Origin of the sequence: Candidatus Symbiopectobacterium sp. NZEC151, from assembly GCF_025962655.1 — a bacterium.
GTDB lineage: Bacteria > Pseudomonadota > Gammaproteobacteria > Enterobacterales > Enterobacteriaceae > Symbiopectobacterium.
The window spans coordinates 346,027-403,367 of record NZ_JAGFPE010000005.1 but is presented as its reverse complement, the minus strand read 5'-3'; the positions used below and the strand labels follow the sequence as shown (position 1 = coordinate 403,367).

The window sequence follows — 57,341 nt, the reverse complement described above, 5'->3', positions numbered from 1 at the left end:
TTTAAGCCCGTAGGCTTTACGATAAAGTCCTGTGAGTGCCCACACAGATTGTCTGATTAATTGTTAAAGAGCGTTGCGACGCGGCTTGCAGCCTGCTGTCGCGAGGTGGCGTATACTACGCTTTCCTCTTTCAGAGTCAACGATTATTTTCATTTGAAAGTGAATCGTTTTTCTCTTGCTAACCTCGACTTGAATCGCTTCGTGTCGTGTCAACGGAGGCGCATTATAGGGATCCCAGTAATTTACACAACCCCTTTTTTCATCTTTTTTTCTGTTTGTTCAAATTCCACTCACGAAGCCCGATTTTACTCACTTGCGCTGTTCTATAACGCGCGGCAAATCGGCCAGGCTATCAATCACAACATCAGCCAGCGCTTCGCCTTGCTCGGTGATCGGCTTGCCGCTGCGCACCAGTACTTTTGTTCCAACGCCCGCCGCAATGGCTGCCTGCATATCTTCTGTCTTATCGCCTACCATATAAGAAGCAGCCATATCGATATTAAGGAAACTCTGCGCTGAGAGAAACATGCCCGGCTTGGGTTTACGGCAGTCACACTCCTGGCGGTATTCCCCTTGCCCCTCTTCTGCGTGATGCGGACAGAAATAGATGCCGTCCAAATCGACTCCGCGATCGGCCAGCGACCAATCCATCCACTCGGTCAGGTGCATGAACTCATCTTCACTGAACATGCCGCGCGCAATACCGGATTGGTTAGTCACCAGCACCAGCGCAAATCCTTTCTTCTTTAGTTCACTCATCGCGTCGATAACGCCATCAATAAACTCAAACTGATCGATCTCATGAACGTAACCGTGATCGACATTAATCGTGCCGTCGCGATCGAGAAAAACGGCTGGAATGGGTTGTGCCACTGCTATGTGCTCCTGATGGCGTTATTTGCGCGCTAGTATCGCATGTTTTTGTCCTTTGCGAGAATGCGTCATAACGACAAAGTAAATTGACTTAGACGTCTAGACGCCCTAACATCCGTACAATATTCTGCATACAGCAGACGTTGATCTATCCCACGATAGGCACTTACGATAAATAAAGATGATTAAACTTTCTAACATTACAAAAATTTTCCAGCAGAAAGGCCGGACCATCACAGCACTGGACAATGTCAGTCTGTATGTCCCTGCAGGGCAAATCTATGGAGTTATCGGCGCATCCGGTGCCGGTAAAAGTACGCTGATCCGCTGCGTCAATCTGCTGGAGCGCCCGACCCACGGCGAGGTGTTGGTCGGTGACCAGGATTTGATGGCACTGTCCGAAGCGCAGTTGACCAAGGCACGCCGCCAGATTGGCATGATCTTCCAGCACTTTAATCTTTTGGCGTCACGTACCGTGTTTGGGAACGTAGCTCTGCCTCTTGAGCTGGACACCACGCCAAAAAACGAAATTACCCGCCGCGTCAATGAACTGCTCGAACTGGTGGGTTTATCGGATAAGCACGATGCTTACCCGGCAAATCTGTCCGGCGGGCAAAAGCAGCGCGTTGCGATTGCTCGCGCGTTGGCCAGCAATCCCAAGGTGCTACTGTGTGACGAGGCCACCAGCGCGCTCGATCCGGCCACTACGCGTTCCATTCTCGAATTGCTCAAAGACATTAATCGCCGTTTAGGGATAACCATCCTGTTGATCACCCATGAAATGGATGTGGTAAAACGCATCTGCGATCAGGTTGCTGTTATCAGCGGCGGTCAATTGATTGAGCAGGACACGGTCAGCGAAGTGTTCTCTCACCCTAAAACGCCTCTGGCACAAACCTTCATTCAGTCTACGTTGCATCTGGATATCCCCGAGGATTATCAGGCCCGGCTCATCGCCGCACCGCACAACGACCAGAACACCCCGCTGCTACGGCTGGAGTTTACCGGTCAATCCGTTGATGCGCCGTTACTTTCAACCATCGCGCGCCGCTTTAGCGTGAATAACAATATCATCAGTGCGCAGATGGATTACGCCGGTGGCGTTAAATTCGGCATCATGTTGGCCGAAATGCACGGCGAAGAGCAGGACACGGTGGCCGCCATCGCGTTTTTACAGGAACACCATGTGAAAGTTGAGGTGCTGGGCTATGTCTGAAGCAATGATGTGGTTGATGGCGAAAGGCGTTTGGGAAACCGTCGTGATGACATTTGTTTCCGGCTTCTTTGGCTTTGTGTTGGGATTGCCGGTTGGCGTGATGCTTTATATTACCCGTCCGGGTCAGATCGTTGCCAATCCGCCGCTGTATCGCACACTGTCCGCGTTGGTGAACATTTTCCGTTCTATTCCGTTCATTATTTTGCTGGTGTGGATGATTCCGTTCACACGCGCCATCGTCGGCACCTCCATCGGGCTGAAGGCGGCCATTGTGCCATTGACCGTAGGCGCAGCGCCGTTTATCGCGCGTATGGTTGAAAACGCCCTGCTGGAAATTTCCAGCGGATTGATCGAGGCGGCGCGCGCCATGGGCGCCACACCGTTACAGATCATTCGTAAGATTCTGCTGCCAGAAGCACTTCCCGGTCTTATCAATGCCGCCACCATCACACTTATCACCCTGGTAGGCTATTCTGCAATGGGGGGCGCAGTCGGTGCCGGTGGGTTAGGTCAAATTGGTTATCAGTATGGATACATTGGTTATAACGCGACAGTCATGAATACGGTATTAATATTACTGGTTGTTCTGGTCTACCTGATCCAATTCGTAGGCGATCGCACGGTACGGGCAGTGACTCATAAATAAGTTTTACTACACGTCGGACTATGCCGCAGATGGCAAGCCGCAAAACGTTAAATATGCAGAGGTTAAGGAAATGACAATCAAATTTAAAACCGTCGCCGCACTGGGTACGTTACTGGGTGCACTGGCGCTGGCAGGCTGCGGACAAGAGGAAAAAGACCCGAACCACATCAAAGTCGGTGTTATTGTGGGTGCTGAGCAGCAAGTTGCTGAAGTTGCGCAGAAAGTGGCTAAAGATAAATATGGCCTGACCGTGGAACTGGTGAGCTTCAACGATTATGTACTGCCGAACGAAGCGCTGAGCAAAGGGGATATTGACCTGAATGCCTTCCAGCACAAGCCTTATCTGGACCAACAGATCAAAGACCGTGGCTACAAACTGGTTGCTGTTGGCAATAGTTTTGTCTATCCGATCGCTGGCTATTCTAAAAAAATCAAATCATTAGACGAGCTGCAAAACGGGGCGCAAATCGCACTGCCTAACGATCCGACCAACCTGGGTCGTTCCCTGCTGCTGCTGCAAAAACAGGGTCTGATCAAACTGAAAGATAACGTTGGCCTGCTGCCGACCGTGCTGGACGTGGTTGAAAACCCGAAAAACCTGAAACTGGTCGAGTTGGAAGCACCGCAACTGCCGCGCTCTCTGGATGACGATCAAATCGCTCTGGCTATCATCAACACCACCTATGCCAGCCAGATTAATCTGACGCCGACCAAAGACGGTCTGTTCGTGGAAGAAAAAGACTCTCCGTACGTCAACCTGATTGTGTCGCGTGAAGACAACAAAGACGCGGCTAACGTGAAGAAATTCGTTCAGGCTTACCAGTCAGACGAAGTTTATGAAGCGGCCAACAAGATTTTCAACGGCGGCGCGGTGAAAGGCTGGTAATATCACCCGATACGCGAGTGACAATTTTTTCAAGACGGGCCTCGGTGCCCGTCTTGTTATTTGTGTCGTAGCTTGCTTCAATAAGCGCACATCAAAAGAAGAATAGTAGAGAGGAAATGCTATGCGTGCTATACCGCTCGTGTTTTTAGCGCTGTCATTAACAGGATGTTCCCTGCTGCAACCCAAAACGGCACCCGCACCGCAGCCGGTTGTCGAACCGGCTGTCGAAGCCCCGGCCAAAGCAAAACCGGTACAGCGCCCGGCGACCGCCGTGCTGTATAACAATGCGGAAGAGTTGGTGGGTAAACCGTTCCGCGATATGGGTGAAGTGTCCGGCTCCGTGTGCCAGGCCAGCGTGCAAGATACGCCAGCTACCGTCGCCAATGCCCGCCGCCGTATGCAAACGCGTGCAACAGCGATGCGCGCCAATGCGGTTCTGGTGCATAACTGTCAGGTTGTCAGCGGCGTTGCTGGCTGCTACCGGCAGGCCATTTGTGAAGGCACTGCACTGAAAATTTCTTCTCAATAAAGCCGGGCAATGACCACCTATCACTTCGATCAGATTGGCGTTATCCGTTCGCCTTATAAAGAAAAATTCGCCGTGCCGCGGCAACCCGGCCTGATTGAAGATGGCGACGGAGAACTGCATCTTCTGCCGCCCTACCACCAGCCAGAAGCGGTTCGTGGGCTGGAAGCGTTCAGCCATATCTGGGTATTGTTTGTCTTTCACCACACCATGGAACAAGGCTGGCGGCCTACAGTACGCCCTCCCCGCTTGGGCGGGAATGCGCGTATGGGGGTTTTCGCCACACGTTCCACGTTTCGCCCGAATCCCATCGGCATGTCGCTGGTCAAACTCAAAGGGATAAAGGCCACAGGCGACAGCGTGATCTTGCAATTAGGCAGTCTCGATCTGGTCGATGGCACGCCGGTGGTTGATATCAAACCCTATTTGCCCTTTGCCGAGAGCGTGCCTGATGCCATCGGCGGCTTTGCGCAACAGGCACCCGACACCGCGATGCCCGTGTATTTCTCACCGCTGGCAGAGCAACAGTTGGTGCAACATCAATCCACTTATCCGCACCTGCGCCGTTTTATTACTCAGGTACTGAATCAGGATCCACGCCCGGCGTATCGCAAGGGTGAAGCCTCGCGTGATTACGCCGCCCTGCTGCTGGAATTCAACGTGCGCTGGCGCGTAACGGCCATGCAGACCGAAGTGCTCAGCCTTGAGCCAGCGCCGCGCTAAGCGAACATTGAATCGTTATTCATGACCTGCGCGCCATAAAATTCACGCCGCACACTGTTGACGAAGGAAAGTCACTGTTACACTAAGCCACTTTACCGTGTTTAAGGGCCTACACGGCCCTTTGCATCTCGTTTTAGGGCACATCGGTGCCCATTACTTTGCGTTCTGACGGAACTAAAACACCATGCGTACTAGCCAATATCTGCTCTCCACCCTGAAGGAGACGCCTGCCGACGCGGAAGTCATCAGCCATCAGTTGATGCTGCGCGCTGGGATGATCCGCAAGCTGGCCTCCGGGTTATACACCTGGTTGCCGACCGGCTACCGGGTTCTGAAGAAAGTCGAAAACATCGTGCGTGAGGAGATGAACAACGCCGGTGCTATCGAGATCTCCATGCCCGTGGTACAACCCGCCGATCTGTGGCAGGAGAGCGGCCGCTGGGAACAGTATGGCCCGGAATTGCTGCGCTTTGTCGATCGCGGTGAACGCCCGTTTGTTCTCGGCCCGACGCATGAAGAAGTGATTACCGATCTGGTGCGCAACGAACTGAGCTCTTATAAGCAGTTGCCGCTGAATCTGTTCCAGATCCAGACCAAATTCCGCGATGAAGTACGCCCGCGTTTCGGTGTAATGCGTTCACGCGAATTCATCATGAAAGACGCCTACTCGTTCCACACGTCGCAGGAATCGTTGCAGGTCACCTATGACGCAATGTACGACGCCTACAGCCGTGCATTTAGCCGCATGGGATTGAACTTCCGCGCGGTTCAGGCGGACACCGGCTCCATCGGTGGCAGCGCATCACACGAATTCCAGGTGCTGGCACAGAGCGGCGAAGACGACATCGTTTTCTCTACCGATTCCGAGTACGCTGCCAATATCGAATTTGCCGAAGCCGTTGCGCCCACGCTGGGCCGTGCCGAAGCCAAAGAAGAGATGCGTTTGGTTGATACGCCTAACGCCAAAACCATCGCCGAGCTGGTTGAGCAGTTTAACCTGCCGATCGAAAAAACCGTCAAAACGCTGCTGGTAAAAGCGACGGAAGAGAGCGGTCACAAACTGATTGCCCTGCTGGTGCGCGGCGATCATGAGCTGAATGAAGTGAAAGCGGAGAAACTGGAGCAGGTTGCCAGCCCGCTGACCTTTGCAACCGAGGCAGAGATCCGCGACATCGTTAGCGCGGGCCCGGGCTCACTCGGTCCGGTCAATATGCCGATACCGGTGATTATCGATCGCACCGTCGCGGCAATGAGCGATTTCGGCGCTGGGGCAAACCAGGACGGCAAACACTTCTTTGGCATTAACTGGGAACGTGACGTTGCACTGCCGCAAGTGGCAGATATCCGTAACGTGGTCGAAGGCGATGCCAGCCCGGACGGGAAAGGCACCCTGTTAATCAAACGCGGCATTGAAGTGGGTCACATCTTCCAACTGGGCACCAAGTACTCTCAGGCGCTGCAAGCCAGTGTACAGGGTGAAGATGGCCGTAACCAGATCCTGACCATGGGCTGCTACGGTATCGGGGTGACGCGCGTGGTGGCTGCTGCCATCGAACAGAATCACGACGATCGCGGCATTATCTGGCATGACGCCATCGCGCCCTTCCAGGTGGCGATCCTGCCGATGAACATGCACAAATCGTTCCGCGTGAAAGAGCTGGCAGAAGACATTTATCAGCAGCTGCGCGCCAAAGGCATCGACGTTCTGCTCGACGATCGTAAAGAGCGCCCGGGTGTGATGTTTGCGGACATGGAATTGATCGGCGTGCCGCACACTATCGTCATTGGCGATCGCAATCTGGATAACGACGAGATCGAATATAAATATCGTCGCGACGGCGAGAAAAAGATGATCAAGGTTGGCGAGATCGTGGATTTTTTGTCGGCCAATACCGTTCGTTAATACGCAGAACTACAGCATAAAAAAGAGGTGGGGTTTTGCCCCACCTCTTTTATTTGACTGATTGTCGACTCAACGTGCAAATACGGCGATCGCAGCTTCGTTATTCACGGAACAGCTCTTCAATATCCAGCCCCTGTACTTGCAAAATTTCACGCAAACGACGCAGCCCTTCCACCTGGATTTGGCGCACGCGTTCACGGGTTAAGCCAATTTCACGACCAACATCTTCAAGCGTTGCCGCTTCATATCCCAGCAGCCCAAAACGACGAGCCAGCACTTCACGCTGTTTAGCGTTCAGTTCGAACAACCATTTAACGATATTTTGTTTCATATCGTTGTCTTGCGTGGTGTCTTCTGGTCCGTTGTTTTTTTCATCCGCCAGAATATCCAGCAGCGCTTTATCAGAGTCCCCGCCCAATGGCGTATCGACCGATGTAATACGCTCGTTCAAGCGCAACATACGATTGACGTCATCAACGGGTTTGTCGAGCTGCTCGGCAATCTCCTCCGCACTGGGCTCGTGATCCAGCTTATGCGAAAGCTCACGCGCGGTACGCAGATAAACGTTCAATTCTTTAACGATGTGGATAGGCAGACGAATGGTACGGGTTTGGTTCATGATAGCCCGTTCAATCGTTTGGCGAATCCACCATGTGGCATAGGTTGAAAAGCGGAAACCCCTTTCAGGATCGAACTTCTCAACCGCACGGATCAAACCAAGATTACCTTCTTCGATGAGATCCAACAGCGCCAAACCGCGATTGTTGTAGCGACGGGCGATTTTCACCACCAGACGCAGGTTACTTTCAATCATGCGGCGTCGCGATGAAACATCACCGCGCAGCGCTCTTCGGGCAAAAAATACTTCTTCTTCTGCGGTCAGAAGCGGAGAGTAACCGATCTCGCCCAAATAAAGTTGGGTGGCATCCAGCACACGCTGGGCTGCACTTTGGGATAACAACTCATCGTCAGATGCCTCATTATCCCCCGCCTCTTCCTCCGCTAGCGCCTTTTCGTCAAAAACATCAAGTCCATTTTCCTCGAACTCGGCATCATCATGTAACTCGTTAACTTTCAGCGTGCTTTGGCTCATAAGTGGCTCCTACCCGTGATCCCTTGGCAGAATACCGAAATACTCTGCCCGATTTATCGCTGCGGAAGGTAACGCAGCGGGTTTACGGATTTCCCCTTGTAACGAATTTCAAAATGCAAGCGTACTGAACTGGTTCCGGTGCTACCCATGGTAGCGATCTGTTGACCCGCCTTGACCTCTTGTTGTTCCCGGACCAGCATAGTGTCATTATGGGCATAGGCGCTCAGGTAATCATCGTCGTGTTTGATGATGATTAGATTACCGTACCCGCGTAAAGCGTTGCCCGCATAAACGACGCGCCCTGAAGCGGTCGCCATGATCGGTTGCCCACGAGTGCCAGCGATATCAATCCCTTTGTTTCCCCCCTCCGACGCGGAGAAACTATCTATGACTTTCCCCTCAGTGGGCCAACGCCAGCTGCCGACAGCAGGAGCACTGCTTTCAACAGCCGCGGGGGCAGTCACAGGAGCCGTCACGGCAGCTCCGGTGGAAGGCAACATCTTACCTACATTCTGTTTACCCGAATTTCCAGAATACGCATTAGTTGACTGAGAATCAACCTGCGTTGTTTGAATTTGCGTCATTGATGGCGGCTGAGGCACGCCACCACGCGTGGCATCGGAAGGTGTCAGCATACCACCACCGCTGCTGCTGGTACCGCCTGCCAACATGCGTCCGCCTCCGGTCGATCCGTTGCTCACGGGTGCGGAGGAACCGTCACTCACTTGCAGCACCTGCCCAACGTTCAGGCTATAAGGCTCAGCGACACTGTTGCGCTGGGCCAGCTCGCGATAATCACTGCCGGTTATCCAGGCGATGTAGAACAACGTATCACCGCGTTTTACCGTATAGGTGCTGCCGCCATAGCTGCCTTTAGGAATGGCGTTATAGCTACGGTTGTAGACCATACGCCCATCGCGCGTGGTGATCGGCGCATCGCCGGAAGATGATATGTTCGAAGGCGCAGTCGCAAGCATTCCACCGCGGCTGCTGCTGTTGCCCTGACCGCCTACGCTGCTGATTGGGGCGGGTTTGCTGTCGTTATTGGAACATCCCGCCAACCCCAGAATAATTGCCGTGCACGCCGCCATCTGACGCAGTGTTCTCGTTTGGCTTCCCATGCGCCTTGCTCCCCTATAACCGTAACACTCACTCAATACTTTAATCAGACCACTCGCGGCCTGCCCTGTCATCAACGCATTGGCATCCGCTCAATGCTAGCAATATCAACATGTTCTCACTATGACAGGGTTGTATTGAAATAAGTTCTATTGAAATAAATCGTAAATGACTGATACCCGTAAACATGCTTGCAAAGGTATCAGGCCAGTTCGCCTTTGACCAGTGGAACAAATTTGACCGTTTCAATGGTATTAACCACAAATTCTCCACCGCGGCGTTGTATGCGCTGCAACGTCTGCGACTGCTCTCCCACCGGGAGCACCATAATGCCCCCTTCATCCAATTGCGCTATCAGCGCATTCGGAATTTCAGGTGCCGCCGCCGTTACAATAATGGCATCAAACGGGCCGCGTGATGGCCAGCCTTGCCAGCCATCGCCGTGCCGGGTGGCGACATTGTGCAGATCCAACTGCTTTAGGCGCCGTTTAGCCTGCCATTGCAGCCCTTTGATACGCTCAACGGAAAAAACCTGCTTTACCAAATGCGCCAAAATTGCCGTTTGGTAACCGGAACCGGTGCCAATTTCGAGCACGCGGGAGGCGGGCGTCAATTGCAACAGGTCCGTCATACGAGCAACCATATAAGGCTGAGAGATGGTTTGACCGGAGCCTATTGGCAGCGCGGTATTTTCATAAGCCTTATGCTCAAAGGCTTCGTCGACAAAACGCTCACGCGGCACAGCCTCGATAGCCTTAAGCAATCGCTCGTCATGAATGCCTTGCTGACGCAACAGTGTCAGCATCGTTTGCATGTGCTTGTTCACCCTATCCCGTCAGCCTCAGTCGTGATTAACGTCTTCATGCCTTTACTCTATAACGGCAATACCTTGCCGTGAGTTCGCATCCTTACTGCATCGGTGCTGCATCGCTACTACCTCAGACACGCATCAGACACAGCATCTCAATCAGCGATATCCATCTGCTCAAGCGGCGTGATGAGCTCACGCACTACGCTGGTGGCAAAACTGCCTGCCGGCAGCCAGAAATCCAGCGTAACCGAGCCATCATCCAGCCAGGACCAGCACATCTGCTGCGGATACAGCAGCGCGGCACGGCGCGCAACGTCCACGCGTTCACGACGCAGCAGTCCAAGCAGCGTCTCTTGCCCTGCCAGACAACCCTGTTCAAACGCCAACGCGGCACCCTGAGTACCAGGGTCACCGTCGCCGGGCAGCGGGGCCGTCACGCACAGCTCACGCTGATCAACGCGCGTTTGCAGTGCCGTCACTTCGTCTTCATTGGCGACAAACCAACTGCCGCGCCCGGCCAGTTGCAGCGCGTCGCCCGCCAAGACCTGCGTTGCCAAGCCCTGGCTCAACCGTTGGCTCACGATAAGATTGAACAGCGCGCTGCGACTGGCCGACAGATAGAAGCTGCGTTTGCTGCGCTCGCTGACGCGAATCTCGTCTCTGGCCCAACGTGCCGCCTGAATCAGATTGTTACCGCCGCGACCAAAGCGCTGGCTGCCAAAATAGTTCGGCACACCCTGTTCGGCGATCGCCGCTAGCCGCGCTTCGACGGCGGCGCGATCGCTGATATTACGCAGCGTCAGCGTAAACTGATTGCCGCGCAACGCACCAATACGCAGTTTGCGCCGATGGCGGGCACTGCTAAGAATTTCACACCCTTCAAGCATAAAGGCTGAAAAATCGGGCAGCGCTTTGCCCGGCAGATGCAGGCAAAACCACTGCTCGGTTACCGCATGCCGGTCTTTCAAGCCCGCATAACTCACGGCACGCGCGGGAATGCGGGCGAATTTCGCCAACGCCTCCGCCACAAACGCGGTGTTGCAGCCACGTTTACGTACCTGTACCAGCAGATGTTCACCATCGCCATCCGGTGCAAAACCCAGATCTTCCACCACGCGAAAATCATCGGCAGTTGCTTTGAGCGTCCCTGTCGCCTGCGGCTCACCATGCAGCCAGAACAGGCTTTCCATGTTGAGCGTAGCGGGTTCTTGCTGCATTACCATGCGACCACTTCACTCCGTTCATCTTTCACCAACAGCGCCACCGCCTCACAGGCGATCCCTTCTCCACGTCCGGTAAATCCGAGCTGTTCGGTGGTGGTAGCTTTTACGTTGACGTCATCCATATGGCAGTGAAGATCTTCTGCCAGATTCACCCGCATTTGCGGAATGTGCGGGGCCATTTTTGGCGCTTGTGCGATGATGGTGACATCCAGATTGCCCAGCCGATAGCCCTTTTCTTGTATCCGCTGCCACGCCTGACGCAACAGTTCGCGGCTATCCGCGCCTTTGTAGGCGGGATCGGTGTCGGGAAACAGTTTACCAATATCGCCCAACGCTGCGGCTCCCAGCAGTGCATCGGTTACCGCATGCAGCAACACATCCCCATCAGAATGCGCCAACAATCCCTGAGGGTAAGGAATACGAACCCCGCCGATCACCAATGGGCCTTCGCCGCCCAGTTTGTGGACATCAAAACCGTGACCAATACGCATGGGGTTATTCTCCTTAATTTCGAATGGTTGTGAAACGCTAGACTGGCGAAGGGCACATCACACGTTTGGCGGTGCCAATCGAGCCAGATAGAACTCGGCCAGCGCCAAATCCTCAGGACGCGTCACTTTAATATTATCAGCGCGCCCGGCAACAATCTGTGGATGATAGCCGCAATACTCCAGTGCCGATGCTTCATCGGTCACGACAGCGCCTTGTTGTAACGCGCGCTCCAGGCAATCTTGCAATAATAACCGTGGAAACAGTTGCGGCGTCAAGGCGTGCCATAAATCGCGGCGATCAACCGTGTGATCAATCGTCTCACCCCGGCTGCGCTTCATGGTATCCCGCACCGGTGCAGCAAGAATGCCGCCCACGTCGCAGTGCCGGATAAGCTGAAGCAGGCTGTCGAGATCCTGAAGATGCAAGCAGGGACGCGCGGCGTCATGCACCAGCACCCAGGGCGCCTCACTGACCGCACGCAAACCGGCCAGCACCGAATCAGCCCGCTGTTTGCCGCCGAAGACCACGCTGATGCGCGGGTCCTGTGCCAGCGGCAAGGCGGCAAAGCGCCAGTCGTCAGGGCTGATAACCACCACGGCACGCTGAATGTGCGGATGCTGAAACAGCGCAGCCAGCGTGTGTTCCAGCAGCGTTTTACCATGGAGGGTGAGATATTGTTTCGGGCAGTCGCACTCCATTCTGCTGCCGTTTCCGGCCGCGGGCAGAACGGCGACAACCTCAGGTAAGGAGACCAACGGTTCAGACATGGGTTAACGTGACGTCATAGGGTTAGAAGGCGACAGGGAGCTGGACGCGCCAGAATTCGCCGATGAAGACGCTGTTGCCGCACGGCGACCGGATTGATCCGGCACCAGACGATAGAAGTTCTCACCCGGCTTGATCATGCCCAGTTCATTGCGCGCGCGCTCTTCAATGGCTTCTTGTCCACCGTTGAGATCGTCGATTTCCGCAAACAGCTGTTCGTTTCGGGCTTTGAGCTTACCGTTGTTGCCCTGTTGGACAGCCACGTCGTCTTTAACCCGAACATAGTCATGAATGCCATTTTTGCCCAGCCACAGCGAATATTGCAGCCAACCGAGCAAAATCAATAATAACAGCGTTAGCTTTCCCATCCCGCCCCCTGAAAAACCGCCTAATCATCCCATAACTTTGCCTTCGACTCCATATTATCAGGGCGGATTAGCACACAGAGGCGCTTTCAACGCCACAAAGATCCCAATAATCAGGATAGCTATTCATTTGCATTTTACCGGCAATACGCGGTGATCAATCCATAATGGCAGAGAGCCAGCGGGATTTTTACCCGCGAATAAGTTGAACCTTTATGTCGACCTGTGTATTTTTATGAAAATAAAATGCATAAAACAGATGATTCATCTGCCACACTTTGATCCAGGAGATAACATGTTCAAACCCTTTTTGTTCGCTGGCACGCTGTTCGCGGCGGCGTTTTCCACTTCTATTGCTGCGGCAGAACAAACCTATGTGGTGGGTGCTGGCGGTACCTATCGTCCTTTTGAATTTGAAAACGCGCAGAAAGAGCTGGAAGGATTTGATATCGACATCATTAAAGCGATCGCCAACGCGGAAAATTTCTCCATCAAACTGGTCAATACGCCGTGGGAAGGGATCTTCGCTACGCTGAATTCTGGCGATCGCGATATCATTATTTCCGGGATCACCATTACCGACAAACGTAAACAAATGGTCGATTTCTCTTCTCCTTACTTCCCAGCGGAGCAGTCTATCGTGACGCCTAAAGACTCCAGCATTGGCGCAATTGCCGATTTGAAAGACCATAAGGTCGGTGTAGTGAACTCCAGCACCGGCGACGTGGTGGTTTCTGACGTACTGGGCAAGAACAACTCGGCGATCAAGCGTTTTGACAACACGCCGCTGATGTTGCAAGAGCTTTATGAAGACGGTATCGGTGCCGCCGTCGGTGATGTCGGTGTAATCAAGTTCTATATCAAAACCCACCCGGAGAAGCAGTTTAAACTGGTGTCCGATGCGAAATTTCAGCGTCAATACTTTGGCATCGCCGTTGCTAAAGGCAACGAGGCACTGTTGGGTAAGATCAACGCTGGCCTGAAAAAGATTGTTGCCAATGGCACCTATGCGCAGATCTATCAGAAATGGTTTGATAACGACGTTCCTGCCCTGCCTGCTCAGTAAACCGCGGTTTGCACGCTGACTCGGCGTGCCTTGCTTTCAAGGCCTCTGTCACGACGCGATTCGATCACGCGTAAGTGACAGAGGCGCTCTATCACCTCGCCTATGACACCAAAAAGGACCGCACGCGATGGGATTTCGTTGGGAAATCATTCAGGAATATGCCCCGCTGTTTATGGAAGGGGCCTGGATGACAATAAAATGTACGCTTATCTGCGTTATTTTGGGGACCTGCTGGGGACTGACGCTCGGGTTAGGCCGCCTGGCGCAAGCACCGCACGGCCCCTGGAAATGGATATTGCACTATGGCGTACAGTGGCCTGTGCGTATTTATGTCAGTGCGTTGCGCGGTACGCCGCTTTTCGTTCAGATTATGGTGGTGCATTTTGCACTGATCCCATTACTCATTAACCCGCGCGATGGTTTATTCGTCAGTGGCGGCCTGATGTCGTCGGATTTCGCACGCATGCTACGTGCCGACTACGGTGCTTTCCTATCGTGCATCGTGGCAATCACCCTGAATGCCGGTGCCTATGTGTCCGAAATTTTCCGTGCCGGCATCCAATCTATTGACCGTGGGCAGATGGAAGCGTCGCGTTCACTGGGCATGAGCTACGGCCGTACCATGCGCAAAGTCATTCTTCCTCAGGCATTTCGTCGTATGCTGCCGCCGCTCGGCAACAATGCGATTGCCATCGTCAAAGACTCATCACTCGCTTCTGCGATTGGACTGGCCGATCTGGCCTACGCGGCGCGTACGGTGTCGGGTGCCTATGCCACCTATTGGGAACCCTATTTGACCATTTCCCTGGTTTATTGGGTCATCACCTTCCTGCTCTCGGTTCTGGTGCGGCAGATGGAAATAAGGTTAAGCAAAAGTGATTCACGTTAATAATTTGCAAAAACATTTTGGTGATACGCAGGTACTGCGCGGTATCAGTTGCGCTATCGCACCGCAGGAAGTGATCTGCATGATAGGCCCCTCCGGTTCGGGAAAAAGCACGTTCCTGCGCTGTTTGAATGCGCTGGAAACGCCAACCGGTGGCGAAATCACCGTCAACGGATTTGCGTTGCATAACCCCAAGACCGATCTCAACCGGTTACGTGAAAGCGTTGGTATGGTATTTCAGCGTTTTAATCTGTTTCCGCACATGACGGTGCTGGAAAACATGATTATGGCCCCCATGGACGTGAAAAAGCTTTCACGCGCTCAGGCGGTTGAACGCGCCCACCGCTTGTTGGACAAAGTGGGTCTGCTGGATAAAGTGGATGCCTGGCCCAATAGCCTTTCTGGCGGGCAACAACAGCGAGTAGCCATTGCCCGCGCATTGGCGATGGAACCGGCCATTATGCTGTTTGATGAACCCACATCGGCGCTTGATCCAGAGCTGGTAGGCGAAGTGCTGTCAGTCATGAAAACGCTGGCAACGGAGGGAATGACCATGGTTATCGTGACTCACGAAATGGCATTTGCCCGTGAAGTCGCAGACCGAATCATCTTTATCGATCAGGGAATCATTCAAGAAGAGGGAGAGCCGGAAGCGCTGTTTACTGCACCGACCAATCCGCGAACCCAAGCATTTCTCAGTAAAGTGCTCTAACACCGCAGTGGCGTGCGCGATGCGCCCGCCGCTCCTCACCACCCGGTGATCAGTGAAAACACCAGCCAAAACAGACAGACAATCACTGCGCCGCTGGACAACACCATCAGCGTCATATTGCCTTTGAAAATCACACTGAAAAACACGCCGATTAGCACCGAGGCAGGCATCAGCGCCAGAAAGAATGGCCAGGTGTAGAGCATAAAAAACAGCGTGGTGTTCGAGCCATAGACCCAAATCGGCACCACAAACGCCAACCAGTAGAAAGAAAAACCGGCGATGGCGCCCATAAACGGGTAGGTGCGTTCGTCTTCACGCACCCGTAGCCGCTTACTTACCGATAACTGCGTTACATTCTGCATAGTCTACCCTGTAACACTCCGCCCCACCGCGAAAGGCGGTGACACCTGACAGAGCCAATCAGACTTTGATAATAGCTCGACTGTGCAGTAGATCTAATAACTGATCGGTCAAATTTGTTACCAATTGTTCGCCTTCCAAGCGCAGATCGGGCGCGTGTGGCGGCTCATACACGGCATCGATACCGGTAAAATTGGTCAGCGTGCCGGCACGTGCTTTCTTATACAATCCTTTAGGATCGCGCGCTTCACATACGGCCAACGGTGTATCGACAAACACTTCGATAAACTTTCCTTCCGGCAGCGATTCGCGCACCATCTGGCGTTCCGCACGGTGGGGCGAAATAAACGCCGTCAACACGACCAGCCCGGCATCCACCATCAGGCTGGCTACTTCGCCCACGCGGCGAATATTCTCACGCCGATCGGCATCGGAAAAGCCCAGATCGCGGCACAGCCCGTGGCGAACATTGTCGCCATCAAGCAGATAGGTGCTAACGCCGAGTTGGTGCAAGCGCTGTTCCAGTTGCCCGGCCAGAGTGGACTTTCCCGACCCTGACAGGCCGGTGAACCAGATAACGGCCCCTTGATGGCGGTGCAATCGCTCCCGATCGCGACGTGCCACCGGGTGATCGTGCCAGACAATGTTGTCATCACGACTGTTGTCATCACGAATATTGTCATCACGAATGTTATCGCCACGATTGCCATCAATAGCCTGATGCTTCTCTTGTGGGGGCAGCGTCATGCTACTTTCCTCCCAGCAGATCGCGTGCACCCCAATGCGGGAAGTGACGGCGCACCAGCGCATTCAACTCCAGCTCAAACGCACTGAAGGCAGACGGTTCCTGCGTCACCTGCACCATCGGCTCGCGTACCAGCCCGGCACCGACAGTCACGTTACTCAGCCGGTCGATAAAGATCATACCGCCCGTGGTGGCATTCTGCTGATAGGACTCGAGCAGCAGCGGTTCATCAAAGGTCAAATCCACCAGGCCGATGCCGTTTAACGGTAAATTTTCGCTGACGCGCTGCGTCAGCGAATTGATCTCGACCTGATACTGAATATTGTCTACCCGCGCACGGGTTTTCTTGCCCGCAATCTTGATGTCATAACTGTGCCCCGGCACCAACGGCTGCTCCGCCATCCACACCACATCGACCTGCGCATGCTGTACTGCGCGCAGTTCATCCGCCTCCGGCACCAACAGATCGCCACGGCTGATATCCACTTCATCGGCCAGCACCAGCGTGATGGCTTCTCCCGCGTGTGCCTGTTGCAAATCACCATCAAAGGTCACGATGCGGGCCACGGAGGAGGTCACACCGGACGGCAACACCCTCACGCGCTGTCCGACCTGCACCACGCCGGACGCCAGGGTTCCGGCATAACCGCGAAAATCCAGGTTGGGCCGGTTCACATACTGCACCGGAAAACGCATTGGCTGCGTATCGCTCTGGCGCGTAACGTCGACCGTTTCCAGCACGTCGAGCAGCGTCGGGCCGCTGTACCACGGCATGGTGGTGCTCGGCGTCGCCACGTTATCCCCATCCAGCGCGGAAATAGGCACGAAGGTTACCTGCAACGATGCCGGTAGCTGCTGAGCAAAATCGAGGTAATCCTGCTTGAACTGCTCAAATACCGATTGCTGATACTCCACCAGATCCATTTTATTCACCGCCACCACCAGATGGCGAATGCCGAGCAGCGTGGCAATAAAGCTATGGCGGCGGGTTTGATCCAGTACGCCTTTGCGCGCATCGATCAACAGGATCGCCAAATCGCAGGTCGAGGCGCCAGTCGCCATGTTACGGGTGTACTGCTCATGACCGGGGGTATCGGCAATAATAAATTTACGTCTTTCCGTGGAGAAATAGCGGTAGGCGACATCGATGGTAATGCCCTGCTCACGCTCGGCCTGCAAGCCATCCACCAGCAGCGCCAGATCCAGCTTCTCACCCTGCGTGCCTAGCCGTTTGCTGTCGTTATGTAACGTGGAAAGCTGGTCTTCATAAATCTGACGGGTGTCATGCAACAAACGGCCAATCAAGGTACTTTTGCCGTCATCCACGCTGCCGCAGGTCAGAAAGCGCAGTAAACTTTTGTGCTGCTGCGCGTGCAAATAGGCTTCTACTCCGCCCTGATCGGCAATCTGTTGTGCAATGCTTTGGTTCATTTGACGATTCCTTAAAAATACCCTTGACGCTTTTTCAGTTCCATCGAGCCGGCCTGATCCCGGTCAATGACGCGCCCTTGCCGTTCGCTGGTGGTCGAGATCAGCATCTCTTCAATGATTTCCGGCAGCGTCTGTGCGTGCGATTCCACCGCGCCGGTCAACGGCCAACAGCCGAGGGTACGGAAGCGCACCATACGCTGTTCGACAACCTCACCCGGTTGCAGATCGATACGATCATCATCCACCATCAGCAACATGCCATCACGCTCCAGCACCGGACGCGGGGCGGCCAGATAGAGCGGCACAATGTCGATATTTTCCAGGTAGATGTATTGCCAGATATCCAGTTCCGTCCAGTTGGAGAGCGGGAACACGCGAATGCTTTCCCCCTTGTTAATCTGGCCGTTGTAGTTATGCCACAGCTCTGGACGCTGGTTTTTCGGGTCCCAGCGGTGAAAACGATCGCGGAAGGAGTAAATACGCTCTTTGGCGCGAGATTTCTCTTCATCGCGCCGCGCGCCGCCAAACGCGGCATCAAAGCCGTATTTATCCAGCGCTTGCTTCAACCCTTCGGTTTTCATGATATCGGTATGCTTGGCGCTGCCGTGCACAAACGGGTTGATCCCCAACGCTTCGCCCTGGGGGTTACGGTGCACCAGCAGTTCGCAGCCATAGGCTTTGGCAGTGCGATCGCGGAAGGTGTACATCTCGCGAAACTTCCACCCGGTATCCACATGCAGCAGCGGAAACGGCAAGGTGCCCGGATAGAACGCCTTGCGCGCCAGATGCAGCATGACGGAAGAATCTTTGCCGATGGAGTACATCATCACCGGATTACTGAATTCTGCCGCCACTTCGCGAATAATATGTATGCTTTCCGCTTCAAGCTGTCGCAGGTGCGTCAGTCGTTTCTCGTCCATAACCCTTCCTCAAGCCAAATTCACGAGCGCAGAACGTCCGGTTTGCCCGGCCTCCTGCGTCTGTAGACCAAACCAGGCGAGCTGATGGTGCAGTGCAACCACCTCGCCAATCACCAATAGCGCTGGCGTCGGAGCTTGATGCGCCAAAGTCTCCAACTGCGCCAACGAGCCAATGTTCACGGACTGATCCGCTCGCGTGCCGCGGCTAATCACCGCCACCGGCGTATCCGGTGCACGCCCATGGGCGATCAGCTGCTGGCTGATTTCCGCCGCTTTCACCGTGCCCATATAGATGGCGAGCGTCTGACGCCCGCGCGCCAGCGTGGACCAATCGAGCGCTTCACCGTCCGGGCGACAGTGCCCGGTAATAAACAGCACGCTTTGTGCGTAATCACGGTGGGTCAGCGGGATACCGGCATAGGCGGTAACGCCCGCAGCCGCCGTGATCCCCGGTACGATTTGGAAAGGAATGCCCGCTTTTGCCAGGTATTGCACTTCCTCACCGCCGCGTCCAAAGATGAACGGATCGCCCCCTTTCAGGCGCACCACACGTTTACCGCTCGATGCCAGCGTAAACAGCAGGCGGTTAATCTCCCCCTGCGGCAATGAGTGCGCGGAGGCGCGCTTGCCGACGCAGATTTTCTCGGCATCGCGGCGCACCAGTTCCAGCACTTCCGGGCTCACCAGATGGTCATACAGCACCACGTCCGCCAGTTGAATCAGTTGTAAACCACGCAGGGTCAACAAACCGGCATCCCCCGGCCCGGCCCCCACCAGCGCCACATCCCCCTGCACCCGTTGCGGTTGATCCAACTGCTGGCGCAGGGTTTCTTCTGCCACCGTTTGTTGCCCGGCGGCAATCTGGTCGGCAAAAGGGCTATTAAACAACCGCTCCCAAAACTGACGACGCGCACGCATCGAATGAAACCGCTGTTTGACGCGATCGCGCCATTCTCCGGCCACCCGGGCCATATCGCCCAAACTGGCAGGCAGCAACGCCTCCAGCTTCTCGCGCAGTAAACGCGCCAAAACCGGCGCTTGTCCGCCAGACGAAATCGCCACCACTAACGGCGAGCGATCGACAATGGACGGGAAAATAAACGAGCATTTGGGCTGATCGTCCACCACGTTAACCAGGCGATAGCGCTGTTGCGCCGCTTCAGATACCGCTGCGTTCAACGCCACATCATCGGTGGCGGCGATCACCAGAAAAACTTTATCCACCTGCTCTGGGGAGAATTCCTGCGCCAGCCAGTGCAACTGACCGGCGTTATGTTTTGCCACTAGCGGCTCTGCCAGGGATTTGGCCACCACATGCACGTCGGCGCCCGCACGCAATAACAATTCAATCTTGCGCGTTGCTACCTCACCACCGCCGACCACCAACACTACACGCTGCTTCACGTCAGCGAACAAAGGGAGATAGTTCACAATCGCCTTAACAAAGTTAAAAATTTGATAAGTAGACTATACGGTGCTGTAGGAAGGGTTATGAAATGCCGAATTGGAATGATAAGTTCCGTAATGGAATAACAGCGGAGCAAGAATCGCAACGTAACGCTTATCGATTGATTTTACTGTAATTAACAAAATATCTTCAGGCTCACGGAACGTGAATATCACCGCTGTGAGAAAAAATTTCAGGTTGAGGGATTATGCGTTCACCCCAGTCAGGCCGGTCATCGCTGACCGGCCCGGGGGATTACTTATGCTTGTGCTGAAGCTTCCAAAACAACGTCGTTTTCAGCCTCATTGGGCACCGTTTCAACCACCTCCTCCTGCACCTCAACGTCTGGCATTTGTACCCGTACCGAGATAAAGGTGTCGTGCGGAATATCGATCGGATCGCCGTTGGCGTAGCCTTCAATTTCGTTGCGCGCAAAAGCAGGGGCGTCTGGGTGTGGCCGATGATAGGTGCGGATAACTATCGAGCCATCCGGGTTTATCTTCTCACTGCCCTCATCGCCGCCATAGTCCACCCACAGGCGCGGCAGCTTGTTGCGACACATCGGCACATCGATACCGCCGTCATCACCACCCCAGGCGCGATCGGCATTCAGGCCCAGACAGCCGGAAATGCGGTACACCCCTTCACTCAGGCGCTCGGTGGTGATGCCCTCGGCTTCGCTGGTGAGTTCGCTGGTGCCATCTGCAAACAGCTTCACAACCGGGCTTGCTGTTTTATAGAACCCGTTTGAATCAGCTACTGTGTTTAACCCGCTAGCCAGAATGGCGTAGTTGGTATTGCTTCTGCGGATATAAGCCAATCTTGCTGAGTTAACGGTTAATCGTGTACTCCCATCCTCAGCCAAAATAATATTGTTTTGAGCGGTTGAATACTGATTAGCTAAAACAACATCGAATGTTGTATCACCTTTTCCTACAAACCAATGATTTCCGTTATCATGGGTAAGACCACGAATATACCCCGGCTGCGATGCGGATGCGGGCTTTATGAATAATCCAGAACCGTTATATGAAAATGTCTTTTGCCCGGCTATTGTTTGCGAGGTGTTGGTGGTTACATGTGGAGCCCAATCGGTCCACGCGTTATTGGTTCGGTGCCTAGCCGCTAGCTCACCACCTGGCCCTACCTGTACCTGCATGAGTTGCCCGGATCCATCAGCACCACCAGCACGGAAAGCAACAACGGCAGGACTAAATTGATAATACCAATTTGTAGCGGAAGCTGGCTCAACAAACCCTGCCGTAACTGCGTTATTCCCGTCCAAGATAGTAGACATGGCAATACCGGCAGATTGCGATCTGCCTAACCCGTGTGCCCCGTTTAGCATTATGGAGCCGGGGGCTGTATCGTTAACCCCTGTTTGCTTTATGAGATTTTTGTCAGTCCAGAATACATGATTCGTATATCCGTTCGAATCACCAGCCTGTAGCCTGACCACGCTCGTTCCTGCAGTTGGGCCAACAGTAAATATGGAATAAGTCCCCTGTACCTTTGAGAACCAACCAGAACCAAATCTACTTGTTGCGGTTATTATTCCATCATTTCTTATTGTTCCAGAGCTGTTAGCTGAATTTTGCGCCCACGCATGTAACGCATCCTCTGATGTAATATTGATATATGTTGGCGCGTTCCTTGCTGGATTTAGATTCTGGTCTGTCCATAATTCATGAGTTGAATTTGTTGAACCGGAATTATTTCCAGAGGTAATTCTTATTCCTCCAGAAATACCAGATGGAGCATACCCTATAGAAATGGTAGCCCATGTGTCGCCGGACCTTAGCAACACACCAACGCCATATTGTTTTGTGTATTGCGGTACGGCAGATGAGTTTCTGAAAATTCTACTCCCGTTGCTTGATAATCTAGCCCAGGCCAAAAACGCCGCATCCGTGTTTAGGTCTACAATTTCACCAGAGCCACCCCAACCCCATGCACCGTTAAGCATTACCGAGCCAGCGGTTGCATCGAATTGCCCGGTCTGCTTAACAAGGCTCGCGCTGTTCCATACTTCAGACCACACTCCCCACGTCCCACCCGCGAGGAAATATCTGATATAAACCCGCGTGGTGTTGTAGGGGAAATACAGTTGATGCGCAGCCGTATTCCCGTTGGCCGTGTCCTGAACAACCAAAAGCGAGCCTGCTATGGGTGTGGGATAATTTTTGGCAAGAGTAGCGTTGGCGTTTGAGTTTTGAGTCCACACCCCATCTTGCTCGCCAGTGATAGTATTTAGGTCAACGGTACCCAGCCCACCACGCTTTCTAAAAGCCTGTGCTAAGTCAGCTTTCCCATCTAGCGCAGCATCCCAAGCCTGCTGCGAGCGAACGGTAACAGTCTGACCGTCTGGCGAAGTGAGCGTAACGTTTCCTGTTCCGGTTAATATCTGCTGCCAGCCAGATAACTGCTGCTGATAATAGGCAAGCGTTGAGGCAAATTCATGAGCAAACTGCTCGATGGAAACAGCCGGTGATGTGGGAATAGCATAAGCTTTACCCGTTCCCGTTGTACCAGTGAACACTGATGCCAGCGTTAATTGTGTATCGGATTGCACAGACTCAATTTCATAAATCTGAACAGTGCCAGCAGAGGGCAACAATAACACCAGCCCTACTGATACACCATTTAATGAATTAGTGAATTGAGTTTCTGTGCCGTAATGATTTTACTGCCGTTAGTGGCAGAAATAGTTTCAGCTTTGTACCAAGACATATATTATCCAATATATTTACACTGTTGTTAATAACGGTGGTGGTAGCACACTACCTTTATATGAAGTAATAACCGCCGGACTACATGACCAGAACTGACGATTTTGTGAATCTGATCCATTCCTTCCAGCCCAAACGCTTTCTAGATTTATTGGTTGAATAGATATGCTATTCACCCTTCCTTCTAATAAGATTTTTATTTTTTGTTTCAAGTTAGATGTATTTGCAGGTACAATTAACGTACTAAAAACACAAAACAATTGACTTCCACCTTCTCTATACTGATCCATAAATGTACGTTCACTCCCATCGGGGTTTACAAGATTTACGCGAACTCTTTTAGGGCCTTGAGACCATACTGATACTAAAGCTAGATTAGTAAATTTAAAAATACGATCATATGGCTTTGGCGATATTTCCAACCAAGTTTTCCATCCGTCATTTAAACCTATAACAAATGGTAAAGTTGGCGAATTATCAGGATTATCTACAGGGTTATACATCAATACTGATTGTTCTATTACATCACCTTCAATCTTATCAGCATAAACTGTCCCCTCAAATCGACCATCCTTTGCATAGACTGTCCCTCTGACGATAACATTATTGAATTCTGAACTCCCAGAAGCCCGACTAATCTTCCAACCTGATGAACCAGCAACATAATTATCAGATGATATGTTATCCGAGAATTTTGCCCCAGTAATTGCCGCATCTTTGATTTTAGCTGATGCAATTGTTGCATCCCCAATGACAACACTATTCAAAACGGCTTGCGTTCCCTGAGTCGTAAATACAGGAGTGGGTGTTCCTCCCGCATTGGTCATAATAGACGTTCTATCTGCCAACAGAATAATATTCGACTGCATCCCGGTAGTTGAATTTGAAACATCCAGACCAATACCAGCCAGATATTGTTTTCCGTTTGCATCAACCCCCACTTTAATGGTTCGAGAGGCTGACAATTTTCCGTCAATGCCATTAACCGCTTGGCTAATGTCACTGATCTTCGTTGTGGCACCGTTCACTGTCGCGGTTAGCTGGCTAATCTGCGTTCCCTGCGCCGTAATCGTGTTGCCTTGCTGCGTCACCGTTGCCGATACCGCATTGACACTCTGCACTGCGCCGTTAGCCGTAGACTGTGCCGCAGCCGCTGCACTGGCGGCGGATTTTGCTGCCGCAGCCGCGTCTGTGGCGGCCTTATCGGTAACGGCCTGCCATGCCGAGCCCGTCCATCGTTTTGGGGTATTGATGCTATTTGTCGTATCGATCCACACGTTTTGTGTCAGGCGATCCGCCACCGCAGGTTCTGCGGTGCCATAGATCACTTTACCTTTATTACCCGCCGCCGCAGCCGCATTCGTTGCCGCCTGTTGGGCGGCAGCAGCGGAAGATTTGGCGCTATCAGCCGCTGTCTGAGCCGTTCCAACCGAGGCAGTGATTTGCGTGATCGATTGCCCCTGCGACGTTAGCGTATTTCCCTGCTGCGTCACTGTAGTCTGTAAGCCACCAACAGCGGTAGAAAGCCCGTCGATTTCCCCTTCCGCTGCACGCATTTTGCTACTGAGGCTATCCACATTCTGCGCAGTGGTCTTTTCCAACGTGGTAACCGTCTGCTGCAATGAGTTCAGGTTACTTTGTGTTGAGCCAATCTGCGCTTGCATCTCCAATAACGCGATAGTACGCGCTTCAACTTCATTGGCGACCGCCGCGCGTGTATCGGCGATTTCTGCCACACGAGCACCATTTTCGCTACGCCATCTGCGAGACTCCTCGTCAATGGTCAAGCTATTACGCAAAATGGCTTTTGCCTGCTCAATACTGGAGAGCATGCCATCAGCGATCTGCTGGGTGTTTGTAGCAATATTGGTCACCAGAGACTGCCAGGCATCGGAGCCCTCAACCTCCTCCAAAATGGCATCCGCGATATCTCCGACGTCGGTACTCGATTCCCCAACAACCCACCCCGTCCACGGCCCCTGGTTACCCGACTTATCAACAATACGGGCGCGATAAAAGAACGCCTGACCGACGCTAAGCCCCATTTGCTGGTAGGCACGCGTGGGATACGCCACATCGGTCAGCAGCAACACATTCTGGCCGTCGCTGGTCAGGGAATACTGAATCTCAGTTTTTAAGGTATCGTCGGTGTCGGCGGGGAATTGCCAGTCGAGCTGGACGCCAAACACCAGCGCGGTGGTGGTAAAACTGGACAGTGCCGGCGGATTACCCGCTTTACCTGTTAGCATAGTTTCCTGCGCGTTGGCCCACAGACTGGAGATCTCCGTGGCATTGATGGCGCGCACGCGCGCTTGATAACGCCCGGCGTAAATGCCCGACACCTCAACGCCTTGTGCCGAGGTGCGTGCCGCGCTGATCCAGTTGCCGTTATCACGCCGCCATTGCACTTCGTAGGCAATGGCACTGTCCGCCTTGTCCCAGGTAATGCGCAAGGTGGTGACATTGATACCTTGCTCGATGCGGTTATCGCTACCGATCACCACGTTGTTCGGCGCAGGCTGTACCGATGGCGGAACCAGACTGATAGGACGAGATTCAATGCGTGCGCCGGTATCAATCTTGGCGAATTTATCCGCATCGAATTCGATGGCCGTAATATCAAAGGAAGCGCTATCCTCGCCTTCTTTCACACCAATGATGCGATACAGTTGCAGCGCCAGGTCGTTAGCATCGACCGCCCACACCGACTCTGGCACCGGCGTTTCGCTGTACGCCGTGGTGACGGTGACCACCATATCGTTCACCGCCTCAATGGTGCGCCCCTCTGCTTTACCACTCGGCAGGTTGAGAATCAGGCGTTCACCGATTGCCGCAGAAGAGACGCGGTCAAGCGTGATGTTACGTCCGTCAACCGCGCTGATGCGCCCGCCTAATGGACGCCCGGCCAGCAAGGCATCAGCGATACCGACAATGGCGCCGGGGACCGGAATATCCCCGTCCAGCCCCATGGTGTAAGAAACGGTGCGATCGGCATCGTTGGTGTGCAAAATCCATTTGCCGCGCCGGATAGCCTCGGTCTGGCGCGTACAGCCAATCGCGGTCACATCAGCTTGTTTAATGCCGTAGCGCCGCACCAGTTTGTTATCCGCCACAGCCTCCACCGCGTCCTGATAGGCGTTATCGGGATCGGACCACGCCACCATCGCCGTGCTGTAGTGCGTCTTGCTGCTGGCATTGCTGTAGGTAAAGCGCCCGTCGCGCACGTTGGCACGGGTGACCACGTAATCCATCTCGCGCGGCATATCGGACAGCACGTTCATCTGGTTGTTGGCCCAGAACGAGGAGCCACGAAAGATCGCCGCCAGATCGTTGAGCACCGTCCACGCCTCTTCTTGCGATTGGATGTACACATCGCACAAAAAACGGGGTTCCGTACCGCTGCCGCCATGACCATCCGGCACAAGCTGATCGCAGTACTGGGCAATCTGGTACAGCGCCCATTTTGACAGCACCAGGTTGGTCGCTTTGATGCGCTCGCCAAGGCCAAAACGTTCTGAAAGCTGGATGTCGTAATACACCCAGGCTGGGTTGTTGGAGAATGCCCACTTGAAGGTGCCATCCCAACTGCCCGTGTAGCGCCGCGTTTGTGCATCATAGTTGGTGGGCACACGGATAATACGCCCGTCCGGCTCGCAAGAAATGACCGGAATATTTTGAAACTGCTGCGCGTCGAACTGCATCAGCAGCAGCGCCGTTTCCGGGTAGCGCAGCTTGGCGTCGATCACTTCGGTGATGGCTTCGATCGCCATCTTATCGGCAATACGATTACTGGTGGAATTGGGCGTGATACGGCGCACGCGAATCTGCCAACCGATGGTTGCACTTGGCAAATCGATACGGTGGCTGCGTTCATAGGACGTGGTGGTTTTGCCATCAATCGCCGTTTTCAGCACTTCACGGTAGCTGCCGCCGTCCGTGGCGATATCAATGGCATATTCAATGCGGTAGCCGCCCACATCGCCATTATCATGCTGCTGTTGCAGCGCCGCCCAGGAGAAGCGTATGCGCACCGCTGAGAGGTTGATATTGGGCAACGAACGTATCCACGGCGTTTTACTGGTCAGTTCGGTGCTTACCGCGATCTCATTTTCAACGCCGGGAAAACCGGGAATATAGCTTTGGTCGGGCGTACCGGGACGAAACGCCCACGACACGCCGGAAAAATTGGCGTTGCCGTTGCTGTCGTTAAGCGGCGTACCGTCAAGAAAAATACGCGAGCCATCCAGATTCCCAGCAAATTCCCCTTCCCCCAGCGCCAGCAGTATTTTGGCGTAAGAGGTGGATTGAATGGAATCCGGCGACTCAACGGGAACGCGCGCGTTCGCGCTGCCGCCTTTGCTGCCTTTTATCGCTGTCATGGGTACTCCATTAAAAAGAAAACCCGCTCAAGGCGGGTTTATCGGCATCAGGATTTATGTCGTTTCTTCCAGGTATCTATCATCTCTTGCGTCACTTCATTCTTATAACAGATCGGCGAATAGCCCCCGGCCCGACTCCACGCGCTGCGTTTTCCACAGCTGCTGCCGTTACGCGCCGAATGGTAGGGGCACGGGCAATTGCCCGGATACGCAGAAATAGACTCATCGATGATGGCTTGTTTTATTTGATCGTTATTGACGGGCTGCGATTTGGCGATAGCACCTTCCGGCAATAACCCTACGGAGAAAAACAATACGTAGAAAAACAGAGTTGGCTGAAACCATAATTGCAGTGGCAATAATAAGAGTGCTTTCATTTTTTTACCTTGGCTGTGTGCAGATACTTGCTGTGTACAGATAACGGTAAATAAAGCACGACAGCCCTGGTAAAACGTTGATGAAGGCAATAATTATTGCTGGTCTTCGGCGTAAATTCCGGCAGAAATAATCGCGCCGCCAACGCGACGGCGACCATAAAGAATCGGCACCGGGTTACCCTGCGCAATGGAGTTAACCGGACCGCCAAACGCATAGGAGGGCTTATTATCGGGCGACTGGCGCATCGAAATACCGCCTTGAACGGGGGTGAGCATTTGCACCACGCCGCCTAGCATCAGTACGCCGCCCATTTTCATTAACGCGGAACCCCATGCCGCCCCTCCTAACGCTTGTCCCCAAGGGGTGAATGATCCAAACGCGCCAACAACAACCAAAACAGCCCCTAATATCGTTTGTAATATCCCTGCATTTTTACTTCCGATAATAATGGGAGCGATGCGAATCTCATGGCTAACGTTAAAATCTAGCTCATCTTTAGACAAATTATGCTGACCATCAAAAACCGCATAGGTCAGTCCGCGAGATTTACTCGTCAGCAAAAACTTTTCAAAACCGGGAATAATCACGCTTAACGCCTTTATGGCTTCCTGCCGGGTTTCCACCGCCAGGCGATGCACGCGGCCAAAGGTTGCGCCCAATACGCCGTAAAGCCGAATGGTTTTTAACGGCTGATACTCAATGGCTAGCGTCATGATTCCCTCCGGTATAACGCAGTCGGATAATGGTTCTGTCCAACCAGTAGCCGCCGTACAGCACTTTCTGGCTGAGCTGACCGTACATGTGGTGCAGCATTTCACCGTTGCCCACGTAGACGCCAGCATGATTCGGCTCGCTGGCACGCACTTGCATAATGATCACATCCCCCGGCGCAATATCATCGGTCACCGGCGTAAAGCCCGCGTCGCGGTAGTGCGTCATATACAGGTTTTCGCCACGGTTCCACCAGTCGTCCGTGCGTGCAAAATTCGGCAGTTGAATATTGCGCTCCAGTTGATACCAGTCGCGCACAATGGCGTAACAATCCCAAATGCCGTGCACAAAAGGACGCGCCAGCAGGGGCTTAATCCCCTGCTGCGGCATCAGGGTGCGAACATCGCCTTCGGGCCAACTGACGATCACCCAGGGCAGTTGCGATTGATCGCACTGGGCAAGATCGACGGCGCTGGGCGTGGTGGTGGCATCGGGATGGCTGTGCACGATCGCCACCAGCGTGCCGCTGTCTTCGGCCTGCGCATAGTCCTCGGGGCTCATGATAAAATGATCCTGTGGTGCCTGTGCCAGATTGCGGCAAGGCACGTAGCGTTGCCGCTGTTGATTGTGCACGACCACGCCGCACGCTTCGCGCGGATATTCTTGCTCAGCATGGGCGAGGATCGCGCTGACGATCAAATTTCCCAGTTTCACGTTATTACCTCTTAATCAGTGCCGACCCCGGAAAGCCGCCAAACGGCAATTCGGCCGCTTCACCAAAACGCGGTTTGCAGCCGGTGGAAAGCAGCCCGGAGCACTCATCCTTTGCCGGATCATCGACCGGATTGCCGTCAATGTCGAAATAACGCGATCCGGTGTAACACAGGATGCGCCGCGATACTGTCCGCGTGCGCACCAGGTACACAGGCTGTGAATCTGCCGGGTGGGGATCATGATCCCCTGCAAATCAGCCGGTGAGGAGAGATTGAACGTAACCGATTCGTTGTCCTCATTGGCTTTACTGTCGATGTACCAGACTTCCAGCCGCTCTTGCGTCGGGTCAGCGCTGTGGTTGCCATTAGGGAAATTGCGCGCATCCAGATAATGAGCAAAGGTGGTATGAATCCGCACGGTGGCCTGCGCCAGATTTTGATAGACCAGACACAACGCGGTGATGGTGCCGTCGATATTGCCGACCGCCAGCGTGGGCGTGGGAGCACTGCCATCGCTGGTCATTTCCAGCCCCTCAATATGCGTCGGCCACGCTTTGTACTCTTTTCCCTGCCACCAGAGGGATTTTGCCGGGAGTTTATTCTCATCCCCCGCCGCGGCGGCAAGCTCCTCGGCGCTGTGCGGGATAGGATGGTTGTGAAAATAGAGCTCCGGGCCATCGAATGCGGTGCAATCCACTTCAAACAAGCGCACGCGATCGCCCGGCGCCAACTGTTGGGCGTCGAGATTGATAGACATCGGTTCTCCAGAGACAAAAAAACCAGCGCGCAGGCTGGGGAAGGGTGATGAAAGCGGCGCTAATTACACGCCATACCACTGAACGAAGGTTGCCGTGATCACCCCCTGAACGTTACCGGCCGGAGCAAACTTTATCGAGTCTTCCACCACCCGATACAGCCCCGCTTTTTCATGCGGTGGGGTCCATTGGAATGATTTTTTGCGGTGACGCCGCAAGAAATCACGAATCTCGACAGCGGTGTCGAGCGTGCCACGAAACGCGTAGGAAAAAGTGATGGTTTCCCCGTTCAGCCCCGCGCCGGACAGTTGCGTGTAGCCATCGCCAAACTGCACTTTGCGTACCGTTTCGCTGTATTGCACCTCGGGCTGATTGCCGATTTGCAGCGGCCAGTGAAATGTTTCAATTGCCATTAGCTTCTCCGCCCTTTCATTGCCGTGCTTAACATGCGTCCCTGCCCCATTTCCCGGGTCAGCAGTGATTTAAAGCGTTGATCGACAAAGCTGCCGATCTCACTGCCAAACTGCGCCAGTCCGGCCGATGAGGTCTGGGAGATGCGGCCATCGCTGGCGATATTGATACTGACCTGCGGTGCCGTATTGCCACTCACGCCGCCCACCGCTCGTACGCCCAGTACACCGTTGGCGTTACGGGTCAGCGGCATAATCGCTTCCGGCCCGGCCTCGCCCATCAATCCTGCCCCTTTGGCGAAGGCAAACAGCGTGGGGCGATCGACCACCTGCCCGGAATAGGCCGACAGGCTGGATGAGGTATAAACGCCGCCTTTGGCATTAGCCGTTACACCAAAAGCCCCCATTAACGCATTCACCCCCTGCACCAGCGCCGACTTCACCGCGATTTCCGCCAGCATGCCCAACACCGATTCGGCGAAAGAGGAGAAATTGAGTTTTCCGGTACGCACAAAGTTCATCACGCTATTATCTAACTGTTGGAATGCCGCATCTCCCCCAGCCTGAATAATGGAATAGGAATCCAGCGCGCTCTCGGAATATTTCCCCCAGGACTCGCTCAGGCCGTCTACCCAGGTTTTGCCGATATGGTTATTCGACTCCCCGCCTTCCTGATTGTTATTGCTTTTCTGGGTATCGTTGCGCTGCGCCACCGTGGTTGCCGGATTTGAAGATGTGCTCTGCTTATTTTTACCCTGGTCTTTATCCTTATCTTTATCCTTGGTGGTTGTCGAAATATCGAAAAAACCCAGAATGGCGTTAACCCCTTCGACCATTGATGCCCTGAGCGCTACGTTCGCTAACATGCTCAGCATGGATTCGGCAAAATTCGAGAGATTCAGTTTGCCGGTTTTCACAAAACGCGTTAATCCCGCGTCCAGCGTTTTGAACACCGCTTCACCGCCGGTTTTCACCTGGGTGTAGGTATCCGAAGCGACTTTCGCGTATTCGCTCCATGACTCAATCAGGCCGTCCCGCCAGGTTTTCACCTCCGTTTTATCTTTCGATTGATCGGTGCCAATGCCATTGAGCCCTGCCAGCATATAACCGCTGGTATCGTTAAAATCAGCGTTCCCTTGCGCCATCACGCGCTGCGCCGACCAGTTGCCCGGCTGAGCTCGCACCTCACTCGCTTTCAACGCCGCACTCTGCTGGGCGACCAGTTGAGAAAAACTCTGCGTCGCCTGGGTAACGACACTTCCCAGCGACAGCAAATCCTGCTGCACGCGCAGCACGCTGCTGTTTAACAACACAGCGTTAACATTTAATACCTGTTCATTGGTTGTCTGGGCCATAACGAACCCCTCCAAATAATCCTTCGCCTATTGCCATCAGTTCATCATCGCTCATCGTTTCAGGCTCAACCGTTGGCTGTAACAAGCTGAGTTGCTGTAACGGGATGTCTTGATGGCCCGTCAACGCCAGCATCGTGGCACGCAGGGCGCAACACTCCGCATCCAGCAGCACGTCGGAAAAGTAGTGCTCCTGATAGAATGCAAACCATTCCGATAACTCACTGGAAGAGAGTTCAGACAGCATCGTGCGCCAGTCATGACGCCGGAACTCCCGAGCCAGACGCATCGCAAAACGCACCTGTGCGGCTAAGACTTTCCCGGCGTACTGGACGCACTCTCGCCAGCGGGTTCCTCACTGGCACTTTCAGGCGCGATGCCGCTGAGGTGCTGAACCAGCAGCGCGGCCTCATTGATCAAGCGCGGCGGCCAGTCGTTGAGCACCTGATTGAAGATGTCATCCAGGGTGCGCTCCCGATCCTGTTGCCACAGCGAACGGGATACCAGCCAGGCGTGCAGTTTGATGGTCAGGCTGCCAAAAATGGCCATTTTCTTGGCCTCCGGGATGGTGTCCGGAATGTTCTCCAATGCGCTCATGTGTTCCACGATGGCTTCGAGATACTCGATGCGCTGCAACCCTGACAGCTCAGACAGCACCACCTGATTGGGGCCAAAAGGCTCGGTTTTCAGGTACATGTGTTCTCCTTGATAGGATGTTTACCGAATAAGCCCCGCGTACGCGGGGCATAAAAAAAGCAGCGACGCGCGCTGCTTTAAGGCGTTACCGCCGCCGGCGCATCTTCCGCCAGCACCGGCTTGCCGGTATTGGTGACCTTCACGGTGCGGGTGATCACCTCCTTCACGGGAATCGATTTCCCTAACGCACTGACCCAGCCCTTAAACACATCAACCACGCCGTTGGCATACTTGATTTTGTAGCCGCGCACGGCGCCGGAGGTAAACCAATCAACCAGTTCCTGTTGCCCCAGATCGCCGGCTTTCCATGCCAGAGTGAAACTGGTGTCGCCCGCTGATTTGATGCCCTGCGCGGTATCGCTCCATCCGGCGTTTTCGCCGTCGAGATAGGTGTTATCGAAGGATTCCGCCGTCATCTCGCCCGGCGTCAGCTCCTTGACCTGCGCCAGACGGGTCCAACCGCTGTCGCCCGTTGGGTTGGCATAAGGGTCACCGGTGCCGGTAAAAACCCAAAGTGTGGTTCCTGCACCTTTAATCGCTTCTGTTGTAGACATAATGGCCTCACTGATAATACGTTATTGAAAATTCGAGGTCCGCAGACCTCCAAATACTCCCTTCTTCGTCGCGTCGATAGTCATACCGCTGCGTTGAGAAGGTTTGCGTACTCTCCTGTAGTGCTGACTCGGACATCAGCACCGGGGAAATTTTTTGCGCCATCTTTTCATCCAGCGTCGAATCCAGCCCCTCTGCCTTTTCGAAAAGCTCAACGTGCAGACTGGCTTGCCACAGCGCCTCATCCAGTGCGTTGTCCACCGGTTGTGCATCGCTGATGTACACCGCGATAGCGGGCAGGCTGTCTGACGTTAAGGCGACGGGGCGTCCGTCAAGAAAAGTGGTGTGTTCGGTGATGGCAGCGCGCAGCGCAGCCAAAATGGCAGCACGTAGCTGCATATGCTTCATCATGATTGGCATGTCATCCGTAGTTGATTGTCGGTAGGGTTAACGCGCTGACGGCTGGGGACAGCGGCTTACTTTCTGTCGGCCTGTGCAGTACGTATTGCATCAAGCTGGCTGTTGGCCTGCTCCAGCGCTGCCAGCAGTGGCTCAATCCAGTAAACGGCCTGGGCGTAAGTCAATCGGCAACCGGCGGTAACGGCACCATGACCGGCTGCGTCAGCGTCTGGGGCAACGCGGTGCACGACGCGGGCACGTAGACGGTGCGCGTCGTCGAGCAACCGCCCAGACACAGCATCAGGCACGCACTGACGCCCCACCGGATCGCGCTTGACTGCCGTGCGGTAGATAATCTGTTTTTCATCCGAGTCGGCCTTGATAGAGAGACTGTGCTGATAGGCATCGGCAGCTATCTGGTTCACGCGCTGAAAAGTAAACGCCTGCTGCGCGATAATCGATTGTTGCTGCGTCTGGCGCAGTTCGCTGGCTTGCTTGTCACGAACGGCAACATCAGCATCCCAGCGAATCCCTTGCAGAGACCAACCGGCACCGAAAGCAGCCGCGAGTGCACAGCCCGTCAGCAATAGGTGGATTTTCATCATTGGGCTATTTCTGCGCAGCCAGGCACAGCGCCTGCTCTTTGGCGCGGCGCGCCACCAGCCCCGGAAGCACCTCCTGCCCGGCATAGACCCAACGGCTAAGTTGATGACAGGCGGCAAGGTAAGATCCCGCTGTCAGGTAGCGGTACAGCGTGGACGTCAGGAAATTCGAGCAGCCGACGTTGAACACAAAGCTGCCGACACCGTCAAAAACGTTCTGCGGCAAGCGCACGCCCAATTTGCGTTCGACGTTCTGCTCAAGGCAGTTTTGTGCATCCAGTTGATCTTCCGCGAACCAGCGGGCAACCTGCTGGTCATCCGCCAGCGTGGCAGTTCCTGTAACACGCCGCGTATGACCAATGCCCTGAGTGCTGATACGGGCCGGGCACTGGTAAACATCGCGTCGACATCCCTCCGCATTCCCCATCACCTCCATCGCGGCCTGGCTGAAACGCAAGGCATTGCCCTGTTGGGAGCGATAGCTATCGCTATTACTCAGCACCATGGCAATAATCACGCTGACAGAGCACAACGCAGCAGTGGCAATCTTGCGTCTACTCATTATGCATTCCCTCTTCTCTGCGCCGGTCTTCCCTGATTTTGAAAAACACATTCACCAGAAAAGTCAGCAGGCCAAACAGCAAACTCCCCATCACGCCAATGGCTGTCCACTGGTTTGGAGAAACCGCATCCAGTAACTGAAGCATCCAGTAGCTGCCAGTAGCACCCGAAGCGCCATAGGAGATGCCCGTCGTCAATTTATACATACGCATAACCTCACCGCCGTCGTGCGGGGTGCCTACAGTGATAAGAACAAAAAGCGGAAAGTCGTTATTAATAACGTTCCGGCATCTCGATGCCGCGATGTCGAAGAACGCGAGAGGAATAATGTTTAAAAAAACGTGAATATGCCAAATCACTATTAATATTAATATTAATATTCTGAAAAAAAAAGCCTCGCATAAGCGAAGCCTTTTTTATGATTGCTGTAAATTAACGATTTTTAACAGACTACTTTGCCATTTGGAATTCCACAACATTTTTAATGTCTGTTTTAATCGGCAGATAGCTTTTTCTGACACCGAGCCAAATAAGCATTTTTTGTAGAATAAATACCTTTTTGGAATTCCACAACCGCTTTTCAGGATAATATGATAAAAAAACATCACCATTCTGTTTACACCCGGCAATGCTTTCACGCCAGGTGATTATTTCGCTGGCCCCGTATATTGCAGCGTAATGGGTGTTCTATCCCATTCCCAATTTGATTTGGTCTGTTGCTGCCAGCCATTATCCCACATGCAATCGTGGTAGGAACTGTTACGGCTACCGTTGTTAACGTCCGTGACATAGCTTTGTAATTCCTCAACCTCATAGGTCCTGTACTTTTTCCCACCGCACCACCGTTTGTAATCGCAAGGCTCAGTGACAGTACGGTAGTTGGTGCGATTTATCACTTCATTGCGAACTGGGAATCGCTGTTCAGCGTTAACCCGACAGAGGGATCTTGAAGTAACATGGTCAGTCGGGTTATCACGAATTTTCACCCACCGCGTTGAACACCCGGAAAGCAACACAGGAACCAACATGAATAACAGCAGCGTCTTCATCATAGGCCTCTTTAACGGACGAAGTGGCAATATTACTTTCACTTTTTTCGATAAGACTAATCTGGAATATTCCTGATTTACTGTTTCGGTAGGTTATTACGAAGGTAATGCACTCCTGTGCCGTGCGTTCGATAGTGAACGATATTACACATACCAATACGCCTTTCTTTGCGAAAAATCAAAATATGCATGCACATGCTTCAGCACATCCGTTAATTAGGACAGTTAGCCATTCGCAAAAATCAGCTTGTCATAGGAAATGAATTTCGCATTAGGAATAGGATGAAATAATCATTTTTATCAGACTATATTGCTTTTTGGAATTCCACCACTTTTTTTATTTTCGGCGTATAAACCAGTTCTTTTTGGCATTCAAGATCGATATCCAGCTTGATATCCATCATGCTCAGGCAGCCATCGATAAATCCTTCCGCCATTTGCAGCTGTTTTAGCACCAGCGTATGTGAAATACCCAGTTTGGTGCCAATCGCCCTCACCGGCAGGCCAAGCACATAGTGCCACTCCAATAGCACATGCAGATACGGGTCGCGTTTTTTCAAACACGCCATCGCCCCATTGACAATCAACCCATCGTCATCGCAGCACGACGGGCGTGAGCGCTGGCTGGAGGGCAGCAGCCCACGGAAGCCCGCAGCAACCGATGAGTAATACAGCCCGTGTTCAGTATGGGAAGCCCATGCGCCATAACGCTCAAGCACCTTTTGGATATCACGAATCATCTCGCCACCTTTGTTGTTTCTATACCGTTATCTGGCAAGACCATTGGGGTCTTGCCGCACCGTCCCCTGGAGTAACAAAAGAGAGGCAGTCACACTCTGCCACCGGAAAGCTATTGATTTAGTTGATAACTAGCGTCCGTTACTCACGCATAGCTTGTCTTGTTGGTGTGATAATACCTTTAGCTATCGATAATAGCAAAAGGTATTGCCATTTCACTTGAAAAGCAATAGCGAATGCTATAAAGTTGTTCGCATGAAAACGATGAACACTTTGGCAGAACGGCTTAACCATGCTATGTCGCTGACGGGAATGACTCAGGGACAATTGGCACGCGCCGTTAACATGGCTCAGCCGACAATCTGGCGCTTGACCTCCGGTCAGGCGAAAGGAACGTCGCGTATCATTGATATTGCCGATGCGCTGGGGGTACGCCCGGAATGGCTGGCGAATGGCGATGAACCGATGCGTACGCCAGCGGTCGCGCCTTACGATTCGCGCTCCAACATTCCGCCGGAATCTCAGTGGGGAACGGTTGACGTATGGGACAGCCACACCCCGTTGCGGGATGATGAAGTGGAAGTGCCGTTTCTGAAAGATATCGAATTCGCCTGTGGGACCGGGCGTATCATGAATGAAGATCATAACGGGTTTAAACTGCGGTTTTCCAAATCGACCTTACGCCGCGTCGGTGCCAATTCTGATGGCTCTGGCGTGCTCTGTTTCCCGGCCAAGGGCGACAGCATGGAACCGTTTATTCCCGATGGTACCACCGTCGCCGTCAACACCAACGATAAGCGCATTATCGATGGCAAGATCTACGCCATCAGCCAAAATGGCTGGAACCGCATCAAGCTGCTGTATCAGGTTGGGCCGAACACGGTAAGCATCCGCAGCTACAACAGCGCCGAGCACCCTATCGAAGAGAAATCCCTCAGCGAGGTCGATATTATTGGGCGCGTGTTCTGGTGGGCGGTGCTGGACTACTGATTCCCATACCAGCGCTGTGTACAAAAAAGGCCGTTAACCAACGGCCTTTTCCCTTTCTGCACGCTGTCACTTACCCCTCGTGCAACCCACATTCCCGTTTCAATCCGAAGAAGCGCGTTTCTTCTTCGCTCATTCCCGGCTCCCATTTACGCGTGGTATGCGTATCCCCCACTGACAGGTAGCCCTGATCCCACAGCGGGTGGTAAGACAAACCGTGCTGCTTGAGGTATTGATACACCTGCTTATTATCCCAATCGATAATCGGCAGCACCTTGAAGACGCCGCGTTGGATAGCCAGTACCGGCAGATGTCCACGGCTGCCCGACTGCTCGCGCCGCAATCCGGCAAACCAGGTCTGGGCCTGTAGCTCACTCAGCCCACGGTTCATCGGTTCCACTTTGTTTAGCTGGTTGTACTGCTCAATGCCTTCAACGCCCTGTTCCCACAGTTTGCCATAGCGTGCTTCCTGCCAGGCCGGGGAGTGCTCGGCACGATACACCTTCAAATTCAGTTTCAACTGCTCGGCCAGCGTGTCGATAAACTGATAGGTTTCCGGAAACAGGTAGCCAGTATCGGTGAGGATCACCGGAATATCAGGGCGCAGTTGCGTGACCAGATGCAGGCTTACCGCCGCCTGAATGCCGAAGCTGGAAGAGAGCACATACTCCCCCGGCAGGTGCTCCAGCGCCCAGGCAACGCGCCCCTCGGCGGAGAGCGTTTCCAACTGTTCGTTGGTTTCAGCCAGCGCTTGCGCCTGCTCCGGTTTGGGTAGCGCGTTAAGCGCTTCAAGAGAGAATGCCGACATCATGCCTCCCGGTTAATCGTAAAAATCGCGCGCCGGATCGAGTACCGGCTTGATAATGCCACTACGGATGGCAAAGTCACCGAACCCTTCATCAGGCTGGCGTTCCCGCGCCCAGCGGCCAATCAGACCATCCAGCTCGCTCAGGATCTCCGCCTGCGTGATATTTTCGCGGTACATACGCGGAATGCGAGTGCCTTCGCGGTTACCGCCCAGATGCAGGTTATAGCGCCCTACGGCTTTCCCGACCAGCCCCACCTCCGCCAACATGGCACGGCCACAGCCGTTCGGACAACCGGTTACGCGCAGTACGATATGCTCGTCGCCCACGCCGTGGCGCTGCATAATGCCTTCCACGTCGGTGACAAATTCCGGCAGGAAACGCTCGGCTTCCGCCATCGCCAGCGGACAGGTTGGGAAGGATACGCAGGCCATCGAGTTTTTACGCTGCTCGCTGACGCTATCGTCAATCAAACCGTGCTCGCGTGCCAGCGCATCAATCTTCGCTTTATTGCGTGCACTCACGCCCGCCACAATCAGGTTCTGGTTCGCCGTCAGGCGGAAATCCCCTTTGTGGATTTTGGCGATTTCGGCCAACCCGGTTTTCAGCGGACGGCCTGGATAATCGAGAATACGGCCATTTTCGATAAACAGCGTCAGGTGCCATTTACTATCAATACCTTTCACCCAGCCAATGCGATCGCCACGGCCGGTGAATTCATACGGACGCAGCGATTCAAAGGTCACACCCGCGCGCTTTTCCACTTCGCGTTTGAAAGTATCAACGCCAACGCGCTCCAGCGTATATTTGGTTTTGGCATTTTTACGGTTGGTGCGGTTGCCCCAATCGCGTTGCGTAGTCACCACCGCTTCGGCCACGGCCAGCGTATGCTCAATCGGAATATAGCCCAGCTCACTGGCAGTGCGCGGGTAGGTTGCCTTATCGCCGTGGGCGATAGAAAGCCCACCGCCGACCAGCACGTTAAAGCCGACCAGGCGACCATTGTCGGCAATGGCAATAAAATTGAGATCGTTGGCGTGCAGATCCACATCGTTTTGCGGCGGGATCACCACCGTAGTTTTGAACTTACGCGGCAGATAGGTCGCCCCGAGGATCGGCTCTTCATCGGTGGTAGCGACCTTCTCCTGATCCAGCCAGATCTCGGCGTAGGCACGGGTACGCGGCAGCAGATGCTCAGAGATCTTCTTCGCCCAGTCATAGGCTTGCTGATGCAGCTCGGATTCCACCGGATTAGAAGTACAGAGTACGTTACGGTTCACATCGTTGGCGGTCGCCAGCGCATCCAGCCCCAGATGATTGAGCATTTGGTGCGCCGGTTTCACGTTCGGCTTCAGGATACCGTGAAACTGGAAGGTCTGGCGGTTAGTAATACGAATGCTGCCATAGAGCGTGCTCTCGGCGGCAAATTTATCGATCCCTAACCACTGCTCCGGCGTCATCACGCCGCCGGGCAAACGGCAGCGCAGCATCATGGCATGACGCGGCTCCAGCTTTTGCTCGGCACGCTCCGCGCGAATATCGCGGTCATCCTGTTGATACATGCCGTGAAAACGGATCAGCAAAAAGTTGTCGCCGTTAAAACCGCCCGTCAGCCCTTCCTGCAAATCTTCAGCAATGGTGCCGCGCAGGTAGTTGCTTTCCTGCTTCAGGCGCTCCGCATCAGCGAGTTTCCCTTCCACCACTAACGGGCCGGGATAACGTTGATCGATTGATAATTTTTCGCTCATGGATAGTGATCTCGCTAGTACACATCGCGCTGATAACGGCGCTCAAGGCGCAGTTCGCTTAAAAATTCATCGGCCTGTTCTGCATCCAGACCGCCGTGGGCACCGATAATGTCCAGCAGCGCCTGTTCCACATCTTTCGCCATGCGGTTGGCATCGCCGCACACGTAAAGATGTGCACCGTCCTGGATCCAGCGCCACAGCTGTTCGCCCTTCTCGCGCAGTTTGTCCTGCACATAGATCTTGTGTGCCTGATCGCGCGACCAGGCCAGATCGATGTGGGTCAGCAGTCCGTCTTTCACGTAGCGTTGCCATTCCACCTGATAGAGAAAATCTTCGGTAAAGTGCGGGTTGCCGAAAAACAGCCAGTTTTTCCCTTCTGCACCGTCCGCTTCACGCTGTTGCATAAAGGCGCGGAACGGAGCAATGCCGGTGCCAGGCCCGATCATGATGACGGGGGTAGCGGGATCGGCAGGCAGGCGGAAGTGGTCGTTATGTTCAATAAAGACCTGAATCTCATCGTCTTCATTCAGACGATCCGCCAGATAACCAGATGCACCGCCGGTTCGCGCCCGCCCCTCATAGTCATAGCGCACCACGCCCACGGTAATATGCACCTCGCTTTCGGCCTCGGCCTGAGACGAAGCGATAGAATAGAGGCGCGGCGTCAACGGGCGCAGCCAGCCAATCAGTTGCTCCGGCGTCAGTTCCGTCGGCGCCTGACGCACCATGTCCACCAGCGGCGTGCGCTGGGCGAACTGTTGCAGCGCAGGTTTTTCTGCCACCAACGCCAGCAATGCCTCGTTACGGGACAACGCGGCATACTTCTCCACCAACGGCGCGGTGTTTTGCGTCAGTTCGAAATGGCGTTGCAGCGCCTGCGACAAAGGCAGTGTGTCTCCTGCCACGGTCACCGATTCATCCCCTTTCAACCACAGCAGTTCCAGCAGCTCTTGCACCAGCGCCGGATCGTTTTGATACCACACGCCAAGCGCATCACCCGGTTGATAGCGCAGCCCGGAATCACCCAGGTCGATCTCGATATGACGCACATCCTTATCGGACGCACGCCCCGTGATTTTCTGATTCACGGCGAAACTTGCCGCGTAAGGGGCGGCTTTACTGTAAGGACTGCTGGAAATTTCATCCCGCGTTCCGCTGGCGCTCGCCTGAATAACCGCCGCGCCTTGTGCCGGAACGCGCGCCTGAAGGATATCGACAATCTGGCGACGCCACTGTTCGGCGGCCGCCTGATAGTCAACATCGGCATCCACACGATCGAGCAGGCGCTCTGCCCCCAGCTCAGCCAAGCGACCATCGACATCTTTACCGGCTTTGCAGAAGAATTCGTAAGAGGTATCGCCCAAGCCGAACACCGCAAATGACGTGGTTTTTAGCGCGGGGGCTTTTTTGGATAACAGGAATTTATGCAGCGCTACGGCCTCTTCCGGCGGCTCCCCTTCCCCTTGCGTAGAGGTCACCACCAGCAACAGCGTTTCCTGCGCAATTTGCTTAAATTTATAGTCGCCAGCATTCACCAACGTGACCGCAAGCTTGGCAGCCAGCAAATCGTCACGCAGCTGTTCGGCCACACGGCGAGCATTGCCCGTTTGCGATGCGGAAATAAGGGTAATACTTTGTGCAGGCGCAGCGGCGCTGGCCGGGAGCGAGACGGCCGACACGGCACCGCTTTGAGCCCCATGGCCCTGCGCGACGCCCCAAAAATAGCCTGACAGCCAGGCCAGCTGCGCTGGAGAAAAATCCCCCGTGGCGCTTTGCAAACGCGCGAGCTGCTCGGCACTAAGCGGCAGCAACGAAACCGGAGTGGTCATCGTGATTTCAGTGTCCTTTTAAGTCGTCCCGCGATAAAGCGATATTTATGCAATCTAAAGTTGTATGGAATATAAGGTTACCTATCCCGCGCGCAACAATTAAAGACGCGATGGCAATATTTAATAACCAAAATGCCTAAATGGTTTTTCTGATAATCCTTAACGCTTAAAGCGTTATAGGTTGCCCGCTCAGATGAACGCCCCATCAATCAGATTATTCTTCAACCAAACGTGCTTCAAGGACGACTTTCCGGTAGTATGCGACGGCTTTTGTTTACGCTTGGTTATCCCTTCAGGAACGTTGTTATGGTCACTACGCTATTTAAAGATTTTCAGTTTGAAGCCGCCCACCACCTGCCGCACGTGCCGGAAGGGCATAAATGTGGCCGCTTGCACGGGCATTCCTTTATGGTGAGACTGGAAATCACCGGTGAAGTCGACCCGCATACCGGCTGGGTGATGGATTTCGCCGACTTGAAAGCGGTATTCAACCCGGTTTGGCAGCAGTTGGATCACCACTACCTCAATGAAATTGCCGGATTGGAAAACCCCACCAGCGAGGTGCTGGCGCACTGGATTTGGCAGCAGTTAAAACCCACACTGCCTCTGCTGAGCGCCGTGATGGTGAAAGAAACCTGCACGGCGGGCTGCGTTTATCGCGGGGAATAAAAGGATCGACCTGCCATCAAGCGATATTCAGATACTTGTGCGTCTGCATCGACAGACGCCAGTTACGCGCGATACAGGTTTCGATACAGAGTTTGGTCGCCGCGTCTTTCTGACTGATGGGCTGCAAGGCGATGATACGTGCTTTATCATCGTGTAAGCGCGCCAGCAGGGCATCCAGCGCGTCAATGTCTTTCTCTCGCGCCACCGGATGCTTGATTTCATCAGCGCGCACTAATGCCTGATCGAGCACCACCATACCACCACGCATATTCACTTTGGGTGAGACCGTGACCCAGGTCTGCGGAGAACAGCGCACATCATGCGTACCGCTGGTTTCTATCTGGCAGCGGTAGCCGTTTTGCTCGAGATAGTCGGTCAGCGGCGTCAAATCGTGGATGCAAGGCTCACCGCCGGTGATAACGATATGCCGTGCGCTATACCCCTCTTGCTGGATGCGCGCCAGAATCGCTTCCGGGCTGGCCGGTGCCCAGGCGTCGCTCTCCTGCGTCTTTACCAGAATATGATCCAGCGTGGTTTCACGTTCAGCAAACTTATCCCAGGTGTGTTTGGTATCGCACCAACTGCAACCCACCGGACACCCTTGCAGACGGACAAAAATCGCCGGAACGCCGGTAAAAAAGCCTTCACCTTGCAGGGTTTGAAACATCTCATTTATCGGGTACAGCATAACAACCTATCATTTAGCCATCGGGTACCAGCCAGGGCTGGCAAACGGCTATTATCGCAGATTGCCTGCGGTGCGCCAAATGCCGCATTGCGAGATAGCACCAGATAGCAGGTGCAATATAACGCTAGGATAGGGGGTGATAACATTTGAGGAATGTTGCAGTTCGGTTAATAATCAAAGGGATTGCCCATTTCTTTTTCACGGTGTTTACGACAAGGAACGATACGATGAAACCTTTGAAAGCGGCGTGTCTGATGGCTATGACAGCATTTGGCCTCCCTGATGTCGCAGTGGCAGAACCCACGGCGCAAGTCAAAACCCAACCCGGCTACTATCGGCAATTGCTGGGTCAATATGAAATCACCGCGCTTTCAGATGGCACCAACGCCATGCCGATGGACAAAATGCTCACGCGCACCGATCCCAACACCATTCGCCAACTGCTGGCAGAGAAATCGTTATCCCCTACCGTCGAAACCTCCATCAATGCGTTTCTGGTCAACACCGGCAAAAATCTGGTGCTGATTGATACCGGCAACGGCACGCAAGCGAACAGCAACGTCGGAAAAGTGCAGAAAAATCTGTTGGCGGCTGGCTATCGCCCAGAGCAGGTCGATACCATCCTGATGACCCACCTGCACGGCGACCATTTTAGCGGTCTGGTGCAAAACGGTAAGCTCGCCTACCCCAATGCGACCGTTTACGTTTCGCAAAAAGAGTATGATTTCTGGCTGGATCCGCAGCACCTGGCGCAAGCCGCCCCCGAACGCAAGCCCGCCTTCCAACGGGTGCAGGACGTCTTCAAGATCCTTGCTGCTGCAAATAAAGTGAAAACCTTTACCGGGGATGCCGCGCTGCTGCCGGGCATTGCGCCGGTGTTTGCACCAGGCCACACGCCGGGACACACCGCGTATAGCATCGTCAGTGACAGCCAGAAATTGCTGGCATGGGGCGATATCGTGCACGCAGAAGCGGTGCAAATGCCGCTACCGGAAACCACCATCAGCTTCGATTCTGATATGGGTCAGGCCACCAAAACCCGCGAAGCCCTGTTTGCTCAGGCTGCCAGTGAAGGCTATCTGGTGGCGGGCGCACACCTGCCGTTCCCAGGCATCGGCCATGTGAATACCCGCGTGGAACGCAACGGCACTACCAATGGCTATCGCTGGATCCCGGTCACTTACAGCCTGAACGGATTGAAATAATGCCAAACCCCGCGAAGCAGATACGGCCTTCGCGGGGCAATTTCTCGGTTACCGATTACAAATAGACGCGCAGATACTCAGACAGGCACAGAATTGCCATCGCCTGACCGTAAGGCATGGAAGTCAGCGGAATCTGGCGGTAGTAATCCAGATCGCGGCCCATGGCGGTACCAAACGACACATTGACCAGTTCGCCTTGCGGATTGATGTTGGCAATCACGCCACGAATCGCTTTTTCCGCCATGTCGGCATAGCGCTTATCCACATAGCGTTTGCGCACCGCCTTCAGGATGCCATAGGCAAATCCGGCGGTTGCAGAGCTTTCCACGTAAGAGTTGGCATCATCCAGCAGCGTGTGCCACAGGCCGCTGTCATCCTGATACTGCGCCAGCGCTTCAATCTGGCTTTCCAGCACCTGCAACAGGAAGCGGCGCGTTGCGTTTCCTTCTGGCAGTTCCAGAAGTTCGATAAACTCAGGAATCGCCACCGTCAGCCAGCTATTGCCGCGCGCCCAACGCGCTTCGGCGAAATTGTGCTTACCATCAAACGTCCAACCGTGGAACCACAGGCCGCTGCGTCTGTCCATCAGATACTGCACGTGCAGTAAGAACTGGTAGGTCGCCTCTTCGATAAATTCAGGGCGGTTGAGCAGCTTGCCGATTTTTGCCAGCGGCAGCACGCTCATCATCAGGGTGTCATCCCACAGCTGATCGGTGTTTTCGCTGTTGTAGACGATATGCTGCAAACCGTTTTTCTGGGTGCGCGGCATGTCGTACATCACCCACTCCGCCCAGCGTTCCAGATAGGGTACCCAACGGGCATCGCGCGTCTCTTCATAGCGATAGGCCAGCGTCAGGAACGGGCAGACCGTATTGACGTTCTTGGTGGGCGTACCTTCCGCCAGACGCGCCTCGAACCAATCATCAATGATGGCACGCATCTGGTCATCGCCGGTCTGTTGGTAATACTGGTAAATGCCGTACAGGCCAATACCGTGCGTCCACTCCCACCCGGCCCAACCCTTGGTATCGATGACACGACCATCATCCAACCGCAGCAGAAACTCACCGGTTTCATCCTTGATATTGACCAGATTATCGGTAATGCGACAGATCAGCGCCTTCAGATCGTCGCGAGAGATAAAGTGCTCAGGCTGACGCAGCAGCGGGCTATGTTTAACACTGAATACGGTCATAGTTTATCATCCACTCTTATCGTTAATGCGTTAATGCGGTTAATGCTGAGTCACCTGGGTTGCTGAATGCGCCGGCTGTTTGTGGCGATTCAGGTAACCGATATTGTTGTTGCCCCACAGCGATTCGTAAGACATGCCAGAGAGCATTTCCACCACCTGACGCGCCTGCGGCGTGATGAGTTCCGGCACCGGACGTCCGGCTTCGCGCATTTTTAGCGTCTCTTCACGCAGGGTCTGGTGTGTTTGCAGGTTCAGTTTAAACCGTAATGAGACCAGAAAACCCAACGCCAGCACGCAGACTGTGCCTACACTAAGCACCATCAGGATGGTGTGGCTCACGCCCGGTGCCTGTACGCTCTGCCCTGAAACAAACCCCGACAATTGCAGTACCACGCCAACCAGCATCACCGCGCCTGCCTGAGAGGCCTTACGGGTCAGCGTCATGATCCCGGCGAAGATCCCTTCACGACGTTGTGCGGTGATCACTTCGTCCACATCGGCAATATAGGTGTAGGTATTCCACGGCACGTAGTTGATGCCACCGCGCCCCAGCCCCGCCAACGCAGAGACCAGCAACAACAGAGAGAACACATCGTGCAGGCCGCTGTAATAGAGCGCACCGTAAGACATCGCGGCCAGACCGAACAGGCAAACCACCAGACGGTAGGAAGGTGCCGGTCCGAAGCGAATACACAGCGGGATCATACCAATCACCGCCAGGAATTGCAGGATAGCCATGGTGCCCATCAGGTTGGACGCCACCGTGGGGCTTTGCATCAACACAAACACCACGTAGTAAGTGAACACGGCATTAAACACGTCCTGCGCAATGTAGCCGCCGAGGTACATCCCGAGATGTTGACGGAAAATACGAATGCGCAGCGTGGAAGAGAGTTCGACATTCAGGCGTTTCAGGCTTTGCTTCAGCGTCAGCGACTGGCGTTCCTTTTCTGCCTGCAAGGACGCCGCCGACATCTCTTCGCGCGGCCGTTCCCAGGTAAAGAAATACACCAGCGTCAGCACGGCGGCACAAATCACCGAGAACACCAGACTTGAGTAGAAGAAGGAAATCGCGTTGTCCTTGCCAAAGTGGCTGAGCAGGATACCGGGCAGGAAGGCCGCCAGAATGGCAGAAAGTTGCGCCAGCGCGATACGCGCACCGGAGAATTTGGTTTTCTGTTTAAAATCATCGGTCATTTCCGGTACCAGCGTTTCATACGGCACCAGAATCATGGTGTAGACCACGTCAAACACCAGATAGGTCAGCAGATAGTACCAGTACCCCATGTCGCCCACCCACATAAAGCTGTAGCTGAACACACAGGGGATACCGAGCAAAATGAAGAATTTACGGCGACCAAAGCGTTTACCCAAGCGGGTTGATCCAAAGTTGTCCGTCAGGAAACCCATCAGCGGGCTGACGACGGCATCCAGCACTCTGGCCATCGCGAAAATAAACGTGGCTTCAATGGGCGTCAAACCACAAAAGGTGGTGTAAAAATAGAGCAACCACGCCGCCGTTAGCGCCGTGGTTCCCGCACCGAGAAAATCACCTGAGCCGTAAGCCAAGTAGTTGGCCAGCCCAATTTTACGCGTTTTCATTTGCCATCCTTCCTGTGTCATTGTCTTTATGAAGGTAATGCGGCAGGGTACAACCCCGTTACTGCCGTGATAGCTAAACTACTGCCGGGACGTTGCGAAAACCTTTGCACCGTTGCCACGCCCCGAGCGGGATTGGCATCCCAGGGAAGAACGCGACGATCGACCTCAAGGTTTTTATAAAAAGCCATTTTAAACCAATGAAACCGACGGTTCGTTTATGGCGATCACTGGGTGGAAAGGGGATGCAGGAAGGACATGAGACGCGGAACGCCCCGTGCTGGCGGCGTTCCAGACGATTAACGCGGGTGTAAAATATCCTCGACCTGCTGCGCGTTCAGATCAAAACCGTAGAACCGTTGGTAGAAGTCGTGAGTTTCTTTTGCCATATCGATATGCTGCATCTGCTGCGGATAGAGCGTTTTTGCCAGCCAGAGAAACTGCAACGCCTGCTCGGAGGTTTCGCGGCACCACCAGAACATCCCCTGCGGATTGGCATAGACGCGCCCTTGTTGCACCGCCCTGAGCGTTTGCCAGTGCGGATCCTGACGGATTGCCGCCGCGTCGCTGGCGCGCATGGTGATTATCACATCAGGGTCGGCTTGCACCACCTGCTCAAGTGAAACCGGTGCGGTGCTGACGCCCGCCTTACGAAACCAAGGCTCCGCCACGTTTATTGCGCCGCCGAGATCCATCCAGTCTTGATTAAGAGAAGGACGGCCCGAGGTGGTCAGCGGATCGCCCACGGCGTGGTATACCTTTACGCGCTGCTCACGGGGAATGCGCTCAATCACCGCCTGTACCCGGCGCACGTTATCCTGATAATAGACGGCAAAATCGCGGGCACGCTGTAACGCATCCGGCCCGAGAATGTCGCCGGTAATCAGCGTGCGCTCCACCATCGCCTCCAGCGAGTTGTAACGCAGCGCCACCACCTGAACCCCCGCTTTGCTCAGCGTCTCCGCTTCTGCTAACGGTATGCTCTGCGGCACAAACAGCACCTGAGCGCGTTTGGCAACCAGCACTTCGCTGTTAATCCCCATGTCACCGCTGCGCGAGGCTAAAGCCGCCTGCGCAATCGACGGCACAAACTGGCGAAACAGCGGCGTATCGCGCACGATTTTGGTGGTTGCGACAATACGATCGCCATAACCCAACATGGCGATAATCGAATTCTGCGCATTCCAGGAGGTGGCTACTCGCTCTATTTGAGCGGGTACGGTAACGGAACGATCGCCGTAATACTGCACGGTTCGGGTCGGCATCGTTTCGGCCAGCACCGGCCCCCCCAGCACGCTGACGACCAGTGCCAATGAAAGACGCCATATCATCGATTGAGTCATGGCATCACCAGTCAACGGAGAGAGAAGCGCGGATTTCACGCGGTTCGCCCAGGAAGGCATTGGCGGAACCGTTGGAACCGTCATTTTTACCTGGGAACAGGGAAGCCCAGTAGCGCTCATTAGTGACGTTATTCACCATCACACGCACTGCGGCATTTTTGTCGTGCAGTTTAAAGGCATAACGTGCACCGAGATCCAGCGTGGTAAAGCCCGCCGCCCAGGTGGTGTTGGTGTCGTTAGCCGCACGTTTTCCGGTGTAATGCAGATTGGCCTGATACACCATATTCGGGGCGCTCGGGTGGCTATATTCCGCCAACAGGTTGGCCTGGAATTTGGGTACGCCGACCACGCGTTTATCGCGCGTTGCTGCCGAACTGGTGTCCTTCATTTTAGGATCGAGCAACGTCATGCTGCCAAACAGATGCAACCCATCCCAGGCTTCACCATCGGCCATCAGTTCAAGACCGTGGTTAACCTGTTTGCCCTGCTCCCTGTAAATATTGTCGTTACCGGTGTAGGCAAACGGACGTTCCAGACGGAACAGCGCCGCATTCATATTCATGTCGCCCCATTGGGATTTCACACCCGCCTCATACTGAGTGCTACGGTAGGGATCCAGCACTTGCCCATAGTTGCTGGTACCCTTCGGTGCGACGCCCCCCTGCTCCAGCGAATCAGCATAGGCGATATAGGTCATCACATTCGGCACAACCTTATACATCAGCGACACGGTCGGGCTAATACCGTCATTGTGTTGTGCAGCGGCTTTCGCACCGTAACTGCGCGAGGTGAGCCAACTTTGGCTTATCACGCCCATGGCCGACCAACGCTCGTTGAAGGTAATGGTATCGCCTGCGGTCACCGATTGTTGACTGCTGCGGCTGGACTTATAGCGCCCGGATCCCGCATAGAACCGCCCATTGCTCGGATCATCATAGCGCCGAGGGGCGTTAAGCGGGGTGGTTCCCAGCGTAAAGTCGTTATCGTTACCCAGCGCGGCATAGTTAGTCCACTGGAACCCGGTGGTGCTCAATACCACGTCATGAGAAGGTCCGGCAGTATCGATATGACCGTTAAGCTGTAGCGTATTGCTGAGCACCCGGAAGCGCCCTGCGGTATAAGGCTGGGTAAACCCTGAAGTGATAGCGTCTGAATTCGGCGACAGCTTGTTCGAAATCGTGCGCATACCGCGATCGGCCGTCTGATAACCCACGCCGCCAGTGACAGACCAGTTGTTATTAAAGAAGTGTTTTACCCGGGAACTGACGGTTTTCGTCACCAAGTCCAACCCGGCAAAAGATTGCCCGTACCCTTTGCGGGTGACGTCCGGTGCGCTGGGCAGTTGCACCGTGGGGCCGTAAGAAAAGCCGCCCGCATAGCCCATTTTCTTAAAGCGGTATTCGCTGGCGTTAAATTCCAACACCGTATCTGGAGAGAGATTCCAGTCCAGCGCGACGCTGGCCAAACGCCGCCGCAGCGTGCTGTCGCTGACGCTGCCTTCCCCTTCATCGTGCAGCAGGTTGATGCGGTAGCCAAACTGATCGTTGTCGCCGACATGACCGCCCAGATCCGCATGACCGGAAGCCGCGCCTTTGCTGGAGTAACCGGCAGTAAAGCGGTTCAGGGTTTGCGCGGTGGGTCTTTTTTGCACGAAATTAAACTGCCCGGCCGGACTGGCAGGGCCATACAGCGCACCGGTCAGGCTGTTGATCACGTCGAGCCGCTCCAGCATCTCAACCGGGAACGCAGTGGTAGAAATGATATTAAGCCCATCGAGGCGGCTGTTCGCCAGCACATCCCCTTGCATACCGCGGCTTTGCGGGCGTCCCACATCAATGCCGCCGCGCGCCTGCATCTGCGCTGACGCGCTGTATTTCAGCAGATCGTTGACGTTTTTCGCCTGTTGGTTGGCGATCATGGCGGAGGTCACCGTGGTGGTGGAGTACGGCGTATCGATACGATCGCGCTTGCCCAGAGGCCCCATCTCGACGGCATCGACACTCATCCCCGCCCCTGCCGGGTTTGGCGAATCTTCTGCCGGTTTGGCGGTTACCACCAGCACATCTTCTTTTTTATCCCCTTCAGGCTTAACGTTAGCCGCAGCGGACCAGGAGGAAGGCGACGCGGCCAATAGCGCAGGCAATAGCCAATGAATGCGGGTTTTCCGTTTCTGCATTGTCATTTTCTTTATCTCAGTTTTGTATTTTGGTTATCGATATGTATTTTTTTATATATCGGCGCGCAATATACAAAGATACGAGACGCTTTTTAAGAAGAAAACTCGTTCTCATTGCCCGAGATCAATAGATAATTGATTGAAAATTAGAATGTTACTCTTGATGAGGGGATGAATTACTCCCAAAGAGGCAAACGCATGCCGGAAAAATCCGCACCCGGATGGAGAATAGCGGCAGAATAAGGACATAAAAAAACCCGGAAGCGCCGAAGCCCTTCCGGGTGAGTATTATCGGGCGCGAACGCCCAATAGAGGACAGGCGATTACGCCTGGCCTTTCACTTCTTTCAGACCGTTGAATGCAGCACGGCCAGCCAGTGCTTCTTCGATACGGATCAGTTGGTTGTACTTGGCAACGCGATCAGAACGGCTCATGGAACCGGTTTTGATCTGACCAGCAGCAGTACCTACCGCCAGATCGGCGATGGTAGCGTCTTCGGTTTCGCCAGAACGGTGAGAGATAACGGCAGTGTAGCCGGCATCTTTCGCCATCTTGATAGCAGCCAGAGTTTCGGACAGAGAACCGATCTGGTTAAATTTGATCAGGATGGAGTTAGCGATGCCTTTCTCGATGCCTTCTTTCAGGATCTTGGTGTTGGTTACGAACAGATCGTCACCTACCAGCTGGATTTTGTCGCCCAGCACTTTGGTCTGGTATGCAAAACCGTCCCAATCAGATTCGTCCAGACCGTCTTCGATAGAAACGATCGGATATTCTTTGGTCAGGCCTTCCAGATAGTGGGTGAACTCTTGAGAAGTGAAGGTTTTTCCTTCGCCTTTCAGTTCGTAGTTGCCCGTTTCTTTGTTGTAGAACTCAGAAGCCGCACAGTCCATTGCCAGCGTAACGTCTTTGCCCAGCACATAACCGGCATTTTTTACCGCTTCAGCGATAACAGCCAGTGCTTCAGCGTTGGAACCCAGGTTCGGCGCGTAGCCGCCTTCGTCACCAACAGCCGTGTTCAGGCCTTTGCCTTTCAGCACTTTCGCCAGGTGATGGAACACTTCAGAACCGATACGGATCGCTTCTTTCACGGTTTTCGCGCCAACCGGCTGAATCATGAACTCTTGGATATCAACGTTGTTGTCAGCGTGTTCGCCACCGTTGATGATGTTCATCATCGGCAGAGGCATAGAGAATTTGCCCGGGGTGCCGTTCAGTTCAGCGATGTGTTCGTACAGCGGTTGACCTTTGGATGCTGCTGCTGCTTTAGCGTTAGCCAGAGACACCGCCAGAATGGCGTTAGCACCAAAGTTGGATTTGTTCTCAGTACCGTCCAGGTCGATCATGATTTGGTCGATGGCGGCCTGATCTTTGGCATCTTTGCCCAGAATAGCCTGTGCCAGCGGGCCGTTCACCGCGCCAACAGCCTTGGTCACGCCTTTACCCAGGAAACGGGATTTGTCGCCATCACGCAGTTCCAGCGCTTCGCGAGAACCGGTAGATGCGCCTGACGGTGCAGCGGCCAGACCTACAAAGCCCCCTTCCAGGTGAACTTCGGCTTCAACGGTCGGGTTTCCGCGTGAGTCGATGATTTCACGGCCGATGACTTTAACGATTTTGGACATTAGATTTTCCTCAGTACAAGTTAAACTAAAACCTTAGACGAACAACGCGCGGTTCTGGACCGCGCGTTGCTGAAAAACCCTTACTTCACCTGACGCTTTTGATACGCGCCAGCGGCTTTAACGAAACCGGCAAACAGGGGATGCCCATCCCGCGGTGTCGATGTAAATTCCGGATGGAACTGACAGGCCACGAACCACGGATGATCAGGGAGTTCAACAATCTCCACCAGCTTGCGGTCGGCGGAAAGACCAGCAACACGCAATCCCGCCGCTTCAATTTGTTTCAACAGCATGTTGTTCACTTCATAGCGGTGACGGTGACGTTCAATAATGGTCGCTTCACCGTACATGCCGCGCACCAGGCTGCCTTCCGCCAGGTGGCACGGTTGACCGCCCACGCGCATGGTGCCACCCAGATCGCTCTCTTCGCTACGCACTTCGAGGTTACCCTCTTCATCACGCCATTCGGTGATCAGCGCAACGACCGGGTACTTACAGTCTGGCACAAATTCCGTTGAGTTTGCCGCTTCCATGCCCACTACGTTACGGGCAAATTCCATCAAAGCGACCTGCATTCCCAGGCAAATGCCCAGATAAGGGATGTTATTCTCACGGGCGTAACGCGCCGCCATGATTTTACCCTCAACGCCGCGGTAGCCGAACCCCCCTGGGATCAAGATAGCATCAAGATCTTTGAGAACTTCAACACCGCGAGTTTCTACATCCTGCGAATCAATCAGCTTGATGTTGACGGTCAGGCGATTTTTCAACCCGCCGTGCTTCAGGGCTTCGATCACCGATTTGTAGGCATCCGGCAGTGCGACATATTTGCCCACCATGCCAATGGTAACTTCGCCACCCGGATTGGCTTCCTGATAGACAACCTGTTCCCATTCGGAGAGGTCTGCCTCGGCGCAATTCAAGCTGAATCGTTTACAAATATAATCGTCCAATCCCTGCGATTTCAAGAGCGCCGGGATTTTATAAATCGAATCAATATCTTTTAAGGAGATTACTGCTTTTTCCGGCACATTACAGAATAAAGCAATCTTCGCACGCTCGTTGGCAGGCACGGTGCGGTCAGAACGGCAAATCAGCACGTCCGGCTGAATACCGATAGACAGCAGCTCTTTTACCGAGTGCTGGGTCGGCTTGGTTTTCACTTCGCCCGCTGCCGCCAGGTAGGGCACCAGCGTCAGGTGCATAAACAGGGTATGCTCACGGCCGACTTGCACCGCCATCTGCCGAATCGCTTCAAGGAACGGCAGGGATTCGATATCACCGACGGTGCCGCCGATTTCCACCAGTACCACGTCATGGCCTTCGCCGCCTTCAATGATACGTTCTTTGATGGCATTGGTGATGTGCGGAATCACCTGAATGGTTGCACCCAGGTAGTCGCCGCGACGCTCTTTGCGCAGCACATCGGAATAGATACGGCCGGTGGTGAAGTTGTTGCGGCGCGTCATTTTGGTACGGATAAAGCGTTCGTAGTGGCCCAAGTCAAGATCGGTTTCGGCGCCGTCTTCGGTGACAAACACTTCACCGTGCTGCGTCGGGCTCATCGTGCCCGGATCCACGTTGATGTACGGGTCCAGTTTCATGATGGTAACGTTGAGGCCACGGGCTTCGAGAATAGCCGCCAGAGAGGCTGCGGCAATGCCTTTACCCAGAGAGGATACGACCCCGCCGGTCACAAAAATATAATTAGTTGTCATGCTGAACCTGAGAGTTTAGGTTTATAACGATGTGAAGTACCAGGACGGGAAAGTAGTATACCTGAACCTGATGAAGGCTACAAATGTTGCTTTTCATCATTGTAGCGATCGTAACGTGGTGGCTAAACCGATGTATCACGCACAAATGACATTCAACATCGGCATTTAAATCATGAAGATAAATAACAAAACAGCAAAAAAAATGCGGCAAGCAGACTAAAAACCCTTAACCGGCCCTTTCCTGACGTTTTACTTGCTCCCAGGCCGCATCCATTTCCTCAAGCGTCGCCTGTTCAACGGTTTTTCCCGAGGCGATAACAATTTGTTCTACCTGACGGAAACGGCGGCTGAATTTGCGGTTTGCCGCCTGAAGCGCGTTTTCAGCTTTCTGACCAAGATGGCGCGAGAGATTGACCGTCGCGAACAATAAATCGCCCACTTCTTCGGCCAATTTTTCTTCATCCACGACCGCCTGCCGGGCTTCGTGCATCACTTCATCAATTTCTTCATACACTTTATCGACCACGGGCCCCAGGCTGTTCCAGTCGAAACCGACAGACGCGCAACGCTGCTGGATTTTGTGCGCTTTCATCAAGGCGGGCAACGCGTCGGGGATATCGTCCAGCGCCGAATAGCGGGCTTTTTCTGCGCGCTCCTGGGCTTTGGTTTGCTCCCAGTTGGCAAGCACCGCGTCGCTGTCGGTGAGCGTTGCATCGCCAAAAATATGCGGGTGTCGCCGCTCCAGCTTGTCGCTTATCGCATCGCACACCGCAGAAAAATCAAACAACCCCTGCTCTTGCGCCATCTGGGCGTAGAACACCACCTGAAACAACAGATCGCCCAATTCGCTGCGCAGATCGTCAAAATCCTTGCGCGCAATAGCATCCAGCACTTCGTAGGTCTCTTCCAACGTGTAGGGCGCAATGGTGTCGAAAGTTTGCTGGCGATCCCATGGACAACCGTTTTCCGGGTCGCGCAATGTGTTCATAATGGAAAGAAGACGTTCAATAGCCGCTGCTGTCATGCCTGATTCCTGAATAAATAAAAAATCACCTGTCGTCCTCGGCGCAGGCCGGGGACCTCTTGCAGGAGGAACGCGTTCAGCCTGTAGGAGATCCCCGCCTGCGCGGGGATGACAAAGTTTGTGCGGTTTGATGACCTACGTAAAAATTACGCCCCTTGCTGGCGACGCGCGTCGATAACATCCGGCAGTTGGTTGAGCTTCGCCAGCACCCGTCCCAATACCTGAAGGTTGTAGATCTCGATCTCCATGTCGATCACCGCGATCTGCTGTTTGGTATCACTGCGGCTGGACACGCCCAGCACATTCACCTTTTCATTCGCCAGAATGGTGGTGATATCGCGCAGCAACCCACTGCGATCGTTGGCGGTTACCCGCACCGTCAGCGAGTAGCCGCTGGAGTAGCTTTCGCCCCACACAGCATCGACAATCCGCTCTGGCGCATGGCTGCGCAGATCGTCCAACTGCTCACAGTCAGCGCGGTGGATAGAGATACCGCGCCCGCGAGTGATGAAACCGATGATCTCATCGCCCGGGATCGGCTGGCAGCACCGCGCAATATGATGCATCAGATTGCCCACCCCTTCTACCACAATGCGGCCGCTGTCCTTGCGGCTGTTCTGCGGTGGCGCTTTCTGCTGGGTGAGCTGGCGCAGCGCCTCGCGATCCTGTTCCTCAGCGCTGGGCTGGTTGAGCTGCGCCTGAAGGAAGTTCACCATCTGATTGAGGCGAATATCCCCGCCGCCAATGCCCGCCAGCAGCTCATCAAGCGAGTTGATGTTATAGCGCGGCAGCAGCAGTTTCTCAGCCGCTTTCAGGCTGATACCCAAATGCTCCAGCTCGTTATCCAGAATCTGGCGGCCAGCCAGAATATTCTTGTCGCGATCTTGCTTACGGAACCAGTTGTGGATTTTGGATCGGCCACGGCTGGTGGTGATGTAGCCCAGGTTCGGGTTCAGCCAATCGCGGCTTGGATTCGGCTGCTTCTGGGTGATGATTTCAATCTGATCGCCCATCTGCAACTGGTAGGTAAAGGGCACAATGCGCCCGCCAATTTTGGCGCCGATGCAGCGATGTCCGATATCGCTATGAATGTGGTAGGCAAAATCCAGCGGCGTGGAGCCGGTCGGCAGATCGACCACGTCGCCTTTCGGCGTAAACACGTAGACACGATCGTCGAACACCTGGCTGCGCACTTCGTCCAGCATTTCGTCCGAATCGGCCATCTCTTCTTGCCAGGTGAGCAGCTTGCGCAGCCAGGCAATGCGCCCTTCGTAACCGGAGCGTCCGCCCGCAACCGCGCCCTCCTTGTATTTCCAGTGTGCGGCCACGCCCAATTCGGCATCTTCATGCATCTGCTTGGTGCGAATCTGGATTTCAAGGGTTTTGCCACTCGGCCCCAACACCACCGTGTGGATGGACTGATAGCCGTTAGGTTTCGGGTTTGCCACGTAGTCGTCGAATTCGTCGGGCAGGTGACGATAGTGGGTGTGAACGATACCGAGCGCCGCATAGCAATCCTGCAAACGTTCAACCACAATACGCACGGCGCGCACATCAAACAGTTCATCGAACGACAGGGATTTCTTCTGCATCTTGCGCCAGATGCTGTAGATATGCTTGGGTCGGCCATAGATATCGGCCTTGACCCCCTCGCCCGCCATCGCGGTGCGCAGGGTTTTGACAAAATCGTCAATGTACTGCTCACGATCAATACGACGCTCGTGCAACAGTTTGGCGATTTTTTTGTATTCATCCGGGTGCAGATAGCGGAAGCAGAAATCTTCCAGCTCCCATTTGAGCTGGCCGATACCGAGGCGGTTCGCCAAAGGTGCGTAGATGTTGGTACACTCTTTGGCCGCCAGCACGCGCTCTTCTTCCGGCGCGTCTTTCACTTCACGCAGGTGCGCGATGCGCTCCGCCAGCTTGATCACCACGCAACGGAAATCTTCCACCATCGCCAACAGCATACGGCGAATGTTGTCCACCTGTTCAGAGGCGACAGAGTCATTTTGCGTCGCCTTCAGTTGGCGAATCGCATCCATATCGCGCACGCCGTGCACCAAATCGACGATATTCTTGCCAAACGCTTCACGCAGCGTGTCTTCATCCACCACGCCAGAGTCTGCCAGCGGGAACAGCATCGCCGCGCGCATGCTGTCGTTATCCATGCTGAGGGTGGAGAGGATCTCTACCATTTCAATGCCGCGCCACAGCAGCACCAGCCCATCGGGGTGTCCCTGCGTGTGCTGTTCACAATAGCGCCAGGTCTCGGCTAAGCGTTCACACGACTGCTGATTATTGATGCCTAACGATGCAATCCAGGCATCTGGCACAAACTCGCCGTTCGTATTCAAATGCGCACTTCTTACCGCAACCATAAACTCTCCCTACATTGCTGCTTTGCCAGAGCATGCCGCTTTGCCAGAGCGTGCCGCCTTACCAGAACGCTGCAAAAACAGTGCCATCGATTCAAGGTGGCCGGTGTGAGGAAACATAT

At 54.1% G+C, this 57,341-nt stretch carries 52 protein-coding genes and 3 pseudogenes (1 of these 55 running past the window's edge); 12 read left to right on the top strand and 43 right to left on the bottom strand.

Annotated features, from left to right (window positions below):
- Nucleotides 1-309: 309 nt before the first annotated feature.
- Entirely contained in the window at nt 310-873 is a 564-nt protein-coding gene (gene gmhB / locus J5067_RS17165) for a D-glycero-beta-D-manno-heptose 1,7-bisphosphate 7-phosphatase (protein ID WP_264644761.1), read from the bottom strand.
- 181 nt (nt 874-1,054) lie between these two features.
- Between gmhB and metN the strand changes: the two genes are divergently transcribed.
- From metN to proS, 6 genes are all read left to right on the top strand, one after another.
- Entirely contained in the window at nt 1,055-2,089 is a 1,035-nt protein-coding gene (gene metN, locus J5067_RS17160; RefSeq protein ID WP_264644760.1) for a methionine ABC transporter ATP-binding protein MetN, read from the top strand.
- Nucleotides 2,082-2,735: a methionine ABC transporter permease MetI gene (locus J5067_RS17155; protein WP_195316266.1), complete on the top strand. Its 654-nt coding sequence runs from the start codon at nt 2,082-2,084 to the stop codon at nt 2,733-2,735. The genes metN and J5067_RS17155 overlap by 8 nt, the downstream gene beginning before the upstream one ends.
- A 70-nt stretch (nt 2,736-2,805) precedes the next feature.
- A complete protein-coding gene (locus tag J5067_RS17150) occupies nt 2,806-3,621 on the top strand; it encodes a MetQ/NlpA family lipoprotein (RefSeq protein WP_222158007.1) in 816 nt (271 codons plus the stop codon).
- A gap of 121 nt (nt 3,622-3,742) precedes the next feature.
- Complete coding sequence (gene rcsF, locus J5067_RS17145; RefSeq protein WP_264644759.1) at nt 3,743-4,150, top strand: Rcs stress response system protein RcsF; 408 nt, start codon at nt 3,743-3,745, stop codon at nt 4,148-4,150.
- 9 nt (nt 4,151-4,159) lie between these two features.
- Nucleotides 4,160-4,870, top strand: coding sequence for a tRNA (N6-threonylcarbamoyladenosine(37)-N6)-methyltransferase TrmO (gene tsaA / locus J5067_RS17140; protein WP_264651618.1), 711 nt, complete (start codon nt 4,160-4,162; stop codon nt 4,868-4,870).
- A 184-nt stretch (nt 4,871-5,054) separates the two neighbouring features.
- Complete coding sequence (gene proS / locus J5067_RS17135; RefSeq protein ID WP_264651617.1) at nt 5,055-6,773, top strand: proline--tRNA ligase; 1,719 nt, start codon at nt 5,055-5,057, stop codon at nt 6,771-6,773.
- Between the two features lie 100 nt (nt 6,774-6,873).
- Here the strand turns inward: proS and rpoS are convergent, their stop codons facing one another.
- From rpoS to ftsB, 7 genes are all read right to left on the bottom strand, one after another.
- Nucleotides 6,874-7,866, bottom strand: coding sequence for an RNA polymerase sigma factor RpoS (gene rpoS, locus J5067_RS17130; protein WP_264626106.1), 993 nt, complete (start codon nt 7,864-7,866; stop codon nt 6,874-6,876).
- A gap of 53 nt (nt 7,867-7,919) precedes the next feature.
- Nucleotides 7,920-8,987 (bottom strand): murein hydrolase activator NlpD, encoded by a 1,068-nt coding sequence (gene nlpD / locus J5067_RS17125; RefSeq protein ID WP_264644756.1) that lies wholly within the window; start codon nt 8,985-8,987, stop codon nt 7,920-7,922.
- A 200-nt stretch (nt 8,988-9,187) separates the two neighbouring features.
- Nucleotides 9,188-9,799, bottom strand: coding sequence for a protein-L-isoaspartate(D-aspartate) O-methyltransferase (locus tag J5067_RS17120; protein ID WP_264644755.1), 612 nt, complete (start codon nt 9,797-9,799; stop codon nt 9,188-9,190).
- Nucleotides 9,800-9,948: 149 nt separating this feature from the next.
- Nucleotides 9,949-11,013: a tRNA pseudouridine(13) synthase TruD gene (truD, locus tag J5067_RS17115; protein WP_264644784.1), complete on the bottom strand. Its 1,065-nt coding sequence runs from the start codon at nt 11,011-11,013 to the stop codon at nt 9,949-9,951.
- On the bottom strand, nt 11,013-11,510 hold the full coding sequence (gene ispF / locus J5067_RS17110) for a 2-C-methyl-D-erythritol 2,4-cyclodiphosphate synthase (RefSeq protein WP_222158014.1): 498 nt from the start codon (nt 11,508-11,510) through the stop codon (nt 11,013-11,015). The genes truD and ispF overlap by 1 nt, the downstream gene beginning before the upstream one ends.
- 57 nt (nt 11,511-11,567) lie before the next feature.
- Nucleotides 11,568-12,278, bottom strand: coding sequence for a 2-C-methyl-D-erythritol 4-phosphate cytidylyltransferase (gene ispD, locus J5067_RS17105; protein ID WP_264644754.1), 711 nt, complete (start codon nt 12,276-12,278; stop codon nt 11,568-11,570).
- Nucleotides 12,279-12,281: 3 nt separating this feature from the next.
- On the bottom strand, nt 12,282-12,644 hold the full coding sequence (gene ftsB / locus J5067_RS17100) for a cell division protein FtsB (protein ID WP_264644753.1): 363 nt from the start codon (nt 12,642-12,644) through the stop codon (nt 12,282-12,284).
- Between the two features lie 292 nt (nt 12,645-12,936).
- Here ftsB and J5067_RS17095 point away from each other — a divergent pair, with 292 nt between their 5' ends.
- From J5067_RS17095 to J5067_RS17085, 3 genes are all read left to right on the top strand, one after another.
- Nucleotides 12,937-13,707 (top strand): basic amino acid ABC transporter substrate-binding protein, encoded by a 771-nt coding sequence (locus J5067_RS17095; protein ID WP_264644752.1) that lies wholly within the window; start codon nt 12,937-12,939, stop codon nt 13,705-13,707.
- Between the two features lie 127 nt (nt 13,708-13,834).
- Nucleotides 13,835-14,596, top strand: coding sequence for an amino acid ABC transporter permease (locus J5067_RS17090; protein WP_264644751.1), 762 nt, complete (start codon nt 13,835-13,837; stop codon nt 14,594-14,596).
- The gene (locus J5067_RS17085; protein WP_264644750.1) at nt 14,583-15,305 is read left to right on the top strand and encodes an amino acid ABC transporter ATP-binding protein; all 723 of its coding nucleotides are present in this window, start codon (nt 14,583-14,585) and stop codon (nt 15,303-15,305) included. Before J5067_RS17090 ends, J5067_RS17085 begins: the two co-directional genes overlap by 14 nt.
- 35 nt (nt 15,306-15,340) lie before the next feature.
- Here the strand turns inward: J5067_RS17085 and J5067_RS17080 are convergent, their stop codons facing one another.
- From J5067_RS17080 to J5067_RS16975, 22 genes and pseudogenes are all read right to left on the bottom strand, one after another.
- Nucleotides 15,341-15,667, bottom strand: a complete 327-nt coding sequence (locus tag J5067_RS17080; protein ID WP_264644749.1) for a DUF3561 family protein — start codon at nt 15,665-15,667, stop codon at nt 15,341-15,343.
- Nucleotides 15,668-15,725: 58 nt separating this feature from the next.
- Nucleotides 15,726-16,475, bottom strand: a complete 750-nt coding sequence (gene cysC, locus J5067_RS17075; RefSeq protein ID WP_319802400.1) for an adenylyl-sulfate kinase — start codon at nt 16,473-16,475, stop codon at nt 15,726-15,728.
- Complete coding sequence (cysN, locus tag J5067_RS17070) at nt 16,414-17,841, bottom strand: sulfate adenylyltransferase subunit CysN (protein ID WP_264644747.1); 1,428 nt, start codon at nt 17,839-17,841, stop codon at nt 16,414-16,416. Before cysN ends, cysC begins: the two co-directional genes overlap by 62 nt.
- A gap of 11 nt (nt 17,842-17,852) precedes the next feature.
- Entirely contained in the window at nt 17,853-18,761 is a 909-nt protein-coding gene (gene cysD / locus J5067_RS17065; protein WP_195316280.1) for a sulfate adenylyltransferase subunit CysD, read from the bottom strand.
- Nucleotides 18,762-18,770: 9 nt separating this feature from the next.
- Nucleotides 18,771-20,192, bottom strand: a complete 1,422-nt coding sequence (gene cysG, locus J5067_RS17060; protein WP_264644746.1) for a siroheme synthase CysG — start codon at nt 20,190-20,192, stop codon at nt 18,771-18,773.
- A 275-nt stretch (nt 20,193-20,467) separates the two neighbouring features.
- Nucleotides 20,468-22,831 (bottom strand): pyocin knob domain-containing protein, encoded by a 2,364-nt coding sequence (locus tag J5067_RS17055; protein WP_264651615.1) that lies wholly within the window; start codon nt 22,829-22,831, stop codon nt 20,468-20,470.
- A gap of 798 nt (nt 22,832-23,629) precedes the next feature.
- Nucleotides 23,630-27,316, bottom strand: a pseudogene (locus J5067_RS17050) (phage tail protein); the annotation flags it as partial.
- Between the two features lie 47 nt (nt 27,317-27,363).
- Nucleotides 27,364-27,693 carry a hypothetical protein gene (locus J5067_RS17045; protein ID WP_319802399.1) on the bottom strand — a complete coding sequence of 110 codons (330 nt, stop codon included), beginning with the start codon at nt 27,691-27,693 and terminating at the stop codon, nt 27,364-27,366.
- A gap of 93 nt (nt 27,694-27,786) precedes the next feature.
- Complete coding sequence (locus tag J5067_RS17040) at nt 27,787-28,407, bottom strand: tail assembly protein (RefSeq protein ID WP_264651613.1); 621 nt, start codon at nt 28,405-28,407, stop codon at nt 27,787-27,789.
- Nucleotides 28,391-29,113: a C40 family peptidase gene (locus J5067_RS17035; protein ID WP_264651630.1), complete on the bottom strand. Its 723-nt coding sequence runs from the start codon at nt 29,111-29,113 to the stop codon at nt 28,391-28,393. The genes J5067_RS17040 and J5067_RS17035 overlap by 17 nt, the downstream gene beginning before the upstream one ends.
- Before the next feature lie 10 nt (nt 29,114-29,123).
- Nucleotides 29,124-29,875: pseudogene (locus tag J5067_RS17030) on the bottom strand (phage minor tail protein L).
- Between the two features lie 63 nt (nt 29,876-29,938).
- Nucleotides 29,939-30,286: a phage tail protein gene (locus J5067_RS17025; protein ID WP_264644741.1), complete on the bottom strand. Its 348-nt coding sequence runs from the start codon at nt 30,284-30,286 to the stop codon at nt 29,939-29,941.
- Nucleotides 30,286-31,638: a phage tail tape measure protein gene (locus J5067_RS17020; RefSeq protein ID WP_264651612.1), complete on the bottom strand. Its 1,353-nt coding sequence runs from the start codon at nt 31,636-31,638 to the stop codon at nt 30,286-30,288. The genes J5067_RS17025 and J5067_RS17020 overlap by 1 nt, the downstream gene beginning before the upstream one ends.
- Complete coding sequence (locus tag J5067_RS17015; protein WP_264651611.1) at nt 31,619-31,924, bottom strand: phage tail assembly protein T; 306 nt, start codon at nt 31,922-31,924, stop codon at nt 31,619-31,621. Before J5067_RS17015 ends, J5067_RS17020 begins: the two co-directional genes overlap by 20 nt.
- A 20-nt stretch (nt 31,925-31,944) precedes the next feature.
- Entirely contained in the window at nt 31,945-32,331 is a 387-nt protein-coding gene (gpG, locus tag J5067_RS17010; protein ID WP_264651610.1) for a phage tail assembly chaperone G, read from the bottom strand.
- Nucleotides 32,332-32,414: 83 nt separating this feature from the next.
- A pseudogene (locus J5067_RS17005) lies at nt 32,415-32,885 on the bottom strand (phage tail tube protein); the annotation flags it as partial.
- A gap of 7 nt (nt 32,886-32,892) precedes the next feature.
- A complete protein-coding gene (locus J5067_RS17000; RefSeq protein ID WP_264651609.1) occupies nt 32,893-33,294 on the bottom strand; it encodes a phage minor tail U family protein in 402 nt (133 codons plus the stop codon).
- 65 nt (nt 33,295-33,359) lie between these two features.
- Nucleotides 33,360-33,887 carry a hypothetical protein gene (locus J5067_RS16995; protein ID WP_264651608.1) on the bottom strand — a complete coding sequence of 176 codons (528 nt, stop codon included), beginning with the start codon at nt 33,885-33,887 and terminating at the stop codon, nt 33,360-33,362.
- 4 nt (nt 33,888-33,891) lie between these two features.
- Entirely contained in the window at nt 33,892-34,446 is a 555-nt protein-coding gene (locus tag J5067_RS16990; protein ID WP_264651607.1) for a lysozyme, read from the bottom strand.
- The gene (locus J5067_RS16985; RefSeq protein WP_264644734.1) at nt 34,439-34,657 is read right to left on the bottom strand and encodes a class II holin family protein; all 219 of its coding nucleotides are present in this window, start codon (nt 34,655-34,657) and stop codon (nt 34,439-34,441) included. The genes J5067_RS16990 and J5067_RS16985 overlap by 8 nt, the downstream gene beginning before the upstream one ends.
- Before the next feature lie 435 nt (nt 34,658-35,092).
- Nucleotides 35,093-35,497 (bottom strand): hypothetical protein, encoded by a 405-nt coding sequence (locus J5067_RS16980; protein WP_264628549.1) that lies wholly within the window; start codon nt 35,495-35,497, stop codon nt 35,093-35,095.
- A gap of 302 nt (nt 35,498-35,799) precedes the next feature.
- The gene (locus tag J5067_RS16975) at nt 35,800-36,231 is read right to left on the bottom strand and encodes an antiterminator Q family protein (protein WP_264626115.1); all 432 of its coding nucleotides are present in this window, start codon (nt 36,229-36,231) and stop codon (nt 35,800-35,802) included.
- A 256-nt stretch (nt 36,232-36,487) separates the two neighbouring features.
- Between J5067_RS16975 and J5067_RS16970 the strand changes: the two genes are divergently transcribed.
- Nucleotides 36,488-37,222 carry a helix-turn-helix transcriptional regulator gene (locus tag J5067_RS16970; protein ID WP_264651606.1) on the top strand — a complete coding sequence of 245 codons (735 nt, stop codon included), beginning with the start codon at nt 36,488-36,490 and terminating at the stop codon, nt 37,220-37,222.
- A gap of 70 nt (nt 37,223-37,292) precedes the next feature.
- Here the strand turns inward: J5067_RS16970 and cysH are convergent, their stop codons facing one another.
- Genes cysH through cysJ form a run of 3 tightly spaced genes read right to left on the bottom strand, consistent with a single transcriptional unit; the run spans nt 37,293 to nt 41,602 of the window.
- Nucleotides 37,293-38,027 (bottom strand): phosphoadenosine phosphosulfate reductase, encoded by a 735-nt coding sequence (cysH, locus tag J5067_RS16965; protein WP_264651629.1) that lies wholly within the window; start codon nt 38,025-38,027, stop codon nt 37,293-37,295.
- Between the two features lie 12 nt (nt 38,028-38,039).
- The gene (gene cysI, locus J5067_RS16960) at nt 38,040-39,755 is read right to left on the bottom strand and encodes an assimilatory sulfite reductase (NADPH) hemoprotein subunit (protein ID WP_264644781.1); all 1,716 of its coding nucleotides are present in this window, start codon (nt 39,753-39,755) and stop codon (nt 38,040-38,042) included.
- Nucleotides 39,756-39,787: 32 nt separating this feature from the next.
- Complete coding sequence (gene cysJ / locus J5067_RS16955; RefSeq protein WP_264651605.1) at nt 39,788-41,602, bottom strand: NADPH-dependent assimilatory sulfite reductase flavoprotein subunit; 1,815 nt, start codon at nt 41,600-41,602, stop codon at nt 39,788-39,790.
- Nucleotides 41,603-41,908: 306 nt separating this feature from the next.
- Between cysJ and queD the strand changes: the two genes are divergently transcribed.
- On the top strand, nt 41,909-42,271 hold the full coding sequence (queD, locus tag J5067_RS16950; RefSeq protein ID WP_264644730.1) for a 6-carboxytetrahydropterin synthase QueD: 363 nt from the start codon (nt 41,909-41,911) through the stop codon (nt 42,269-42,271).
- Nucleotides 42,272-42,287: 16 nt separating this feature from the next.
- Here queD and queE read toward each other — a convergent pair whose 3' ends face one another.
- On the bottom strand, nt 42,288-42,959 hold the full coding sequence (gene queE, locus J5067_RS16945) for a 7-carboxy-7-deazaguanine synthase QueE (protein ID WP_264644729.1): 672 nt from the start codon (nt 42,957-42,959) through the stop codon (nt 42,288-42,290).
- 227 nt (nt 42,960-43,186) lie between these two features.
- Here queE and J5067_RS16940 point away from each other — a divergent pair, with 227 nt between their 5' ends.
- Complete coding sequence (locus J5067_RS16940) at nt 43,187-44,164, top strand: MBL fold metallo-hydrolase (RefSeq protein WP_264651604.1); 978 nt, start codon at nt 43,187-43,189, stop codon at nt 44,162-44,164.
- A gap of 55 nt (nt 44,165-44,219) precedes the next feature.
- Here J5067_RS16940 and J5067_RS16935 read toward each other — a convergent pair whose 3' ends face one another.
- The 9 genes from J5067_RS16935 to rlmD form a co-directional block, all read right to left on the bottom strand.
- A complete protein-coding gene (locus J5067_RS16935) occupies nt 44,220-45,359 on the bottom strand; it encodes a glycoside hydrolase family 105 protein (RefSeq protein WP_264644727.1) in 1,140 nt (379 codons plus the stop codon).
- Between the two features lie 39 nt (nt 45,360-45,398).
- Nucleotides 45,399-46,961 carry an MFS transporter gene (locus J5067_RS16930; protein ID WP_264651603.1) on the bottom strand — a complete coding sequence of 521 codons (1,563 nt, stop codon included), beginning with the start codon at nt 46,959-46,961 and terminating at the stop codon, nt 45,399-45,401.
- Nucleotides 46,962-47,257: 296 nt separating this feature from the next.
- Nucleotides 47,258-48,223: an ABC transporter substrate-binding protein gene (locus J5067_RS16925; RefSeq protein WP_264651628.1), complete on the bottom strand. Its 966-nt coding sequence runs from the start codon at nt 48,221-48,223 to the stop codon at nt 47,258-47,260.
- An 82-nt stretch (nt 48,224-48,305) separates the two neighbouring features.
- Nucleotides 48,306-50,477, bottom strand: a complete 2,172-nt coding sequence (locus J5067_RS16920) for a TonB-dependent siderophore receptor (RefSeq protein WP_264644725.1) — start codon at nt 50,475-50,477, stop codon at nt 48,306-48,308.
- Nucleotides 50,478-50,800: 323 nt separating this feature from the next.
- Nucleotides 50,801-52,102 carry a phosphopyruvate hydratase gene (eno, locus tag J5067_RS16915; RefSeq protein ID WP_264627418.1) on the bottom strand — a complete coding sequence of 434 codons (1,302 nt, stop codon included), beginning with the start codon at nt 52,100-52,102 and terminating at the stop codon, nt 50,801-50,803.
- 80 nt (nt 52,103-52,182) lie between these two features.
- On the bottom strand, nt 52,183-53,820 hold the full coding sequence (gene pyrG, locus J5067_RS16910; RefSeq protein ID WP_264644724.1) for a glutamine hydrolyzing CTP synthase: 1,638 nt from the start codon (nt 53,818-53,820) through the stop codon (nt 52,183-52,185).
- A gap of 226 nt (nt 53,821-54,046) precedes the next feature.
- A complete protein-coding gene (gene mazG / locus J5067_RS16905; protein ID WP_264644723.1) occupies nt 54,047-54,844 on the bottom strand; it encodes a nucleoside triphosphate pyrophosphohydrolase in 798 nt (265 codons plus the stop codon).
- 146 nt (nt 54,845-54,990) lie between these two features.
- A complete protein-coding gene (gene relA, locus J5067_RS16900; protein ID WP_264644722.1) occupies nt 54,991-57,222 on the bottom strand; it encodes a GTP diphosphokinase in 2,232 nt (743 codons plus the stop codon).
- A gap of 9 nt (nt 57,223-57,231) precedes the next feature.
- Nucleotides 57,232-57,341, bottom strand: the 3' portion of a protein-coding gene (gene rlmD / locus J5067_RS16895; RefSeq protein ID WP_264651602.1) for a 23S rRNA (uracil(1939)-C(5))-methyltransferase RlmD. 1,321 nt of this gene lie beyond the right edge of the window; the window shows 110 of its 1,431 coding nt (coding positions 1,322-1,431); its start codon lies off the right edge, out of view — the gene reads right to left on this strand; its stop codon occupies nt 57,232-57,234.

Bases quoted from the DNA above. Each gene is read 5' to 3' on its own strand.
- J5067_RS17090 (WP_264644751.1), top strand. From the start codon at position 13,835: ATGGGATTTCGTTGGGAAATCATTCAGGAATATGCCCCGCTGTTTATG.
- J5067_RS17150 (WP_222158007.1), top strand. From the start codon at position 2,806: ATGACAATCAAATTTAAAACCGTCGCCGCACTGGGTACGTTACTGGGT.
- queE (WP_264644729.1), bottom strand. From the start codon at position 42,959: ATGCTGTACCCGATAAATGAGATGTTTCAAACCCTGCAAGGTGAAGGC.
- J5067_RS16935 (WP_264644727.1), bottom strand. From the start codon at position 45,359: ATGACCGTATTCAGTGTTAAACATAGCCCGCTGCTGCGTCAGCCTGAG.
- J5067_RS16940 (WP_264651604.1), top strand. From the start codon at position 43,187: ATGAAACCTTTGAAAGCGGCGTGTCTGATGGCTATGACAGCATTTGGC.
- J5067_RS16970 (WP_264651606.1), top strand. From the start codon at position 36,488: ATGAAAACGATGAACACTTTGGCAGAACGGCTTAACCATGCTATGTCG.
- cysJ (WP_264651605.1), bottom strand. From the start codon at position 41,602: ATGACCACTCCGGTTTCGTTGCTGCCGCTTAGTGCCGAGCAGCTCGCG.
- J5067_RS16995 (WP_264651608.1), bottom strand. From the start codon at position 33,887: ATGATGAAAATCCACCTATTGCTGACGGGCTGTGCACTCGCGGCTGCT.
- relA (WP_264644722.1), bottom strand. From the start codon at position 57,222: ATGGTTGCGGTAAGAAGTGCGCATTTGAATACGAACGGCGAGTTTGTG.
- nlpD (WP_264644756.1), bottom strand. From the start codon at position 8,987: ATGGGAAGCCAAACGAGAACACTGCGTCAGATGGCGGCGTGCACGGCA.
- J5067_RS17155 (WP_195316266.1), top strand. From the start codon at position 2,082: ATGTCTGAAGCAATGATGTGGTTGATGGCGAAAGGCGTTTGGGAAACC.
- gpG (WP_264651610.1), bottom strand. From the start codon at position 32,331: ATGTACCTGAAAACCGAGCCTTTTGGCCCCAATCAGGTGGTGCTGTCT.
- J5067_RS17000 (WP_264651609.1), bottom strand. From the start codon at position 33,294: ATGATGAAGCATATGCAGCTACGTGCTGCCATTTTGGCTGCGCTGCGC.
- pyrG (WP_264644724.1), bottom strand. From the start codon at position 53,820: ATGACAACTAATTATATTTTTGTGACCGGCGGGGTCGTATCCTCTCTG.
- ispF (WP_222158014.1), bottom strand. From the start codon at position 11,510: ATGCGTATTGGTCACGGTTTTGATGTCCACAAACTGGGCGGCGAAGGC.
- rcsF (WP_264644759.1), top strand. From the start codon at position 3,743: ATGCGTGCTATACCGCTCGTGTTTTTAGCGCTGTCATTAACAGGATGT.
- metN (WP_264644760.1), top strand. From the start codon at position 1,055: ATGATTAAACTTTCTAACATTACAAAAATTTTCCAGCAGAAAGGCCGG.
- J5067_RS16930 (WP_264651603.1), bottom strand. From the start codon at position 46,961: ATGAAAACGCGTAAAATTGGGCTGGCCAACTACTTGGCTTACGGCTCA.
- eno (WP_264627418.1), bottom strand. From the start codon at position 52,102: ATGTCCAAAATCGTTAAAGTCATCGGCCGTGAAATCATCGACTCACGC.
- truD (WP_264644784.1), bottom strand. From the start codon at position 11,013: ATGCAGCAAGAACCCGCTACGCTCAACATGGAAAGCCTGTTCTGGCTG.
- J5067_RS16985 (WP_264644734.1), bottom strand. From the start codon at position 34,657: ATGCGTATGTATAAATTGACGACGGGCATCTCCTATGGCGCTTCGGGT.
- J5067_RS17025 (WP_264644741.1), bottom strand. From the start codon at position 30,286: ATGGCAATTGAAACATTTCACTGGCCGCTGCAAATCGGCAATCAGCCC.
- mazG (WP_264644723.1), bottom strand. From the start codon at position 54,844: ATGACAGCAGCGGCTATTGAACGTCTTCTTTCCATTATGAACACATTG.
- cysH (WP_264651629.1), bottom strand. From the start codon at position 38,027: ATGTCGGCATTCTCTCTTGAAGCGCTTAACGCGCTACCCAAACCGGAG.
- J5067_RS17020 (WP_264651612.1), bottom strand. From the start codon at position 31,638: ATGGCCCAGACAACCAATGAACAGGTATTAAATGTTAACGCTGTGTTG.
- ftsB (WP_264644753.1), bottom strand. From the start codon at position 12,644: ATGGGAAAGCTAACGCTGTTATTATTGATTTTGCTCGGTTGGCTGCAA.
- cysN (WP_264644747.1), bottom strand. From the start codon at position 17,841: ATGAACCAAAGCATTGCACAACAGATTGCCGATCAGGGCGGAGTAGAA.
- cysC (WP_319802400.1), bottom strand. From the start codon at position 16,475: ATGCGCTGGTGCGCCGTCACTTCCCGCATTGGGGTGCACGCGATCTGC.
- J5067_RS17045 (WP_319802399.1), bottom strand. From the start codon at position 27,693: ATGAAAGCACTCTTATTATTGCCACTGCAATTATGGTTTCAGCCAACT.
- J5067_RS16990 (WP_264651607.1), bottom strand. From the start codon at position 34,446: ATGAGTAGACGCAAGATTGCCACTGCTGCGTTGTGCTCTGTCAGCGTG.
- ispD (WP_264644754.1), bottom strand. From the start codon at position 12,278: ATGTCTGAACCGTTGGTCTCCTTACCTGAGGTTGTCGCCGTTCTGCCC.
- cysD (WP_195316280.1), bottom strand. From the start codon at position 18,761: ATGGACGAGAAACGACTGACGCACCTGCGACAGCTTGAAGCGGAAAGC.
- J5067_RS17120 (WP_264644755.1), bottom strand. From the start codon at position 9,799: ATGCAAACGATGCTGACACTGTTGCGTCAGCAAGGCATTCATGACGAG.
- J5067_RS17080 (WP_264644749.1), bottom strand. From the start codon at position 15,667: ATGCAGAATGTAACGCAGTTATCGGTAAGTAAGCGGCTACGGGTGCGT.
- proS (WP_264651617.1), top strand. From the start codon at position 5,055: ATGCGTACTAGCCAATATCTGCTCTCCACCCTGAAGGAGACGCCTGCC.
- tsaA (WP_264651618.1), top strand. From the start codon at position 4,160: ATGACCACCTATCACTTCGATCAGATTGGCGTTATCCGTTCGCCTTAT.
- J5067_RS16925 (WP_264651628.1), bottom strand. From the start codon at position 48,223: ATGCCGACCCGAACCGTGCAGTATTACGGCGATCGTTCCGTTACCGTA.
- J5067_RS17015 (WP_264651611.1), bottom strand. From the start codon at position 31,924: ATGCGTCTGGCTCGGGAGTTCCGGCGTCATGACTGGCGCACGATGCTG.
- J5067_RS17095 (WP_264644752.1), top strand. From the start codon at position 12,937: ATGTTCAAACCCTTTTTGTTCGCTGGCACGCTGTTCGCGGCGGCGTTT.
- J5067_RS17040 (WP_264651613.1), bottom strand. From the start codon at position 28,407: ATGACGCTAGCCATTGAGTATCAGCCGTTAAAAACCATTCGGCTTTAC.
- J5067_RS16920 (WP_264644725.1), bottom strand. From the start codon at position 50,477: ATGCAGAAACGGAAAACCCGCATTCATTGGCTATTGCCTGCGCTATTG.
- queD (WP_264644730.1), top strand. From the start codon at position 41,909: ATGGTCACTACGCTATTTAAAGATTTTCAGTTTGAAGCCGCCCACCAC.
- J5067_RS16980 (WP_264628549.1), bottom strand. From the start codon at position 35,497: ATGATGAAGACGCTGCTGTTATTCATGTTGGTTCCTGTGTTGCTTTCC.
- rpoS (WP_264626106.1), bottom strand. From the start codon at position 7,866: ATGAGCCAAAGCACGCTGAAAGTTAACGAGTTACATGATGATGCCGAG.